47 protein-coding genes are annotated in these 56,211 nt (G+C 72.3%); 24 read left to right on the top strand and 23 right to left on the bottom strand.

The features are described from left to right. Window positions 1–1,250 precede the first annotated feature (1,250 nt). Together AC3ET3_RS18175 and AC3ET3_RS18180 are read left to right on the top strand one after the other, a co-directional pair. The gene (locus tag AC3ET3_RS18175) at window positions 1,251–1,448 is read left to right on the top strand and encodes a helix-turn-helix transcriptional regulator (RefSeq protein ID WP_073946053.1); all 198 of its coding nucleotides are present in this window, start codon (window positions 1,251–1,253) and stop codon (window positions 1,446–1,448) included. Continuing rightward, window positions 1,439–2,833 carry a tyrosine-type recombinase/integrase gene (locus AC3ET3_RS18180; protein WP_435612473.1) on the top strand — a complete coding sequence of 465 codons (1,395 nt, stop codon included), beginning with the start codon at window positions 1,439–1,441 and terminating at the stop codon, window positions 2,831–2,833. The genes AC3ET3_RS18175 and AC3ET3_RS18180 overlap by 10 nt, the downstream gene beginning before the upstream one ends. A gap of 162 nt (window positions 2,834–2,995) precedes the next feature. Here AC3ET3_RS18180 and exaC read toward each other — a convergent pair whose 3' ends face one another. The 4 genes from exaC to xylB form a co-directional block, all read right to left on the bottom strand. Further along, window positions 2,996–4,519: an acetaldehyde dehydrogenase ExaC gene (gene exaC / locus AC3ET3_RS18185; RefSeq protein WP_432136095.1), complete on the bottom strand. Its 1,524-nt coding sequence runs from the start codon at window positions 4,517–4,519 to the stop codon at window positions 2,996–2,998. A gap of 211 nt (window positions 4,520–4,730) precedes the next feature. Next, window positions 4,731–6,014, bottom strand: a complete 1,284-nt coding sequence (locus AC3ET3_RS18190) for a GAF domain-containing protein (RefSeq protein ID WP_432136096.1) — start codon at window positions 6,012–6,014, stop codon at window positions 4,731–4,733. A gap of 259 nt (window positions 6,015–6,273) precedes the next feature. Then, window positions 6,274–7,488: an ROK family protein gene (locus AC3ET3_RS18195; protein ID WP_432136097.1), complete on the bottom strand. Its 1,215-nt coding sequence runs from the start codon at window positions 7,486–7,488 to the stop codon at window positions 6,274–6,276. Between the two features lie 7 nt (window positions 7,489–7,495). Beyond that, a complete protein-coding gene (gene xylB, locus AC3ET3_RS18200) occupies window positions 7,496–8,956 on the bottom strand; it encodes a xylulokinase (RefSeq protein WP_432136098.1) in 1,461 nt (486 codons plus the stop codon). A 115-nt stretch (window positions 8,957–9,071) separates the two neighbouring features. Here xylB and xylA point away from each other — a divergent pair, with 115 nt between their 5' ends. Next, the gene (xylA, locus tag AC3ET3_RS18205) at window positions 9,072–10,238 is read left to right on the top strand and encodes a xylose isomerase (protein ID WP_432136099.1); all 1,167 of its coding nucleotides are present in this window, start codon (window positions 9,072–9,074) and stop codon (window positions 10,236–10,238) included. A gap of 82 nt (window positions 10,239–10,320) precedes the next feature. Beyond that, a complete protein-coding gene (locus tag AC3ET3_RS18210; RefSeq protein WP_432136100.1) occupies window positions 10,321–10,695 on the top strand; it encodes a hypothetical protein in 375 nt (124 codons plus the stop codon). A gap of 303 nt (window positions 10,696–10,998) precedes the next feature. Here the strand turns inward: AC3ET3_RS18210 and AC3ET3_RS18215 are convergent, their stop codons facing one another. The 3 genes from AC3ET3_RS18215 to AC3ET3_RS18225 form a co-directional block, all read right to left on the bottom strand. Then, complete coding sequence (locus AC3ET3_RS18215; protein WP_432136101.1) at window positions 10,999–11,505, bottom strand: GNAT family N-acetyltransferase; 507 nt, start codon at window positions 11,503–11,505, stop codon at window positions 10,999–11,001. A 492-nt stretch (window positions 11,506–11,997) separates the two neighbouring features. Then, entirely contained in the window at window positions 11,998–13,305 is a 1,308-nt protein-coding gene (locus AC3ET3_RS18220; RefSeq protein ID WP_432136102.1) for an SWF or SNF family helicase, read from the bottom strand. Beyond that, window positions 13,302–16,232: a DEAD/DEAH box helicase gene (locus AC3ET3_RS18225; RefSeq protein ID WP_435612474.1), complete on the bottom strand. Its 2,931-nt coding sequence runs from the start codon at window positions 16,230–16,232 to the stop codon at window positions 13,302–13,304. Before AC3ET3_RS18225 ends, AC3ET3_RS18220 begins: the two co-directional genes overlap by 4 nt. 255 nt (window positions 16,233–16,487) lie before the next feature. Between AC3ET3_RS18225 and AC3ET3_RS18230 the strand changes: the two genes are divergently transcribed. Further along, window positions 16,488–16,670 (top strand): hypothetical protein, encoded by a 183-nt coding sequence (locus AC3ET3_RS18230; protein ID WP_365448708.1) that lies wholly within the window; start codon window positions 16,488–16,490, stop codon window positions 16,668–16,670. Between the two features lie 43 nt (window positions 16,671–16,713). Here the strand turns inward: AC3ET3_RS18230 and AC3ET3_RS18235 are convergent, their stop codons facing one another. Continuing rightward, on the bottom strand, window positions 16,714–17,727 hold the full coding sequence (locus AC3ET3_RS18235) for a hypothetical protein (protein WP_432157437.1): 1,014 nt from the start codon (window positions 17,725–17,727) through the stop codon (window positions 16,714–16,716). 199 nt (window positions 17,728–17,926) lie between these two features. Here AC3ET3_RS18235 and AC3ET3_RS18240 point away from each other — a divergent pair, with 199 nt between their 5' ends. Continuing rightward, a complete protein-coding gene (locus AC3ET3_RS18240) occupies window positions 17,927–18,823 on the top strand; it encodes an oxygenase MpaB family protein (protein WP_432157436.1) in 897 nt (298 codons plus the stop codon). Here the strand turns inward: AC3ET3_RS18240 and AC3ET3_RS18245 are convergent. After that, window positions 18,809–19,333 carry a PadR family transcriptional regulator gene (locus tag AC3ET3_RS18245; protein WP_432157435.1) on the bottom strand — a complete coding sequence of 175 codons (525 nt, stop codon included), beginning with the start codon at window positions 19,331–19,333 and terminating at the stop codon, window positions 18,809–18,811. The two genes, AC3ET3_RS18240 and AC3ET3_RS18245, sit on opposite strands and share 15 nt — an antisense overlap. Window positions 19,334–19,494: 161 nt before the next feature. On the opposite strand from AC3ET3_RS18245, the gene AC3ET3_RS18250 reads away from it, so the two are divergent. Then, window positions 19,495–20,250, top strand: coding sequence for an alpha/beta fold hydrolase (locus AC3ET3_RS18250; RefSeq protein WP_435612475.1), 756 nt, complete (start codon window positions 19,495–19,497; stop codon window positions 20,248–20,250). A 4-nt stretch (window positions 20,251–20,254) separates the two neighbouring features. On the opposite strand, the gene AC3ET3_RS18255 is transcribed toward AC3ET3_RS18250, so the two are convergent. After that, window positions 20,255–20,854, bottom strand: a complete 600-nt coding sequence (locus AC3ET3_RS18255; protein ID WP_432136108.1) for a class I SAM-dependent methyltransferase — start codon at window positions 20,852–20,854, stop codon at window positions 20,255–20,257. Window positions 20,855–21,034: 180 nt separating this feature from the next. On the opposite strand from AC3ET3_RS18255, the gene AC3ET3_RS18260 reads away from it, so the two are divergent. The 5 genes from AC3ET3_RS18260 to AC3ET3_RS18280 all read left to right on the top strand — a co-directional run bounded on the left by AC3ET3_RS18260 (window position 21,035) and on the right by AC3ET3_RS18280 (window position 26,060). After that, entirely contained in the window at window positions 21,035–21,829 is a 795-nt protein-coding gene (locus AC3ET3_RS18260) for an MHYT domain-containing protein (protein ID WP_432136109.1), read from the top strand. Window positions 21,830–21,872: 43 nt separating this feature from the next. After that, window positions 21,873–24,473, top strand: a complete 2,601-nt coding sequence (locus AC3ET3_RS18265) for a sensor histidine kinase (protein ID WP_435612476.1) — start codon at window positions 21,873–21,875, stop codon at window positions 24,471–24,473. Then, the gene (locus tag AC3ET3_RS18270; protein WP_432136111.1) at window positions 24,470–24,907 is read left to right on the top strand and encodes a roadblock/LC7 domain-containing protein; all 438 of its coding nucleotides are present in this window, start codon (window positions 24,470–24,472) and stop codon (window positions 24,905–24,907) included. The genes AC3ET3_RS18265 and AC3ET3_RS18270 overlap by 4 nt, the downstream gene beginning before the upstream one ends. A 22-nt stretch (window positions 24,908–24,929) precedes the next feature. Further along, the gene (locus tag AC3ET3_RS18275) at window positions 24,930–25,343 is read left to right on the top strand and encodes a DUF742 domain-containing protein (RefSeq protein ID WP_435612477.1); all 414 of its coding nucleotides are present in this window, start codon (window positions 24,930–24,932) and stop codon (window positions 25,341–25,343) included. Window positions 25,344–25,454: 111 nt separating this feature from the next. Next, entirely contained in the window at window positions 25,455–26,060 is a 606-nt protein-coding gene (locus tag AC3ET3_RS18280) for a GTP-binding protein (protein ID WP_432136113.1), read from the top strand. Window positions 26,061–26,074: 14 nt separating this feature from the next. On the opposite strand, the gene AC3ET3_RS18285 is transcribed toward AC3ET3_RS18280, so the two are convergent. Next, entirely contained in the window at window positions 26,075–26,503 is a 429-nt protein-coding gene (locus tag AC3ET3_RS18285) for a PPOX class F420-dependent oxidoreductase (RefSeq protein WP_435612478.1), read from the bottom strand. Window positions 26,504–26,621: 118 nt separating this feature from the next. Between AC3ET3_RS18285 and AC3ET3_RS18290 the strand changes: the two genes are divergently transcribed. Both AC3ET3_RS18290 and AC3ET3_RS18295 read left to right on the top strand, forming a co-directional pair. After that, complete coding sequence (locus AC3ET3_RS18290; RefSeq protein WP_432136115.1) at window positions 26,622–27,035, top strand: roadblock/LC7 domain-containing protein; 414 nt, start codon at window positions 26,622–26,624, stop codon at window positions 27,033–27,035. Between the two features lie 124 nt (window positions 27,036–27,159). Beyond that, complete coding sequence (locus tag AC3ET3_RS18295) at window positions 27,160–28,062, top strand: DUF6397 family protein (protein ID WP_432136116.1); 903 nt, start codon at window positions 27,160–27,162, stop codon at window positions 28,060–28,062. On the opposite strand, the gene AC3ET3_RS18300 is transcribed toward AC3ET3_RS18295, so the two are convergent. Both AC3ET3_RS18300 and AC3ET3_RS18305 read right to left on the bottom strand, forming a co-directional pair. Continuing rightward, window positions 28,049–28,918: an acyl-CoA thioesterase gene (locus tag AC3ET3_RS18300; RefSeq protein ID WP_432136117.1), complete on the bottom strand. Its 870-nt coding sequence runs from the start codon at window positions 28,916–28,918 to the stop codon at window positions 28,049–28,051. The genes AC3ET3_RS18295 and AC3ET3_RS18300 overlap by 14 nt on opposite strands. Window positions 28,919–28,937: 19 nt before the next feature. Then, window positions 28,938–31,451: a DEAD/DEAH box helicase gene (locus tag AC3ET3_RS18305; RefSeq protein WP_435612479.1), complete on the bottom strand. Its 2,514-nt coding sequence runs from the start codon at window positions 31,449–31,451 to the stop codon at window positions 28,938–28,940. A 145-nt stretch (window positions 31,452–31,596) separates the two neighbouring features. Here AC3ET3_RS18305 and AC3ET3_RS18310 point away from each other — a divergent pair, with 145 nt between their 5' ends. Further along, the gene (locus AC3ET3_RS18310) at window positions 31,597–32,391 is read left to right on the top strand and encodes a metal-dependent hydrolase (protein WP_432136119.1); all 795 of its coding nucleotides are present in this window, start codon (window positions 31,597–31,599) and stop codon (window positions 32,389–32,391) included. A gap of 2 nt (window positions 32,392–32,393) precedes the next feature. Here AC3ET3_RS18310 and AC3ET3_RS18315 read toward each other — a convergent pair whose 3' ends face one another. From AC3ET3_RS18315 to AC3ET3_RS18330, 4 genes are all read right to left on the bottom strand, one after another. Continuing rightward, window positions 32,394–32,648 carry a type B 50S ribosomal protein L31 gene (locus tag AC3ET3_RS18315; protein ID WP_432136120.1) on the bottom strand — a complete coding sequence of 85 codons (255 nt, stop codon included), beginning with the start codon at window positions 32,646–32,648 and terminating at the stop codon, window positions 32,394–32,396. A gap of 78 nt (window positions 32,649–32,726) precedes the next feature. Beyond that, window positions 32,727–33,197: a DUF5709 domain-containing protein gene (locus tag AC3ET3_RS18320; RefSeq protein WP_435612480.1), complete on the bottom strand. Its 471-nt coding sequence runs from the start codon at window positions 33,195–33,197 to the stop codon at window positions 32,727–32,729. A gap of 300 nt (window positions 33,198–33,497) precedes the next feature. Further along, a complete protein-coding gene (locus AC3ET3_RS18325) occupies window positions 33,498–35,279 on the bottom strand; it encodes an ABC transporter ATP-binding protein (protein ID WP_432157429.1) in 1,782 nt (593 codons plus the stop codon). Then, complete coding sequence (locus AC3ET3_RS18330; RefSeq protein ID WP_432136123.1) at window positions 35,276–37,108, bottom strand: ABC transporter transmembrane domain-containing protein; 1,833 nt, start codon at window positions 37,106–37,108, stop codon at window positions 35,276–35,278. The genes AC3ET3_RS18325 and AC3ET3_RS18330 overlap by 4 nt, the downstream gene beginning before the upstream one ends. Before the next feature lie 224 nt (window positions 37,109–37,332). On the opposite strand from AC3ET3_RS18330, the gene AC3ET3_RS18335 reads away from it, so the two are divergent. Continuing rightward, on the top strand, window positions 37,333–38,094 hold the full coding sequence (locus AC3ET3_RS18335) for a hypothetical protein (RefSeq protein WP_432136124.1): 762 nt from the start codon (window positions 37,333–37,335) through the stop codon (window positions 38,092–38,094). Window positions 38,095–38,170: 76 nt separating this feature from the next. Here AC3ET3_RS18335 and AC3ET3_RS18340 read toward each other — a convergent pair whose 3' ends face one another. Next, the gene (locus AC3ET3_RS18340; protein WP_432136125.1) at window positions 38,171–38,620 is read right to left on the bottom strand and encodes a MarR family winged helix-turn-helix transcriptional regulator; all 450 of its coding nucleotides are present in this window, start codon (window positions 38,618–38,620) and stop codon (window positions 38,171–38,173) included. 129 nt (window positions 38,621–38,749) lie between these two features. On the opposite strand from AC3ET3_RS18340, the gene AC3ET3_RS18345 reads away from it, so the two are divergent. Both AC3ET3_RS18345 and mltG read left to right on the top strand, forming a co-directional pair. Next, window positions 38,750–40,669, top strand: a complete 1,920-nt coding sequence (locus AC3ET3_RS18345; protein ID WP_432136126.1) for an ABC transporter ATP-binding protein — start codon at window positions 38,750–38,752, stop codon at window positions 40,667–40,669. 43 nt (window positions 40,670–40,712) lie between these two features. Next, on the top strand, window positions 40,713–41,558 hold the full coding sequence (gene mltG / locus AC3ET3_RS18350; protein WP_432136127.1) for an endolytic transglycosylase MltG: 846 nt from the start codon (window positions 40,713–40,715) through the stop codon (window positions 41,556–41,558). Window positions 41,559–41,576: 18 nt separating this feature from the next. On the opposite strand, the gene AC3ET3_RS18355 is transcribed toward mltG, so the two are convergent. Further along, window positions 41,577–42,683: an NAD(P)-binding domain-containing protein gene (locus AC3ET3_RS18355; RefSeq protein WP_432136128.1), complete on the bottom strand. Its 1,107-nt coding sequence runs from the start codon at window positions 42,681–42,683 to the stop codon at window positions 41,577–41,579. Window positions 42,684–42,790: 107 nt separating this feature from the next. Here AC3ET3_RS18355 and AC3ET3_RS18360 point away from each other — a divergent pair, with 107 nt between their 5' ends. Further along, window positions 42,791–43,213 carry a YjbQ family protein gene (locus AC3ET3_RS18360; RefSeq protein ID WP_432136129.1) on the top strand — a complete coding sequence of 141 codons (423 nt, stop codon included), beginning with the start codon at window positions 42,791–42,793 and terminating at the stop codon, window positions 43,211–43,213. Window positions 43,214–43,803: 590 nt separating this feature from the next. On the opposite strand, the gene AC3ET3_RS18365 is transcribed toward AC3ET3_RS18360, so the two are convergent. After that, entirely contained in the window at window positions 43,804–44,019 is a 216-nt protein-coding gene (locus tag AC3ET3_RS18365; RefSeq protein ID WP_432136130.1) for a DUF4177 domain-containing protein, read from the bottom strand. Between the two features lie 555 nt (window positions 44,020–44,574). Here AC3ET3_RS18365 and AC3ET3_RS18370 point away from each other — a divergent pair. Beyond that, on the top strand, window positions 44,575–45,759 hold the full coding sequence (locus tag AC3ET3_RS18370) for a beta-ketoacyl-[acyl-carrier-protein] synthase family protein (RefSeq protein ID WP_432136131.1): 1,185 nt from the start codon (window positions 44,575–44,577) through the stop codon (window positions 45,757–45,759). 171 nt (window positions 45,760–45,930) lie between these two features. On the opposite strand, the gene AC3ET3_RS18375 is transcribed toward AC3ET3_RS18370, so the two are convergent. Next, complete coding sequence (locus AC3ET3_RS18375; RefSeq protein ID WP_432136132.1) at window positions 45,931–48,093, bottom strand: ATP-binding SpoIIE family protein phosphatase; 2,163 nt, start codon at window positions 48,091–48,093, stop codon at window positions 45,931–45,933. A gap of 721 nt (window positions 48,094–48,814) precedes the next feature. Between AC3ET3_RS18375 and AC3ET3_RS18380 the strand changes: the two genes are divergently transcribed. The 3 genes from AC3ET3_RS18380 (at window position 48,815) to AC3ET3_RS18390 (ending at window position 53,298) form a co-directional block, all read left to right on the top strand. After that, a complete protein-coding gene (locus AC3ET3_RS18380; protein ID WP_435612482.1) occupies window positions 48,815–50,353 on the top strand; it encodes a DUF1254 domain-containing protein in 1,539 nt (512 codons plus the stop codon). A 126-nt stretch (window positions 50,354–50,479) separates the two neighbouring features. Further along, window positions 50,480–51,085, top strand: a complete 606-nt coding sequence (locus AC3ET3_RS18385; protein WP_432136134.1) for a DM13 domain-containing protein — start codon at window positions 50,480–50,482, stop codon at window positions 51,083–51,085. A gap of 377 nt (window positions 51,086–51,462) precedes the next feature. Continuing rightward, the gene (locus tag AC3ET3_RS18390) at window positions 51,463–53,298 is read left to right on the top strand and encodes a SulP family inorganic anion transporter (RefSeq protein WP_432157425.1); all 1,836 of its coding nucleotides are present in this window, start codon (window positions 51,463–51,465) and stop codon (window positions 53,296–53,298) included. A gap of 196 nt (window positions 53,299–53,494) precedes the next feature. On the opposite strand, the gene AC3ET3_RS18395 is transcribed toward AC3ET3_RS18390, so the two are convergent. Together AC3ET3_RS18395 and AC3ET3_RS18400 are read right to left on the bottom strand one after the other, a co-directional pair. Next, entirely contained in the window at window positions 53,495–53,884 is a 390-nt protein-coding gene (locus AC3ET3_RS18395) for a cold-shock protein (protein ID WP_432136136.1), read from the bottom strand. 88 nt (window positions 53,885–53,972) lie between these two features. Further along, window positions 53,973–54,863: a LysR family transcriptional regulator gene (locus AC3ET3_RS18400; protein ID WP_432157424.1), complete on the bottom strand. Its 891-nt coding sequence runs from the start codon at window positions 54,861–54,863 to the stop codon at window positions 53,973–53,975. Window positions 54,864–54,931: 68 nt separating this feature from the next. Between AC3ET3_RS18400 and AC3ET3_RS18405 the strand changes: the two genes are divergently transcribed. After that, window positions 54,932–55,873: an EamA family transporter gene (locus AC3ET3_RS18405; RefSeq protein ID WP_435612483.1), complete on the top strand. Its 942-nt coding sequence runs from the start codon at window positions 54,932–54,934 to the stop codon at window positions 55,871–55,873. The last annotated feature ends 338 nt before the right edge of the window (window positions 55,874–56,211 follow it).

The following is a 56,211-nucleotide window of genomic DNA, read 5'->3' on the forward strand; positions in this document are numbered from 1 at the left end:
CAAGCGGGTCTCGGTCGTGCCGTCGGAGTAGGATCTTGACTCTATGGCCGCGGAGATGACGACGGCCGACGCGGCCACCGAGACCGAGTACGCCCAGTTTCGCGAGACGTACGGCACGGACGTCACCGAGGTGCGAAGGATACGGGTTCCTCGCTCGCGAGTTGCGCATGGCGACCTACGTATGAGGCCACGCGACCGAGTGGCAAGCACAGGCTCAGTACCACCGTGTCGCTGCCTGCATGGCCGTGCAGCGCCGTGACCCTGGAACTGGAGAGGGATCCATGTAACCCTCACGAACACTCCGACACTCAGATGTTGTAGCTCTTCAGTTTCACTTCGCTCCCCAATTGCCTGCGCCGTCCACTGGTATGTCTGCAGCGTAGCCGGCGACTTCCGCCGCCTTGTTTTCGGAGGTTGTCGGCCGCTCGTCCGGACTGGTCCTTGGCATCGTGCACATCGACATCACGGTGCGACCGAGTCAGGTGAAGGAGGAGCACGCCTTGCCCCTTCTTCTCCGACGGAACGCCCCCTGCGTCTTTCGGTTGGTCTTCCCGCGGCTCGGCATTCGCCCACGGCAGACGAGAAATAGCCCCGAAGGGCTGGAACCTCCTTTGGGAATATGTCAACGTACAACGTCCCGAAAAATACCAGGTCAGTGGCGGGATTCAGGATTCCAGGCCGACCTGCACGTCGGCCATGACGGTGTCCGACACCTCGCGCTGCTCGGCCTCATTGCGGAGGCCCTGACCCAAGGAGCACCCCTGTCGAATGCCGATCTCCGATCGGTCCGATTCAACGCCCCCATCTGCTTGACACTTGGCGCCCTGAACGTATGGACCACATCGGAGCGAGAGGATTGCGCCGATCCTCCCCGGCGCTGTGCCTCTGTGTTTGTGCGACCGCGTTGACAACGGACTCGGGGTGTTCGTGACGGACGGCGCGGCCTCGTTCTCCGATCGCGCCGACTGGCCCCCTGTGTTTCGTCCGTTGCAATCGTCCGTGAGTTGCCCTGCGGGGCGCAACATAGACCACGATCGCCGGTTGGCCAAACCGGCGATCGTGACGACCATTGAGGTGTTCTCAGCGGCTGTGCTTGTAGGTGGAGCCGTTCGGACACCATGGCCCTTCATGTCGGCGACCAGTAGTCCCCGTAACTGACAGAGTTTGCCCATCAGTTGCGGCGGAGTGGGTGCAAGTCGAGCACTGCTGCTTGGGCCGCCGAAATATCTGGAACATCCGAGGAAACATCAATGGCTCGTCCACCTGCGCTCAAGCTCGCCGAGGTCCTAGCGGAAATCAGGATGAGTCCGTCGGCTTTCTATCGCCTGCGCGCTCGCGGTCAGGCACCCCGAATGATCAAGCTGCCCAATGGTGAACTGCGCTGCCGCCGCGCCGATCTGGATGCGTGGTGGGATGCGTGCGAAAGGGATACGCCTGGATGGCGATGAGTTATAACGTCCGATTCTGGGAGATACGTGAGCGCCCCGGCCGGCGCAAGCCTTTCCAGATTCGGTGGACGGTTAACGGGCGAGAGAAGTCTGAGTCCTTCATCGCGTTCGCGCTTGCTGACAGCCGGCGTGCGAAGCTGATGACAGCTGCGCGCGAGGGTGAGCCGTTTGACGAGCACACAGGTCTGCCGGCATCCGAGTTGCGGGCCATCAAGCAGCGCACTACGTGGTACGACCTGGTGCACGAATACATCGAGCAAAGATGGGAGCGCACGCCAGGGAACACCCGCCGCACTCTGGCTGATGCCTTCGCTACGGTCACGCCCGCCCTGGTACGCCCCGGCGCAGCGTATCCCGATCCGCGGGTACTGCGGCGTGCCCTGTACTCGTGGGCATTCAACAAGAAAGCCTGGGAGTGCGAGCCCATCGAGGAGTGGCTCCACGCGCTGGACTGGATGAAGCGCAACTCGCTGCCGGTCAGCGCCCTCGCGGAAGCCGACGTTCTGAGGCGGGCCCTCGATGCGATGTGCCGCAAGCTGGACGGCAAGGCGGCTGCGGCTAAAACAGCCCGACGCAAGAGGGCTGCGTTCAACGAAGCTCTCAACACTGCGGTGGAGAAGGGGTACTTCGCTGAGAACCCCCTCAAGGGGCTCCGGTGGCAAGCGCCAGCAGTCAATGAGGAGGTGGATCCGGCCGCCGTTCCCAATCCGGCCCAGGTGCTTCGGCTACTCGAGGCCGTTGCTCGCCAGCGGGGGCGGGGTCCTCATCTTGAAGCATTCTTCGGTTGCATGTACTTCGCGGCTATGCGGCCAGCTGAGGTCATCCACCTTCGGATCGATCAATGCCACTTGCCAAAGACGGGATGGGGGATGCTGAACCTCTCGGGCGGGGTCGTCACGTCTGGTAAGGAGTGGACCGACGACGGGGAGGTGCACGAGGTGCACTCGCTCAAGCGTCGCGCGGCAAGCGCGACGCGGCCTGTTCCCATCCCGCCGCAGTTCGTACGCATGCTGCGTGCCCATGTGAATCGGTTCGACGTGGCACCCGACGGTCGACTTTTCCGGAACCAGGCCGGCAACTACGTGGACGCTGCCGCCTACGGCATCACATGGGCGCGGGCCCGGGAATACGCCCTGACCCGTACTGAGCGCACTTCTCGCCTGGCCAAGCGGCCTTACGATCTCCGTCACGCCGGGATCTCGTTCTGGCTCTACTCCGGAGTGGACCCGGCCGAGTGCGCCCGCCGCGCCGGCCAGAGCATCGAGGTTCTCTTTCGCCACTACGCCAAGTTCCTTGACGGCCTTCGAGAGCAGGCGAACCGTCTCATCGAGCAGTCCATGAACGAGTGGCAGCGTGTCAGCCAAGGTGACGTACCCGAGGGCTGAACCGGGGGTTTGGTCCGTGACTGGTCCGGAAGCACTGGTCAGGAGGGGTGCAGTCGCGGGAGGAATTGGGAGTTAGCGCGCAAGCCGGGCCGGTCGAGAGCGGGTGGCAACGAAGGGCGCCTGACGGGTGAAAACCCAGGTCAGGCGCCTTTTCGCATGTGTCTAGAAGAAGCCCAGCTTCTTCGGCGAATACGACACCAGCAGATTCTTCGTCTGCTGGTAGTGCTCCAGCATCATCTTGTGTGTCTCGCGGCCGATCCCGGACTGCTTGTAGCCGCCGAACGCCGCGTGTGCCGGGTAGGCGTGGTAGCAGTTCGTCCAGACGCGGCCCGCCTGGATGGCGCGGCCCGCCCGGTAGGCCGTGTTGACGTCGCGGGTCCAGACGCCGGCGCCCAGACCGTACGCCGTGTCGTTGGCGATCTTGATGGCGTCGTCGAAGTCGTCGAAGGAGGCGACCGAGACGACGGGGCCGAAGATCTCCTCCTGGAAGACCCGCATCCGGTTGTCGCCCTCGAAGATGGTCGGCCGGACGTAGTAGCCGCCCTTCAGGTCACCGTCGAGTTCGGCGCGTTCGCCGCCCGTGAGTACCTTCGCCCCCTCGTTTCGGCCGATGTCGATGTACGAGAGGATCTTGGCGAGCTGCTCGCCCGACGCCTGGGCGCCGATCATGGTGTCGGTGTCCAGCGGATGCCCGGGCCTGATCAGTTCGGTGCGGGCGACGGCCGCCGCCAGGAAGTCGGGGTAGTTGCCGCTCTGGATCAGCCCGCGCGACGGACAGGTGCACACCTCCCCCTGGTTCAGCGCGAACATCGTGAAGCCCTCCAGGGCCTTGTCCCGCAGTTCGTCGTCCTTCTCCCACACGTCGTCGAAGAAGATGTTCGGTGACTTCCCGCCCAGCTCCAGGGTGACCGGCTTCAGGTTCTCCGCCGCGTACTGCATGATCAGCCGGCCCGTCGACGTCTCACCGGTGAACGCGACCTTCGCCACCCGCGGGCTCGACGCCAGCGGCTTGCCCGCCTCCGGGCCGAACCCGTTGACGATGTTCACCACCCCCGCCGGCAGCAGGTCGGCGATCAGGCTCATCCAGTAGTGGATGGACACCGGCGTCTGCTCGGCCGGCTTGAGCACGACCGCGTTCCCGGCGGCGAGCGCCGGGGCGAGCTTCCAGGCGGCCATCAGGATCGGGAAGTTCCACGGGATGATCTGCGCCACCACGCCCAGCGGCTCGTGGAAGTGGTACGCCACCGTGTCCTGGTCCACCTCGCTGAGCGAGCCCTCCTGCGCGCGCACCGCACCGGCGAAGTAGCGGAAGTGGTCGATGGCCAGCGGGATGTCGGCGGCCAGCGTCTCCCTGACCGGCTTGCCGTTCTCCCAGCTCTCCGCCACCGCCAGCGGCTCCAGGTGCGCCTCCATGCGGTCGGCGATCCTCAGCAGGATGTCGGAGCGTTCCGTGGCCGACCTGCGGCCCCACTCGGGGGCCGCCGCGTGGGCCGCGTCCAGCGCCTTCTCCACGTCCTCGGCCGTCCCCCGCGCCACCTCCGTGAACGGCTGTCCGGTCACCGGGCTCGGGTTCTCGAAGTACTGGCCGCGGGCCGGCGGCACGTACTCGCCGCCGATGAAGTGGTCGTAGCGCGTCTGGTAGGAGACGAGCGCGCCCTCGGTGTTGGGTGCGGCGTAGCGGGTCATGCGGGTGCCTCCTCAGCGGCGCTGCCCGCCGTTGGGCAGCTCTCGACGCGAGGCTAGGCAGAGGGAGGTTGCGGGTACGTTGCACGACGGTCCGTGCCCCGTCGGCCTTGCTGCCCCACCGTCACGACCGGGATCATCGCCACGCCCCCCTGCTGTCCTCCCGGTCCCCGCTGTCGTCCCCGCCCCGCCCTCGTCCCCGCCTGTCCGCCGTTCACGGCTTCGCCGACCACCCCGTCGGGGCGGTCAGCTCGGACTCCAGGGCGCTGAGGCGAGCCCGTACCGCGGCCGTGGGGCGGACGACCGCCAGGGCCCGCCATACGTCGAGGTCCTCCTCCCCCCAGGGCGCATGGGCCCAGTCGGCCAGCAGATCCGGGTCGGCGTGGGAGATCAGAGCCGCGCGCAGGCCGTCCGCGAGACGCTCCCGCAGGCGGACGACGGCGGGGGCCTGCGAGGCCGGCAGCAGCGGTCCGGCGTACGCGGCGGCCGCCGCCGTGACCCCGCCGGCCGCCAGCCGCCGTTCCACCACCGCGACGTCCGACGTGACCGGAACCGTCAGCCGGTACGGCCGCGACGCCAGCAGCCCGGACCCCGCGCCGGGCCCCAGCACCCCGCGCAGCCGGGCGAGCTCGGCGCGCAGCGTCACCGGCGTCACCGACTCGTCCTCGTACAGGGCGCACATCAGCTCGTCCCCGCTCAGCCCCTCCGGGTGCCGGGCCAGCAGCACCACGATCTCGCTGTGCCGCCGGCTCAGCCTGAGCGTGCGGCCGTCCACGACGAGCCGGGCCTCGTCGCGGCCCAGCACGGTCAGCTCCGGGGCGTCGACCAGGGGACGCGCCGGGGCGAGCAGCGCCAGCTGCGACTCGGCGGCCCGGGCCACCGCCCGCACGAAACCCAGGCTGTGCGGGTGTGCCAGCCCGTCGCCGCCGGTGATGTCCACCGCGCCCAGCACCCTGCCGGTGCGCGGATCGTGCACCGGCGCCGCCGCGCACGTCCACGGCTGGACCTGCCGGACGAAGTGCTCGGCCGCGAACACCTGCACCGGGCGGTCCACGGCGACGGCCGTGCCCGGCGCGTTGGTGCCGACCGCGCTCTCCGCCCAGCGCGCCCCCGGCACGAAGTTCATCCGCGCCGCCAGCCGGCGCGTCGCCGGGTGGCCCTCGACCCACAGCAGCCTGCCGCGCGCGTCGCACACCGCCAGGAGGTGCTCCCCGTCGACCGCGAACGTGCCCATCAGCTCCCGGAACAGCGGCATCACCCGCGCGAGCGGATGCTCCGCCCGATAGGCCGCGAGGTCGCCGTCGGCCAGTTCCACGCTCACATCGGCTTCCGGCCCGACACCGGCCCGCGCGGACCGGCGCCAGGAGTCGGCCACCACGGCCCGCACCGGCCGCGGCACCGTACCCGCCTCGGTGAACGTCTCGTGCGCGCGCCGCAGGATCCGTAGGCGCTCGGCAGGGTCGGCCCCCGGCTCCAGGGCCACCCAGGGATCGGTCAAGTCGGCCTCCCGGACAGCGATACGGCTGGGGACATCGTCGTCCCGGGGGCGCGCGCCGACAACCGTTTCGACGGGCGTGACCGGTCGGAGAGAGCCCGAAGTGAGCCGCGGCCAGGACTCGACGGCCCGGCTTATCAGCCTCTGCGGCCCCCGGCCACCGCCGCCGGATCGTCCAGTACTCCCCGCGCGCCACGGAGCGCGCCGCGGTCCCGTCCGCGCCACGGAGCGCGCCGCGGCCGGGACTCGACGGCCCGGGTTCTCAGCCCTTGCGGCCCCCGGCCACCGCCGCCGGATCGTCCAGTACCCCCCGCGCCACGGAGTGCGCCGCTCCCAGCAGCGGCCCCTGCGGGCCGAGCCCGGACACCGACACCGGGCACACGGGCCCCGCCGTCCGCCGGTCCAGCTCCGCCTCCAGCGACGGCAGCAGCCACGGCGCCAGCTCCGCCAGCGCACCGCCGAGCACCACGGCCTCCGGGTCCAGCAGGTTCACCGCCCCGGTCAGCGCCACGCCGAGCGCCGTGCCCGCGTCGCGCAGGGACCTGCGTACGTCCTCGTCGCCGTCGGTGGCGCGTCCCGCGAGCAGCCCGACGCGGTCCTCGCCGAGCTCCAGGCCGGCCGCCCGCAGCACCGCCTCCTCACCGGCGTACTGCTCCAGGCAGCCACGGCCGCCGCAGACGCACTCCGGGCCGTCCGGGTGGACGGGCACATGCCCCAGTTCGCCCGCGAAGCCCCGGGTGCCGCGCAGCAGGCTTCCGTCCACCACGACCGCGCCACCGATACCGATCTCCGCCGACACGTGCAGGAAGTCCCGCGGCGTGTCCTGTCCGAGCCAGAGCTCGGCGAGCGCGCCGAAGTTGGCCTCGTTGTCGACGGTCAAGGGGTGGTCGCCGGGCAGCAGGGCGCCGAGGTCGGTGTCGTGCCAGCCCAGGTTCGGAGCGCGGACGACGGTGCGGGCGTCGCGGCCCACCAGCCCGGGAACGGCGACCGCGAGCCCGGCGGGCCACAGCCCCTCGTCCTCGGCCGTGGCGACGACCTCGTGGATCAGACCGGTCAGTTCCGCGATCACCGGCTCGGGCGCGCGGCCCCGGTTCGTGCCGTGGCGTACGGCGCGCGCCCGTACCTCGCCCCGCAGGTCGACCGCACAGACCGCGAGATGGTCGACGCCCACCTCGGCGCCGATCCCGGCGGGCCCGCGACCGCTCACGGCGAGGGCCGATCCGGGCCGGCCCACCCGGCCGGGGCGCTCAGGGCCCAGCTCTTCCAGCAGGCCGGTGCGTATGAGCTCGTCGACGAGGGTGGACACCGCCGCCCGGGTCAGCCCGATGCGCGAGGCGACCGCCGCCCGGGACAGCTGGCCCTCGGCACTGACGGCGTGCATCACGCGCGCGAGGTTGCGTCGGCGCATGCCCTGCTGCGTGTCGGGCAGTGCCCGCCCGGGGCTGGTCGGCCGGGCCTCGTGCGGCGGTGCGGTCATCCTCGCGTCAGTCCTCGGGTCGCGTCTGAACCCCGGTGCCTCGGTCCAGCAGCGGGGCCGCGTCGGAGAGTACCCCGGAGATCCTGGCCAGGGCTTCCTCGTCCCGTTCCACGGCGTCCAGGACCGGACCGCTCGCGGTGTTCCAGCGCCGGGCGACGGCGGCCGGGTCCTCGCCGGTCAGCAGCCCGGCGGCCTGCGCGGCGGCCCCCAACGCCACCAGCTCCTTCGCCTCCGGCACCTGGACCGGACGGCCGGACAGGCGGCGTACGGTCTGCTGCCACGCCGTGCCCCGGGCGCCGCCCCCGATCAGCAGCAGTGGCGCGGAACGGTCGGCGTCCTCGTCGAGCACGAGGTCGAGCGCGCCGAGCAGCGCGTGTACGGCACCGTCGTAGGCGGCCTGGAGCAGTTGCCCGGCCGTGGTGTCGTGACGCAGGCCGTGCAGCAGGCCCGAGGCGTTCGGCAGGTTGGGGGTGCGCTCGCCGTCCAGGTAGGGAAGGAGGGTCACCCCGCGGGCCGGCTCCACGGCCTCGCGGTCCAGGCCGAGCAGGGCGGCGAGCCGGTCGACGGCGAGGGTGCAGTTCAGGGTGCAGGCCAGCGGCAGCCAGTCGCCGTGGGCGTCGGCGAAACCCGCCACGGTGCCGGTCGGGTCGGCGGGGCGCCGCTTCGACACCGCGTAGACCGTGCCCGAGGTGCCGAGACTCAGGACGGGCGTGCCGGGCCGCAGCCCGAGGCCCAGCGCCGCCGCCGCGTTGTCGCCGGTGCCCGGCGCGACCAGGGTGCCCTTGGAGAACGGCAGGTCATGGCTGTCGCGTACGGTGCCCGCGACCTCACCGGGACGCACCACCCTGGGCAGAAGCGCCGGGTCCAGGCCCACCTGGGCGAGGATCTCCGCGTCGTACGCCTCGGTCCCGGACGCCCACCAGCCGGTGCCGGAGGCGTCGCCGCGGTCGGTCGTGCCCACCCCGGTCAGCCGCTCGGTGAGGTAGTCGTGGGGGAGGCGCACCGCCCTGGTCGCGCGGACCGCCTCCGGCTCGTGCTCGGCCAGCCAGGCCCACTTCGTGACCGTGAAGGAGGCGGCCGGGACCGACCCGGTGCGCTCCGCCCAGAACGCCGCCCCGCCCAGCTCCTCGGTCAGGCGGCGGGCCTGCGGGGCCGAGCGCACGTCGTTCCACAACAGCGCCGGGCGGACCGGCTCGCCGTGCGCGTCGAGGGTGACCAGTCCGTGCTGCTGCCCGCCGATCGACACCGCGGCCGCCTCGCGGGCGGCGTCACCGCACTGGCGCAGCGCCTCGGCCAGGGCCTCCCACCAATGGCGCGGGTCGCTCTCCCGGCCGGCGCCGGAGGACACCGTGTGCGGGGCCTGGCCGCTCGCGACGACCCGGCCGGTCGCCACGTCGACGACCAGCGCCTTGGTGGACTGGGTGGACGAGTCCACCCCGACGACGAGCGGACCCTCGGCTGCTGACATCGCGCTCTCCTAGCTTTTTTCCGCGGCTCTGCGGGATGTGTCTTCCCAGAGGTGCGTTCGCATACTAATTTGTAAACCGCCATGACGAAATAGTCTGCAAGCAAGGAGTCGCGGCGTGAGCTACCAGCCCACCCCCGAGGACAGGTTCACCTTCGGCCTGTGGACCGTCGGCTGGCAGGGAAGGGACCCGTTCGGCGACGCCACCCGGCGCGCCCTCGACCCGGTCGAGACCGTGCAGCGTCTGGCCGAGCTCGGCGCCTACGGGGTCACCTTCCACGACGACGACCTGATCCCCTTCGGGTCGTCCGACACCGAGCGCGAGGCGCACGTCAAGCGCTTCCGCCAGGCCCTGGACAGCACCGGCATGACCGTGCCCATGGCCACCACCAACCTCTTCACCCACCCGGTCTTCAAGGACGGCGCGTTCACCGCCAACGACCGCGACGTGCGCCGCTACGCGCTGCGCAAGACCGTCCGCAACATCGACCTGGCGGTGGAACTGGGCGCCCGTACCTACGTCGCCTGGGGCGGCCGCGAGGGCGCCGAGTCCGGCGCCGCCAAGGACGTGCGCGTGGCCCTCGACCGCATGAAGGAGGCGTTCGACCTGCTCGGCGAGTACGTCACCTCGCAGGGCTACGACCTCCGCTTCGCCATCGAGCCCAAGCCGAACGAGCCGCGCGGCGACATCCTGCTGCCCACCGTCGGCCACGCCCTCGCCTTCATCGAGCGCCTGGAGCGCCCGGAGCTGTACGGCGTCAACCCGGAGGTGGGCCACGAGCAGATGGCCGGCCTGAACTTCCCGCACGGCATCGCGCAGGCCCTGTGGGCGGGCAAGCTCTTCCACATCGACCTCAACGGCCAGTCCGGCATCAAGTACGACCAGGACCTGCGCTTCGGCGCCGGCGACCTGCGCTCCGCCTTCTGGCTGGTCGACCTGCTGGAGAGCGCCGGCTACACCGGGCCGCGCCACTTCGACTTCAAGCCGCCGCGGACCGAGGACCTCGACGGTGTGTGGGCGTCCGCCGCCGGCTGCATGCGCAACTACCTCATCCTCAAGGAGCGCGCGGCGGCCTTCCGCGCCGACCCGGAGGTCCAGCAGGCCCTGCGCGCCTCCCGCCTGGACCAGCTCGCCGAGCCCACCGCGGGCGACGGCCTGCAGGCGCTGCTCGCCGACCGGTCCGCCTTCGAGGAGTTCGACGCGGACGCGGCGGCCGCGCGCGGCATGGCCTTCGAGCGCCTCGACCAGCTGGCCATGGATCACCTGCTGGGCGCGCGCGGCTGACCACCGGCGGCACTCCGTGCGCGGGGTACGGACTTCGCGCGCGGGGTCGCGTCACGGGCGGCGGCTCGCCAGGCTGGACGGTATGGCCACGCCGCCCGTACCGCCCAGTCCACCCGGCCCGCCGCCCTCCGAGGGCGGCGGATTCGGGTCGCCCCCGCCCCGCCGGAAGCCGCCGTTCATGGCGCTCGTCGCGCTGGCCGCCATAGCGGCGGTCGTACTGATCGTCGTGCTGGTCCACGGAGGTCACGACGGGTCTGGCGACGAGCCGCCGGCCGGGGGTGGCGGGAGCACGGGCTCCGCCGCCGCGCCGTCCTTCCGCCAGCCCACGCTGCTGCCCAGCTCGCTGCCGACCGCCTTGCCGTCACGGCTTCCGACGGAGCTGCCGACGGGGCTGCCGACCGAGGTGCCCGGGGAGATCCGGTCGTTGCTTCCGTCACTCTCCGCCCTGTCGCCGTGAAGCGGCTTCCGCCCCGCCGCCGCTTGTCGACTGCGTACGGGTGGGGAAGCCGCCGCCTGGCGACGGCGTACGCCCGGGGGACGGGCGGCGGGTGCGGTCGGTGCGGGCGGGTCGCCGTTCGACGGTGCTCGTGCGGGAACCAAGGCGGGGCCGTGCGTCCCGCGGGCTCACGCGAACTGAAAAGTCCTCGCCGGGAACGCAGATGTCCGTCGCCATGCCGAACGGCATCGGACCCGCGAGTCCGATGCGAACCCGCGACCATGCCGCTTCAGGGCCTCGTGGACGGATGAAACGGGGAGCGGGCTAGTCAAGAGGGCGGCGGTAGCGCAACTTGCTGAGAGAGGCGCCGCCGGTGGAGTCCTCCACGGCTGTGCCGTCCGCGCCCCAGCCGGCAGCTTCGTAGAAGCGCCGGGCACGTGCGTTGTCCTCCAGAACCCACAAGGTGGCCTGCGTGTAGTCGGCCTGTCCGAGGGCCGCCAACGCGGCCAGCATCAGCTGCTTTCCGATCCCCGTGCCCCAGACCTGGGGCATCGCGTAGAGAGTGCCGACTTCCGCGGTGACAGGAATGTCCTGAGACGGGCCGAAGCTCGCGAGTCCGACGATTCCGGCCTCGGTTTCGGCTACCAGTACCCCCGACGATGGCCACCGTGCCTCCGTGATCCGTGTCTCCCACTCGGACGTTTCGCGGCTCGGGTCCATTGCGTCGAGGTAGTGCTGGGGAACAAGACCGGCAAAGGCCGCCTGCCAGGAGCGCACGTAGACACCGGCGACCGCTGACGCATCAACCGGCCTTGCCTGTCGAATCTGCATGGCCCCAATTTTTCGCGTCCTCTCAGCCCGGGCCAACCTCTTTTCCCCAGGGCCATGGTCAGTGCTCGGCGCTCTGTTCCAACAGCGTCCGCGCCGAGTCCGCGTAGCGGATCGCTGCCTTCTGTCCGATGCCGAAGGCCAGTGCGAGGTGGAGTGGGTCGACGCCGCGGGTGAGTGCTCTTCTTCGAACTGGCCGTCAACGCAGGGCCGGTTGAGGACGGCGGTCGGGTTGCGAGCGGCCCGGGTGCTCCAGAACCTGCCGGCCGGGCCGAGTTCGACGGCGGTCTTCTGGGTGATCAGCAGATGGGGGTTGGCTGTGCAGGCGCGGCAGAACCGGCAGGGCAGCTGCCCCGGGGCGAAACAGCCCGAGCGAGAAGCCGCCGGCTTGTTCTCACTGATCTGCCCCACGCTGGTGACCACGTCACATCGGCGGCAGCGAACGGCCGTCGCGATGCTTGGGCACGCCGGCCGGAGCCAACACCGCCGACCTCCCTACGCCGCCCCTTCCTGCCCGCTGAGCCGTGCCGATGACAGGGCTGTCGCCGGATCCCGGGTCGGTTCCCCGGCGGGCACCCAGCGCCCGCGCTCCTTGCGGTAGGGCCACCAGCGGCCGTCCCGGCCCAGCCGCAGCTGGCAGGGTGCGCCGACGGCCGTCCACCGGTTGCCGCGCGCCCGTAGCGCCGGCCGTTCGTCGTCCTCCCAGGCCGAGTCCAGTGCCGCACGCGCGCGTACGAGCGCCTCACCCCGTACGGTCCATTCCTCCTCCAGCACCGACAGCGCGTCCGGGCCGCCGTGCTGCCAGGCACGAACCGCCAGGGCCAGCGCTTCGGGGGTGCGGCCCGAACCGGCGGCGAGGCGGTCGGCGACCGACGGCGGGCCGGCATCGACCGCCGTGGTGTCGGCGAGGAAACCGGCAGCCGGGGAACCGGCGGCGAGCCGTACCGCGTCCTCGCCGAGCGTCAACTCCCGCGGTTCGGGGTCCTGCCAGCCGCGCAGCGCCTCCGCCAGCATGCGGTGCGCCTCGACCGCCGTACGCGCGGCCAGAAACTCCAGCGCGGCCGGGTCGACGCCCGGCGCGGGCCGGGCCTCGGTGTCCAGCGACGGCGGCGTGCCGGGCCCCTCGGGCAACTCCGGCGGCGGAGGCAGGGGCGGCTGAACCGCCGAGAAGGCCTCGGCCGCGTCGACTCCTTCCGCCACGGGCGCGGACGCCGGCGAGGCGGGCGCGACCGCACTGCGGGCCTGGAGACCGTCCAGGACGGCCTGTTCGGGCCGGCCCCGCAACAGCAGCAGCACGAACGGATCCTGGTCCAGCAGCCGCGCCACCAGGTAGCACAGCGCCGCCGTGTGCCCGCAGTGGTCCCAGGCACCACAGTCGCACTCGGCCTCCAGATCGCCGAGGCCGGGCAGCAGCTCCGCACCGGCGGCCGCCGCGTCCTCGACCAGCTGGGACGGCACCTCCCGGTCCAGCAGGGCCGCCACATGACCGGCCCGCTCGACGGTCAGGTCCAGGAAACGGTCCCACTGGGCACCCGAGAACCGCGCCAGCAGCACATCGGCCCGGTGCCCCGTTCCGTCCCGGTCGCGCACGACCGCCGTGATGCGGCCCGGGCCCACCGACACCTCGCCCACGGCGCCCGCGCGCGCGAGCCGGCGGCCGGCACGCACCTGCCCCGCGTCCAGCGCGCCGTCCTCGAGGGCGGCGACCCAGGCCCGGCCCCACCAGGTCCCGGCGAAGCCGCGACCGTGCGCGGGCGGCAGCGCGGCGAACGTCCGCTGCGTGTCCTCGTCGTACCTGTTCATGCCATGCCCCCTCGCAGCTCCACCAGTTCGGCCAGTTCGGTGTCCGTCAGCTCCGTGAACGCCACCTCGCCCGAGCCCAGCACGGCGTCGGCGAGCCGCTGCTTGCGCGCGAGCATGTCCGCGATGCGGTCCTCGACCGTGCCTTCCGCGATCAGCCGGTGGACCTGCACCGGCCGGGTCTGACCGATGCGGTGCGCACGGTCGGTCGCCTGCGCCTCCACGGCCGGGTTCCACCAGCGGTCGTAGTGCACGACATGCTCGGCGCGGGTCAGGTTGAGCCCCGTACCGGCGGCTTTCAACGACAGCAGGAACACCGGGACCTCGCCGTTCTGGAAGCGTTCCACCATCGCCTCGCGCTCGGCGACCGGCGTCCCGCCGTGCAGGAACCGAGAGGCCACCCCGCGCTCGGCCAGATGCCGTTCGACAAGCCGTGCCATTCCGACGTACTGCGTGAAGACCAGCACGCTCGCTCCCTCGGCGAGGATGGTGTCCAGCAGTTCGTCGAGCAACTCCAGCTTGCCCGAGCGCCCGGCGAGTGCCGGACGGTCCTCCTTGAGGTACAGCGCGGGGTGGTCGCAGATCTGCTTGAGGCCGGTGAGCAGCTTGACGATCAGGCCGCGCCGGGCCATGTCGTCGGCCTCGGAGATCGCCGCGAGCGTCTCCCGGGCGACGGCCTCGTACAGGCCGGTCTGTTCCGCGGTCAGCGCCACCGGGTGGTCGGTCTCCGTCTTCGCGGGCAGCTCCGGGGCGATGCCCGGATCCGACTTGCGGCGGCGCAGCAGGAAGGGCGCCACCAGCCGGGACAATCGCTCGGCCGCGACCGGGTCGGTACCGGTCTCGACGGATCGCGCATAGCGCGCCCGGAAGGCGCTCAGCCGGCCCAGCAGCCCCGGCGTCGTCCAGTCGAGGATCGCCCACAGTTCCGACAGGTTGTTCTCCACGGGGGTGCCGGTGAGCGCCACACGTGCGCGCGCGCCGACGGTCCGCAGGGCGCGTGCGGTCGCCGAGTAGGGATTCTTCACGTGCTGTGCCTCGTCGGCCACGAGCAGGCCCCAGGGCACTTCCGCCAGCCGCGGAGCGTCCAGCCGCAGAGTGCCGTACGTGGTCAGGACGAAGTCGCCGGTTGCCGGTGCCGCCAGGTCGCGACGCGGTCCGTGGAAGCGGCGCACGCGCGTGCCGGGCGCGAACCGCTCGATCTCACGCTGCCAGTTGCCCATGAGCGAGGTCGGGCACACCACCAGCGTGGGGCCCGCGGAGGCCGCATCCCCTTGGCGGTGCAGATGCAGGGCGATCAGGGTGATCGTCTTGCCGAGACCCATGTCGTCGGCCAGGCAGCACCCGAGGCCGAGGGACGTGGTGCGGGCCAGCCGGTCGAGGCCGCGCCGCTGGTAGTCACGCAGCGTGGCGGCGAGCGCCGGGGGCTGGGGCACGAGTTCCCGCGCGGGATCGTCCCGCAGCCGATCCCGCAGCTCCGCGGGCCAGCCGGTGGGCCGGACCTCGACCAGGTGGCCGTCGACCTCCTCCGAGCCCGTCAGTGCGGCACCCAGGGCATGTATCGGGGTCACCTCGCGGTCCTGCCGGGCCTGGGCCCGCCGGACCTCCTCCGGGTCGATCAGGACCCACTGGTCGCGCAGCCGCACCACCGGACGGCTCGCCTCCGCCAGCCGGTCCAGCTCCTCGCGCGTGAGGTGCTGCTCGCCCACGGCGAAGGACCAGGTGAGGGTCAGCAGCGCGTCGGCGGACAGCGACGAGGGTGTGTCCGAGTAGGCCCGTCCCGGCCTGTCGTCGGCCGGCCCGATCTGCGCGCGGGTGGTCAGCGTGCGTACCAGGTCGCGCGGCCAGTGCACCTCCACCCCGACGGCGGCCAACGCGCGCGTGCCCTGGCCCAGAAGCTCGGCGACCTCGTCGTCCAGGAGGTCGACGGCGTCCGGTACGGCGGCCGACAACAGCGGCGAGAGGGCGGGCCAGGCCCGGGCCGCCCTGCGGAGGGCGAGCAGCGCGTCCATCCGCGCGCGGGGGCCGAGCGCGCCGTCCGCGTCGTCAGCGTTCGCCCACACGTCGGCGGCGTCCGTGACGAGGGCGGGGTCGCGCACGCTGTGCACCTGAGGTACGGCCCGGAACCGGGGCGCCGTCCCGCCCGCGTTCACCTGACCGGGCGGCTCGTCGTGGGGCGCCAGTTGCTCGGGCCTGTCCCCGGGACCCGACACCTCGATCCGCAGCGAGAGACGGACCCCGGCGTCGTGGCCGGCGGCGACATCGGCCGCCCAGGCCCGTTGTTCCGTCAGGTGCTGAGGCGCCCGTACGGCATAGGCGACGCCGCCCGTCACGAGGGCCGCCGCGGGGGAGCGGGGCAGGGTGTCGGCGACCGCGTCCAGGAAGGCACGCAGCAACCCCTCCGGGGCGGGCAGGCGTGGGGCGGGCCCGTCGTCGAGCGGTACCGCGTGCGCCTCGGGAGGCATCGCCGCGGCGAGCCGGCTGACCTCTTCGAGGTCCCGAGGGCCCAGCGGGCCCACCCGCCAGGCGTCGTGATCACCACTGGAGAGTCCGGGCAGAAGCATGCCCCGTGCCACGAACCGCAGGGCCAGCAGTGCGGCCGCGCCCCAGAAGACTACGGACCGGTGTGCGTCCGGCACCGTACGCGCGCGCGTGAGCAGTGGCAACGCCGCGTACAGCGGGACCACGCGAGCGGGTGTCCGCACGGAACCGACCGCGTCTCCGCCGGAGCGGACGACGGTGATGTCCTCCAGGACGCCGATGACCTCGCCGACGTCTGTGACGCCGCTCGGTCCAGCGCCGGACGGAGCGCCGCCGTCCGGCTGCCAGAACGCGACGTGGCCGGTGCGTGCGGGATCGCCCGGTACGAAGACGGCACCCTGGCGGGCGAGTTCGGCGATCCGGGGAGGTGATTCCACAGGAACCCTGTGCACGATGACGAGCCAGCTCCTCAAATTTGACTAGTTCGATGGGTGGTCGAGGGTACATCACTTGCCCGGGCGCGCTTGATCTTTTTGCGAGGAGCGGTCGAGCGGCCGAGCGGGTGCCTGGGGGCGTCCGCGGGCGTCTCAGGGGCGACTGGGGGACGTGTCTCAGGGATGTTTCAGGGGTGCGATCCGGAACCGCCCGGTGCGGGACACCGTTCTCAGAACAGAGACGCGGCAGTGGCCGCGAAGGAGGCGACACACATGTCGAAGAACGCGAAGATCGCCGTAGGAGGCGTGGCGGTCGGGCTTCTGTTGCTGATCTGGCTGCCCTGGTGGGCGGCGCTGCTGATCGTGCTCGGGGTTCCGGCGGCCGCCTATCTCACCCTCGATCCCTCTCAGCGGCGCAGGCTGCGCCGCGTCACCCGGAAGGAGCTCGGCCGCTGACGGCCCGGTGCCCCGCCGAGTCCGCTCGGCGGGGGACGCGGGCTCAGCTCGGCCGTACCGCCATCTTGTCGAGCGCCGCCAGCAGCTTCGGCAGTTGCGGCCCCCGACCGACCGGCAGTACCTCGCCGGGTTCCTCGTCGAGGAGCACGAACGCGATGTCGTCTGTCCTCGCCACCAGTGACCAGCCGGGACCGTCGGCGCGCAGCGTACGCGCGTCGCCCGGCGCGAAGGTCGACCGCACGCGGCCCAGCGGCGGCGGGGAGTCCACATAGGCATGGGCCTCGGCGAGGGCCCGCCGGATACCGCTGTGGCTGTGCGACGGGCGCTGACCGGCCCCACCGCTCTGGCGGCTCGGCGTCCCGTGAGTCGCGCTGTTCTCGGCTGCCAGGGTCGACTCGGCGCGCTCGGCGAGCACGGCCGGCTCCCCGCTCTCGGGTGGACGCTCCGCCCCGCCGGTCCCGCTGTCTCCCTGGCCGTCGCCGCTCTCCTCGGCGGTCTCACCCTCGACTCCTGCGGCCCCCTCGCCGTCAGTCCGCGGCCCGCCCGGCCCTGCGAGCGCCGAGTCGTCGAGCTGTGCGCGCCACATCGCCCACTGCAGGGCGACCTCGTCGGCCCCCAGCCGTCGCTGCGCGGGCCCCCAGGTGGACATGTCCGGCGGGGACAGCGCGGGGCCGCCCGCCGCCTCGGGGTCGGGATCGTGCGGCGCGGGCACCCCGGGAGCCGCCACGGCCAGCGCCAATGGCCAGCCGGGCAGCGCGGCCACCACCGTCCGCTCGTCCGGGGAGAGGTCGTACTCCATGCCGCAGTCCCAGGAGGCGATGGCCACGGCCACCAGCGACACGTCGTCGACGGCGACCGTCCACCGGGCCCCGTCGCCGTCCTGGCCGAGCACCAGACCGTACCCGTCGGCCCGCGGCGCGAGGCCGAGGGCCGCACAGGCCGCCGGGTAGTCGTCGCCCAGGACGCTCGGGAACTGCGCCGGCGTCAGCAGCACCGCCGTGAGCACGTAGAGCGCGTCGTCCTGGGCGGCGACGGCGTTCTCTTCCGTCTCGGCCATCGCGGCCTCCCCATCGGTTCGTCCATCGGCGCGCACCCTAGACCGACGGCGAGGCCCTTGTCACCACTGCTCAACCCACTCGGAGCTGCAGTTTTCCCCCTGGTCCGGGCGAATCGGCCGCGTATGCCGCCACGGCGCCCCGGAAGTGCGGTCACCCACCGTAGAGTGGGCGTTCCGGCGAGTGCGGGGGGAGACCACGGTGAAGCGCTTCGAGCGGCTCGACCAGATTCGGCGGATGGATCCGTACGCGGAGGCCTCGGAGATCTACCGGCTCACCGTGGCGTACGAGTTCCCGTGGGACACGACGCGAGCCCTTGAGCTGGCCCTTTACCGCACGTACGCCGTCCCCGGCATCGGCCGGCTTCTCGCGCGTACGGCCGAGCTCACCGACCGCACGCAGAGGCGCTACGACGACACCTCGCTGCTCCTGGACGCCGTGGTCGAGCACGGCTTCGCCGGCCAGGAGGGCCGCACGGCGATCCGGCGCATCAACCAGATGCACCGCAGCTACGACATCAGCAACGACGACATGCGCTACGTGCTGTGCACGTTCGTCGTCGTGCCCAAGCGCTGGATCGACGCCTACGGCTGGCGCAGGATGTCGCGGCACGAGATCGTCGCCTCCACGGTCCACTACCGGACGCTGGGCCGGCACATGGGCATCCAGGACATCCCGGAGAGCTACGAGGAGTTCGAGGACTGCCTCGACGCCTACGAGGCGGCCCACTTCGCCTGGGACGAGGAGGCGCGACGCGTCAGTGACGCCACGCTCGACCTGATGGCCTCCTGGTACCCGCGCCCCCTCGCGCCGCTCCTGCGCACCGGCACCCTGGCGCTGCTCGACGACCCGCTCCTGCAGGCCTTCCGCTACACCCCGCCCGGGCCCGTGACGCGTGCCCTGGTGCGCCGCGCGGTACGCGCGCGTGGGCGCGTGGTCCGGCTGCTGCCGCCCCGGCGCGCGCCCCACTTCGCGCGGCAGAACCGGGAGATCAAGAGCTACCCCGACGGCTATCGGCTGAACGAGCTGGGCACCCGGCCGGTGCCGGGTGTCGGAGGCTGCCCCGTGCGGCGACCGGGCGCGTCAGCCGCCGAGTGACTCCAGGGTCTCCCGCAGCCAGCGCAGTTCTGCCCGCGACGTGGCCCGCGCGACGGTGAGGATGCCGCGCCGGAAGGGGTCGTCCAACTCCTCGGCGCGCACCGGCCGGTCGCCGTCGTAGAAGAAGCTCGCCGGCTCCTCAAGGAAGGCTTGGCGGCGCCGCAGTACTGCTGACTGGGCGGCTGGGTCGTCCAGGTGCCGGAGGAACGCCAGCAGGGTGAACCAGCGGTTCTCGTCGGTGATGTCTCCCTGTTCCGGCTCGGCGAGCCGGCGGCGCAGCTCCCGTCTGCCCTCGTCGGTGAGCGTCAGTACGTGCCGCGGCGCCGCCGTGGTTCCCGGTTCCGTGGCGCGCGCGAGGAGGCCGGCCTTCTCCAGCCGCTTGATCGCGGGGTACAGGGTGCTCTCGGCGACGGGGCGGACGTGGCCCGTGAGCGCGGTGATGCGTTTGCGGAGCTCATAGCCGTGCAGCGGGGCGTCGTACAGGAAACCGAGAAGAGCGAGTTCCAGCATGCCCGCATTCTCTCGCACCGCCGCGGTATCTCGCTGCGGCGCTATAACGACATCGTTATACATCGTTGACGGAATACTTCGGTGTCGATGTATTGTCGTCGTGTCGCGGGCACGCCAGGACGCGTGCCCGTGGGTTGACGTCATGCCGCTGGGAGGAACCGATGAGAGACGCCGCGTTCGATGCAGAGGGAAGCCGGATCCGCTGGACGGAAGCGCCGGGCGCGGAGCCCGCACGCGTGTATGTGCACGGTCTGGGCGCGTCCTCGGCCGTTTACCACGCCCACATCGCCGCCCGCCCCGAACTCGCCGGGCGCCGCAGCCTCTTCGCCGACCTCCCCGGCCACGGGGTCAGCGACCGTCCCGCCGGCTTCGGTTACACGCTGCGGGAGCACGCCGACGCTCTGGCCGCCGCGCTCGACGCGGCCCGGGTGAGCGCGGCCGACATCGTCGCGCACAGCATGGGCGGCTCCGTCGCGATCGTCCTGGCGCACCGTCGTCCGGACCTGGTCTCGCGTCTCGTCCTCACCGAGGCCAACCTGGACGCCTTCCCGCCGCCCGAGGCCGGGAGCAGCGGCATCACCGCCTACGAGGAGGGTGCCTTCGTCGACGGCGGCCACGCGCGCGTGCTGGAGGGCGTCGGGCCGCTCTGGGCGGCGACGATGCGGTTGGCGGACCCGCGCGCCCTGTACCGCAGCGCCGTCGGACTGCAGCGCGGATCCGATCCCGTCATGCGGGAGATCCTCACGGCACTGCCCGTCGAGCGCGTCTACCTCCAGGGCGCGCTCAGCGGCGAACTCGACGGCGCCGAGGCCCTGGAGGAGGCGGGCGTGCGGGTGGTCACCGTGCCGGGCGCCGGGCACAACGTCATGTTCGGCCGGCCCGATGTCTTCGCCGCGGTGGTCGCGGGCCGCGAGTGACCCCTCAGCCCTCCCGGACGGCGAGCGCCAGGAAGCGGGCGTCCTCGTCCACGTAGGACGTCAGGCTCCACCCGGAAGCGGCGAGGAGCGGCCGGAGGTTGGGCTCGGCCCGCAGGTCGTCCGGAGTGATCCGCCGCCCGTGCCGGGCCGCGAGCGCCGCACGGCCGATCGGGTGGAACAGCGCCAGGGCACCGCCGGGACGCACCGTCCGCGCCAACTCCCGCAGGTTGCGTGCCGGGTCTGGCAGATGGGCGATGAGACCGGCGGCGAAGACCGCGTCCAGCGACCCCGACCGCAACGGCAGAGCTGCCACGTCCGCGAGCAGCAGCCGCCCGTCCCGGTCCCGGCCGGCCCGCACGGCCGCCTCCAGCATGGCCGGCGTCAGGTCGACCCCGAGGACCAGCCCCGAAGTCCCCACGGCCGCCCGCAGCGACGGCAGGGCCCGACCGGTCCCGCAGCCCGCGTCGAGTACCCGGTCGCCCTCGCGCAACCCGAGGTCGTCGACCGCGGCCGCGTAGGCGGGGCCGTCGTCGGGGAAGCGGGTGTCCCAGTCGGCGGCGCGGGCCGTGAAGAACTCCTGCACGCGTGTGTGGTCGTCGCTCATGCGAGCATGATGGCGCACGCGGGCCCGCGTTTCGCCCCGCGCGGTCACCGACACGGATGACGCCCCTGTGCGCACGTTCGAGCGCGCCGCGGTCGTTCCGGCGACCTTCCGCGTCATATTGCGGCACCTTTCGAAACGCGCCCCCTGCGTGCATCAGTGCCCCCCTAGCGTCCCCTGGTCATGGGACACCTGGACCACGCCACCTTCGGCTGGCTGACCCCCGTGCTGTCGTACGCGATGGCCTGCGTCGGCGCCGCCCTCGGGCTGCGCTGCACCGTCCGGGCGCTCGGCGCCCACGGGCGCTCCCGGCGCAACTGGCTCCTCACCGCCGCCTCGGCGATCGGCACCGGTATCTGGACCATGCACTTCGTCGCCATGCTCGGCTTCGGCGTCAGCGGAACCGACATCCGCTACGACGTACCGCTGACCGTCCTCAGCCTGCTCGTCGCCATGCTCGTGGTCTGCGCCGGCGTGTTCGCCGTCGGATACGGCCGCGACCGCACGCGCGCGTTGCTGCTCGGCGGACTCACCACCGGCCTGGGCGTGGCGAGCATGCACTACCTCGGCATGGCCGCCGTGCGACTGCACGGCGACATCGGCTACGACCCCGTGCTGGTCGCGCTCTCCGTCGGCATCGCCGTCATGGCGGCGACGGCCGCCCTGTGGGCCGCGCTCAACATCAGGTCACCCGTCGCGGTCACCCTCGCCTCCCTGGTCATGGGCGCCGCGGTCAGCAGCATGCACTACACCGGCATGGCCGCCGTACGCGTGCGTGTCACGCCGTCCGCAGAGGTGCTGCCCGGGGCCACGGCGATGCAGTTCATCTTCCCCCTCGCCGTCGGCCTCGGGTCCTACCTCTTCCTCACCTCGGCCTTCGTGGCGCTGTCGCCCACCACGGGGGAGCGCGAGGCCTCCGCCTCGGCCCGACGACCGGCCGAGGGCTCCACCGGTCGCCAGCGGGCACACCCCGCGTGAACCCACCGGAAGGTACCCACCCACCCGACCCAGCGAGGAGGCCATGCGTACACCCCGAAGGACCGCCCCGGTCGGCGCCGGCCAGGCGACCGCGCCCCGGGGCCGCCGCGCCCACGCCGGACCGCCCGCCGACGAGAGCCCGCCCGACCCGACGGGCAGACCCCGGCACCCGGCGCCCACCCGAGCCGGCCGCCGGCTGGGCCGCCCGCGCACCGTCCGCGCGAAGATCGTCTGTCTCCTGATGGTGCCGGTCGTCTCCCTGCTGGCACTGTGGGCGTACGCCACCGTCACCACCGCCCAGGACGTCTCCCGACTGCGGCAACTGCAGCGGGTCGACAGCGAGGTCCGTGCCCCCGTCGCCGCCGCCGTCGCCGCCCTCCAGGCCGAACGCGAGGCGGCTGTCCGCCAGGCCACCGACCCCGGCGCCGGGCGGGACGGCGACCTGACGAGGCTGGCGCAGGACACCGACCGGGCGGTGGCCCGGCTGCGGCTCGGCGACGATGCCACCGTCGCCGACGCCCAGGAACTGCCCTCCGGGGTCGCCCGGCGCCTCCAGGCATTCGTCACCGAGGCCGAGGACCTGCGCACCCTGCGCACCGGCGTCCTCGACGGCGACGCCGACTGGCGGCAGGCCCACGACCGCTACTCCCGGACGATCTCCGCGGCCTTCATGGTGAGCGGAGCGCTGAGCGGCATCCAGGACGCCGACCTCGGTTCCGACACGCGGGTCCTGCTGGAGTTCTCCCGCGCGGGAGAGGCCCTCGCCCAGGAGGACGCCGTACTGGCCGGAGCCCGGCTCGCCGGCCGGCTGGACGGAGAGCGCCTGCGCCTGTTCACCCAGGCCGTCGCCACCCGGCGCGCCCTCACCGACTCCGCGGTCGCCGACCTGCGCGGCCCCGAACGCGCGGCCTGGCGCGCCCTCGCCGGCGGTGCCGCCTACGCGACGCTCGGCACGGCCGAGGACGAGGTGCTCGCGCAGCGCCCCGGCGCCCGGGGCCCCGGGGCCGCACTCGCGGGCAATTGGGACCTCGCGCACGCGCGCGTGCAGAGCGGGATGCGCGCCATCGAGGCGGACGCCGCAAGGGGTGTCGCGGACCGGACCGACCCGTTCACCCGCGGACTGCTCACCCCGGCAGGCGCCGCGGTCCTGTTCGGCCTCGGCGCCGTAGCCGCCTCCCTCGTCATCTCCGTAGGCATCGGCCGCGGCCTCGTCGTCGAACTGGTCGGGCTGCGCAACAGTGCCCTGGACATCGCCCGCCGGAAGCTCCCCGAGGCCATGCGGCGCCTGCGCGCGGGGGACGAGATCGACATCCGCGCCGAGGCACCGCCCGGAGCCGGCGCGGAAGACGAGGCGGGGCAGGTCGCCGAGGCCCTGGGCACCGTCCACCGGGCCGCGCTGCGTGCCGCCGTCGAGCGTGCCGAACTCGCCGGCGGTATCTCCGGCGTGTTCGTCAACCTCGCCCGCCGTACCCAGGTCCTCGTGCACCGCCAGCTCAGCCTCCTGGACAGCATGGAACGCCGCTCCGAGGACCCCAACGAACTCGGCGACCTCTTCCGCCTCGACCACCTCACCACCCGGATGCGACGCCACGCCGAGAGCCTGATCATCCTCTCCGGGGCCGCGCCCGGCCGCGCATGGCGCACGCCGGTCTCCCTGACCGACGTCGTCCGAGCGGCTGTGTCCGAGATTGAGGACTACGCGCGCGTGGAGGTGCGCCGCCTCCCGGAGACCGCCGTCATCGGCACCGCCGTCGCCGACCTCACCCACCTGCTCGCCGAACTAGTCGAGAACGCCGCCCAGTTCTCGCCACCGCACACGCGCGTGCGCGTCACCGGCGAACCCGTCGGCAACGGCTACGCCGTCGAGGTCGAGGACCGTGGCCTCGGCATGGGCAAGGAAGCCCTCGCCGAGGCCAACCGGCGCATCGTCCAGTCCGAGGCGCTCGACTTGTTCGACAGCGACCGGCTCGGCCTGTTCGTGGTCAGCAGACTCGCCGCCCGCCACGGCATCAAGGTTCATCTGCGGACCTCTCCCTACGGCGGTACCACAGCCGTCGTCCTGCTGCCCACCGCCCTGCTGCACGGCGGCGCGGCGGAACGTTCCGCCCGTGCGCAACGCCCGGCGGAGCGGCCCCCGGAACCCGCCCCCGCACGCGTGCCCGCCCCGGACCGGCACCTGGCCACGGCCGCCCTCGACCCGTCCCGGAGCGCCGGCCAGGACCAGCGCGGCGGCGGATCCGAGGACCGACAGCGCGAGGAATCGGCGAAGCCACGATCCGCGGACCGGCCGACCCCGGTGGCCCCGCTCCGCGCGGCGCCGGACACCACGGCCGCCCACGAACCCCCGCCCCCCGGCGTCACCGCCCTTCGCCCGCACCGCCCCCCGCAGGTCACCGAAGGGCCGGACGTCCTCCCTCACCGGGTACGGCAGGCCAGCCTTGCCCCCCAACTGCGCCGACCGCGTCCACCGGAACCGGCTCCCCCTCACCCGCGCGACGACGACGGACGCACCCCCGAACTCGTGCGGGACCGCATGGCCGCCTACCGGGAGGGCTGGGCGCGCGGCGGCGGCAGACAACCCGGCCGTGCGGCCACCCCCGAACCCGCCCCGGGCGGCGACAGCACCGAAGGAGACCTCGCATGATCCAGGACCCGAGCACACGGCCGTCCCAGCGGTCCGGTGAACTCGACTGGCTGCTGGACGACATGGTGACGCGTGTGAGCGAGGTACGGCACGCCGTGGTGCTGTCCAACGACGGCCTCGCCGTCGGCGTGTCCACCGGCCTCGGCCGCGAGGACGCCGAACACCTCGCGGCCGTCGCCTCCGGCTTCCACAGCCTCGCCAAGGGCACCGGCCGGCACTTCGGCGCAGGCGGCGTCCGACAGACCATGGTGGAGATGGACGACGCCTTCCTGTTCGTCGCCGCCGCGGGTGACGGATCCTGTCTCGCCGTCCTGACCGCGGTCACCGCCGACATCGGCCTCGTCGCCTACGAGATGGCACGCCTGGTCAAGCGCGTCGGCGAACACCTCTACACACCACCACGGGTGGCCGCGAGGCCGCCCTCCGCGGGCTGAGGCACGAAGGCGAACCCCACCGATGACCGAGGACCTGACCGGCCGACCGGGCGAGCCGGGCGGCCAGTGGTACGACAACGAGGCCGGCCCCCTGGTGCGCCCCTACGCCCTGACCGGCGGACGCACCCGTCCCGGCCCCAGCGGCGTTCGCTTCGACCTGATCGCCCTCGTCACCCTGGAGCCCGGTGCCGCCGGCCTCATGGGTGACCCCGCGCTCGGCCCGGAGCACCTGGCCCTGACCGACCTGTGCGGCACGGAGCCCCAGTCGGTCGCCGAACTCGCCGCGGGCACGGACCTGCCCGTGGGGGTCGTCCGCGTTCTCCTCGGCGACCTGCTGGAACTCGGCTGCCTCACCGTCAGGCGACCCGTACCCCCCGCACAACTGCCCGACGAACGGATCCTGCGCGAGGTCATCGAAGGACTGCGGGCGCTCTAGAACCCGATGAACACCGACATCAGAAGACGCGGCTTCCGGCGGCGCCGACCGGGCGGACGCTGGCGTCCGCTTGCCGCGTCGAGCCGTCGCCACCAGCGAGGAAAGTGATCCATGGTCTCCGAACACGAGGACGCCACCGGGGCCGAAGCCGCCCCCTTGGCGTTGAAAATACTGGTCGCCGGTGGGTTCGGGGTGGGCAAGACCACTCTCGTCGGGGCGGTCAGCGAGATCAAACCCCTGCGCACCGAAGAACTCCTCAGTGAGGCTGGTCAGTCGGTGGACGACACCGACGGCGTCGACCAGAAGGTCACCACGACCGTCGCCATGGACTTCGGCCGCATCACCATCCGCTCCGGCCTCTCCCTCTATCTGTTCGGTACGCCGGGCCAGGACCGCTTCTGGTTCCTGTGGGACGAACTCTCCCAGGGGGCCCTCGGCGCCGTCGTCCTCGCCGACACCCGGCGCCTGGAGGACTGCTTCCCCGCCGTCGACTACTTCGAGCACCGCCACATCCCCTTCGTGGTGGCCGTCAACTGCTTCACGGGCGCGAGAACCCACCAGGCCCGGGACGTCTCCCGCGCCCTCGATCTCGACCAGGGAACCCCGGTCGTGCTGTGCGACGCCCGCGACCGCCACTCGGGCAAGGAAGTGCTGATCAGTCTTGTCGAGTACGCCGGGCGCATACACACCGCCCGGCTCCTCGACTCCGTGCGCTGACGGTGGAGCCGCCGTCAGTCCGCGATCGCCTTCTTGGCCACCACCTTCTCGATCGTCATCCGGACGAGCAGTTCACCCGCCACACCGTTGCGCGCACCGAACTCCTCGGCACGCTCCTCACCCATGTACCGGGCGCCGATACGGGCCGCCCAGTGCCGGACCTCGGCGAGGTCCTCCGAGATCCGCGCCCGTCCCTGCAGCACCACGTGGTCGAAGGGCGGCCGGTCGTCGTCCACACACAGCGCGACCCGGCCGTCCCGCGCCAGGTTCCGCCCCTTCACCGTGCTGCTGCCGGTGTTGAACACCACCTCGTCCCCGTCGAGCAGAAACCAGATCGGCGCCACATGCGGCCCGCCGTCGGCCCGCACCGTCGCCAGCTTCCCCGTCCGGGTGCCGTACGAGACGAACTCCCGCCATTGCGTGTCGGTCATCTTCTGTGCCATGCCCCCATCCTCCTTGCCCCCCGCCCGGTCGTGGGGAAGGCTGGCGGCCACGCCCTCCCGACCGACGAGGGCGCACGGGGGGACGGCACACGGGTACGTGCACACGGGGAGAGGGAACATGGCGCAGAAGCGGGGGCTGGACTGGCTCCTGGACGATCTGACCGAACGCGTCGACCACATACGGCACGCGCTGGTGCTGTCCACCGACGGCCTGGTCGCCGGGGCCAGCACCGGACTGCGCCGCGAGGACGCCGAACACCTCGCTGCGATCTCGTCCGGGCTGCACAGCCTGGCCAAGGGCTCCGGACAGCACTTCGGTGCCGGCCGGGTACGCCAGACCATGGTCGAGTTCGACGACGCCCTTCTGTTCGTCACCGCGGCGGGCACCGGAAGCTGCCTGTGCGTGCTCAGCGGCACCGAAGCGGACGTCGGACAGATCGCCTACGAGATGACCCTGCTCGTCAACCGCGTCGGCGAACACCTCGCGGTGGACCCCCGCCACCCTGAAGGACCGCCGAACCCGCGCTTTTGACCTGCGGGTTTCTCCACTCCGGTGGAGTTATCCACAGGCTCGCCACGAGATCCGCGAAGGTGGCTACGGTTTCTTCAGAGGCCGGCGCGGTCGGCGCGGGCCCTCTCACTCCACGGGGGAGACCATGTCCGAGAACACCCTCGCAACACCGCCCACCGCTCCCCGTACGCCCGGTCGCGCAGCCCGGGAACTGGGACTGAAACGCAGTGAACTCGACCTCGCCGTCCACCTGGGCCGGATCAGGACCGTGCCCGATGAAGACGGCGGTCGGCGGCGGGTGCCCGGCGCCGAGATCGCCCGGATCCGTGCGGCCGAGGGCCACCCCGAGGCGCTGCGCGCCGCCGTCCGAACGGTGGGGACCGCCGAGGGCGCCCGCCTCCTGAGCGTCCCGGTGGGCCGGTTCACGCGCCTGGCGCGGCTCGGCCTGGTGGTGCCCGTGACGTTCTACCTCAACCGCTACCGGGCCGTGGTCTGGCTGTATCTCGCCGACGAACTGCGCCAGTTCGCCCACGGCGAGGGCAACGCCCGGCTGCTGAAGGGGCGTACGCCCGACGGCCTGCGGCGCCTGCTGGCGGAGGGCGTCGACCTGCGGCCACGGAACTGGCGTGGCCGCCACCTCGGCTTCCTGCTGAGGCAGGCCGACGGCCCCTGGCAGCGGGCGGGAGCCCTGGCCGCATTCCTGGACCCCGCCCGGATCGCCGAGATCGTGCCCGACCCGTACGAACGAGCCCACCTGAACCGGTTCCGTCCTGGGCCGCCCACCCACGGAAGCCCGGGATCACCGGCCGCCCGCCTCGCCGAGAAGATCATGACCGCGGACGGCCCGGACGAGATCGCATGGCTCCGGTCGGACCTGGAACACGTCCTCGACGAGGCACGGACATGGCGGTCGGCACCCCGCCCCGCCGCTCGTGTCCCCTCGCGCACCGAGCCGGCGCCGCCGCCCGCCGCCGAGTCCGCGCCGACCCCCCGGAGCGGTCTGCTGGGCTGGTTGCGGCGCAGGACCCCACGGCCTAAAGCGCCCTGAACAGCCCCTCCTGGACCACGGACACCAGCATGCGTCCCTCCCGGTCGTAGATCCGCCCCCGGGCGAGGCCCCGGCCCCCCGTCGCGATCGGCGACTCCTGGTCGTACAGGAACCACTCGTCCGCACGGAAGGGCCGGTGGAACCACATGGCGTGGTCCAGGGACGCCATGTCGAAGCCGCGCCGGCCCCACAGGGGTTCGACCGGGATACGGACGGCGTCCAGCAGCGTCATATCGCTCGCGTAGGTCAGGGCGCAGGTGTGGACCAGGGGGGCGTCGCCGAGCGGCCCGACCGCGCGCATCCACACCGCGCTGCGCGGTTCCGCGCCTTTGACCTCCTCATCGGTCCAGCGCAGCCGGTCGACATAGCGGATGTCGAAGGGCTGGCGCCGGGCCATGCGCTCCAGCTGCTCGGGCAGCGCGCCCAGATGCTGCCGGATCTCCTCGGTGACGGTGGGCAGCGACTCCGGGTCCGGGACCACGCGGGCCGGCGGCAGCTGGTGCTCGAAGGAACCCTCTTCCGGCTTGTGAAAGGAGGCGGTGAGATTGAAGATCGTGCGGCCCTGCTGCACGGCGGTGACCCGCCGGGTCGTGAACGACCTGCCGTCCCGCACCCGTTCGACCTGGTACACGATCGGCACCCCCGGTCGGCCGGGGCGCAGGAAATACGCGTGCAGCGAGTGCACGGGCCGGTCGCCGTCCGTGGTCCGGCCCGCGGCGACCAGCGCCTGGCCGGCCACCTGGCCGCCGAAGACCCGCTGCAGCGACTCGTGCGGACTGCGGCCGCGGAAGATGTTGACCTCGATCTGTTCGAGGTCGAGCAGATCGACCAGTCTCTCGGCCGGGTTCGTCGTCATCAGTGGGAAGCTCCTGTGCTCACAGCTGGCCTACGTCGGTGACTCGGACCACCGCACGGCCCTCCGCGTCGGACGCCGTGAGGTCGACCTCCGCGCTGATGCCCCAGTCGTGGTCCCCGTTCGGGTCGTCGAAGATCTGCCGGACACGCCACAACCGGTTCTCCGGTTCCTCCTGGATCACCAGCAGCTTCGGACCGCGAGCATTCGGACCGGTGCCGAGGTCCTCGTACTCGTCCCAGTACCTGTCCATGGCCTCGCCCCAGGCGTCGGCGTCCCAGCCGGACTCCGCGTCCATCTCGCCGAGTTCGTCGACCTGGTCGAGGGCGGCCAGCTCCACCCGGCGGAACAGGGCGTTGCGCACCAGGACGCGGAAAGCACGTGCGTTGGTGGTGACCGGCTTGACCTCGTCGGCCTTCTCCTGGGCCTCCTCGGCGGTCATCTCCTCCGGGTTGGCCAGCTGCTCCCACTCGTCCAGCAGGCTGGAGTCGACCTGGCGCACCGTCTCGCCGAGCCACTCGATCAGATCCTGCAGGTCCTCGGACTTCAGGTCGTCCGGGATGGTGTGGTCCAGGGCCTTGTAGGCGCCGGCCAGGTAGCGCAGCACGATGCCCTCGGTGCGGGCGAGCTCGTAGAAGGACACCAACTCCGTGAAGGACAGGGCCCGCTCGTACATGTCGCGGACCACCGACTTCGGCGACAGCGGATGGTCGCCGACCCACGGGTGGCTCTTGCGGTACGTGTTGTAGGCGTGGGAGAGCAGCTCGTCCAAGGGCTTGGGGTAGGTGATGTCCTGGAGGCGCTCCATGCGCTCCTCGTACTCGACGCCGTCCGCCTTCATGGCGGCCACCGCCTCGCCGCGTGCCTTGTTCTGCTGGGCGGCGAGGATCTGCCGCGGGTCGTCCAGCGTGGACTCCACCACGGAGACCATGTCCAGCGCGTACGACGGCGACTCCGGGTCCAGCAGTTCGAAGGCGGCCAGCGCGAAGGTGGACAGCGGCTGGTTCAGCGCGAAGTCCTGCTGCAGATCGACGGTGAGGCGCACGATCCGGCCCTCGGCGTCCGGCCGGTCGAGCTTCTCGACGATGCCGCCGTCCAGCAGGGAGCGGTAGATGGCGATCGCACGCCGGATGTGCCGCAACTGCTGCTTGCGCGGCTCGTGGTTGTCCTCCAGCAGCCGGCGCATCGCCTCGAAGGCGTTGCCGGGGCGGGCGATCACCGACAGCAGCATGGTGTGCGTCACCCGGAACCGGGACGTCAGCGGCTCCGGCTCGGACTCGATCAGCTTCTGGAAGGTGTTCTCCGTCCAGGCCACAAAGCCTTCCGGCGCCTTCTTCCGGACCACCTTGCGGCGCTTCTTCGGGTCGTCACCTGCTTTGGCGAGCGCCTTCTCGTTCTCGATGACGTGTTCCGGCGCCTGGGCGACCACGAACCCGGCGGTGTCGAAGCCCGCCCGCCCGGCGCGGCCGGCGATCTGGTGGAACTCCCGCGCGCGGAGCGTGCGCACCCGGTTGCCGTCGTACTTGGTGAGCGCCGTGAACAGCACGGTGCGAATGGGCACGTTGACACCGACGCCGAGCGTGTCCGTGCCGCAGATCACCTTCAGCAGGCCGGCCTGCGCCAGCTTCTCCACCAGGCGGCGGTACTTGGGCAGCATTCCGGCGTGGTGGACGCCGATGCCGTGGCGGACGTAACGCGAGAGGTTGCGGCCGAACTTGGTGGTGAAGCGGAAGTTGCCGATCAGTTCGGCGATCTGTTCCTTCTCCTCGCGCGAGCACATGTTGATGCTCATCAGCGCCTGCGCGCGCTCCACGGCCTGGGCCTGCGTGAAGTGCACGATGTAGACCGGTGCCTGCTTGGCCGCCAGCAGGTCGGTGAGGGTCTCGGTCAGCGGCGTGTACCGGTATTCGTAGGACAGCGGCACGGGCCGGGTCGCCGAGCGGACCACCGACGTGGGGCGGCCCGTGCGGCGGGTGAGGTCCTTCTCGAAGAACGACACGTCACCGAGCGTGGCCGACATCAGGACGAACTGTGCCTGCGGCAGCTCCAGAATGGGGATCTGCCAGGCCCAGCCGCGGTCCCCTTCGGCGTAGAAGTGGAACTCGTCCATGACGACCTGGCCCACATCCGCGTCCTTGCCGTCCCGCAGCGCGATCGAGGCGAGGACCTCCGCGGTGCAGCAGATGACCGGGGCGTCGGCGTTGACGGAGGCGTCGCCGGTCAGCATGCCGACGTTCTCGGTGCCGAACAGCTTGCACAGCTCGAAGAACTTCTCCGAGACCAGCGCCTTGATGGGCGCCGTGTAGAAGGTGACCTCGTCGCGGGCCAGCGCGGCGAAGTGCGCGCCTGCCGCGATCATGCTCTTGCCGGAGCCGGTGGGCGTCGACACGATCACGTTCGCGCCGGACACCACCTCGATCAGCGCCTCCTCCTGGTGAGGGTAGAGCGTGAGACCCCGCTCCTGGGACCAGGACTCGAAGGCTTCGTAGAGGGCGTCGGGGTCGGCTGTCGGCGGGAGCTGATCGATGAGGGTCACGCCCCCATCTTGCCTGCCCCGAGGCCCGATGGGGGAATCGGTGGTCGAGCCGATGATCACGACCGCTACGCTGTGTCGCCGACGGAGCGTCGACGGGCCGGGTCAACCGGACAGCGGCACACGAGGAATGGGGCGGGCAGCGGCGATGATGGGACCAGCACACTCACTGTCGGGCGCGGCCGCCTGGCTCGGGGTCGGCGCGGCCGCCGCGGCCGCCGGGCACGCGATGCCCTGGCCGGTACTCCTCTGCGGCGCGCTGATCTGCGCCGGTGCCGCGCTCGCTCCCGACCTCGACCACAAGGCCGCCACCATCTCGCGGGCCTTCGGACCCGTCTCGCGCTGGCTCTGCGAGATCGTCGACAAACTCTCCTACGCCGTCTACAAGTCCACCCGGATGAAGGGCGACCCGCGCCGCTCGGGCGGGCACCGCACCCTGACCCACACCTGGCTGTGGGCGGTGATGATCGGCGCGGGCAGCTCGGCCCTGGCGATCGCCGGAGGGCGGTGGGCGGTCCTTGCGATCCTCTTCGTGCACATGGTGCTGGCCATCGAGGGACTGCTGTGGCGGGCGGCACGCGGGTCCAGCAGCGACGTGCTGGTGTGGCTGCTCGCGGCGACCAGCGCGTGGATCCTGGCCGGTGTGCTGGACAAACCCGGCAACGGCGCCGCCTGGCTCTTCACGGACCCCGGGCAGGAGTACCTGTGGCTGGGCCTGCCGATCGTGCTCGGCGCGCTGGTGCACGACATCGGCGACGCCCTGACCGTCTCCGGCTGCCCGATCCTGTGGCCGATCCCGGTCGGGCGCAAGCGTTGGTACCCGGTGGGGCCGCCCAAGGCGATGCGGTTCCGGGCCGGCAGCTGGGTGGAGCTGAAGGTGCTGATGCCGGTGTTCATGGTGCTCGGCGGGGTGGGTGGCGCTGCCGCGCTCAACTTCCTCTGAGCTCAGCGGGCCGTTCCCTCGCCGTAGCGGCGCTCGAAGCGGGCGATCCGGCCTTCCGTGTCCACGGTGCGGGCCTTGCCCGTGTAGAAGGGGTGGCTCTCCGAGGAGATCTCCACGTCCACGACCGGGTACGTCTCGCCGTCGTCCCACTCGATGGTCTGGTCACTGTTCGCCGTGGACCGGGTCAGGAAGGCGTACCCCGCCGCGCGGTCGCGGAAGACGACAGGGTGGTAGTCGGGGTGCCGGGTCTTCGTCATACGTGCTCCTCGGATGGTGACGGCAGGGCCGGCGGCACAGACGCGATCGTGGCGGCGCCCGGAGAACCGGCCGGTGGGTCAGCCCGACAGGGCGTCCTCGTCGACGATGTGCATCGCGGCCTCCTCGGCGGAGGCGGCGGCCCCGTCGATGCCCGCGTCGTCGGCGACCAGCGCACTCTCCCGATCCTCGTGGGCACCCTCGTCCGGGGCGACGAGCCGCCCGGAGCGCACGGCGCCGACCTCGTTGTCGAGGAGTTCCCCATCGGTACCCTGGGCGTCGCCGAGGCCGTCGCCGTCCGGGACGGTGAGCTCGGGAACCTCCTCCGCGAGCCGCTGGTCCAGGGTCTCGCCGTGCTGCCGCTCGGCGGCGGTCACACCGGTGTGCTCCACCGCCCACGGCCGCTCCGGAGGGGACCAGCCGCGGTCGTGGGGGTCGTCGACACCGTCGCGTTCGAGGGTGTCCTCGGCATCGAGGATCCCCGAGTCCTCCGGGATCTCGGACGGGTCCGGCTGGTAGACGTCGTCTCCCCATCCGTCGGCGCTGTTCACGGGTACCTCCAGAGGGTGGGGACGGGCCCGTTCTCACCACGGTCGGCAGCGGGCCGCCGCACAGGGCACCGGCCGCGCACGGCAGACGCCGATCACGGCTCGGGCGCCGCCCGCGCGGGTGCCCGCTCCCAGCGTTCCACCCCCCTTCGGCACCGCGCAACGGCAGACGCCCCGCGGGACTCTGCCACCGCGCGGAGCACCAGGTCACCGGGCCCGCCCCCGAGCGGCGACCGCCGTCCTGATCGAAGTCTTCCCGCCCCGGCCGCCAGGGGCCCGCGTCCCGGACGGCGGCCCTTGGGGTCAGCTGTGCCAGGACCTCCACAGCGCCGCGTAGGCGCCGTCCGCCGCGACCAGCTCCGCGTGACTGCCCAGCTCGCTGATGCGGCCGTTCTCGACGACGGCGATGACGTCGGCGTCATGGGCGGTGTGCAGCCGGTGGGCGATGGCGACCACGGTGCGGCCGTCGAGGACGCGGGCCAGGGAGCGCTCCAGATGACGCGCGGCGCGCGGGTCGAGGAGCGAGGTGGCCTCGTCGAGCACCAGTGTGTGCGGGTCGGCGAGGACCAGCCGCGCGAGGGCGATCTGCTGGGCCTGCGCGGGGGTGAGCGCCACGCCTCCCGAACCGACCTCGGTGTCCAGTCCGTCCTCCAGCGCCCGTGCCCACTCCTCCGCGTCGACCGCCCCCAGCGCAGCCCACAGTTCGGCGTCCTCGGCGTCGGTGCGGGCGAGCCGCAGGTTGTCGCGCAGCGAGCCGACGAAGACGTGGTGCTCCTGGTTGACGAGAGCCACATGGGAACGGATCCGTTCGGCGGCCATCAGGGACAGTTCGGCACCACCCAGGGTGATCCGGCCGGCCCGGGGCCCGTAGACACCCGCGAGCAGCCGGCCCAGTGTGGACTTGCCCGCGCCGGACGGGCCGACCAGGGCCATCCGGGTGCCGGGCGCGACCGCCAGCGACACCTCGCGCAGCACGTCGACGCCCTCGCGATAGCCGAAGCGCACCTCGTCGGCGAGCACCTCGCGCCCGTCGGGCGCCAGCCGGGCATCGCCCGTGTCCGGCTCGATCTCCCTCACTCCCACCAGCCGGGCCAGCGAGACCTGCGCCACCTGCAGTTCGTCGTACCAGCGCAGGATCAGGTTCACCGGGTCGACGAGCATCTGGGCGAGCAGCGCGCCCGTCGTCAGCTGACCGACCCCGATCCAGCCCTGCAGCACGAACACGCCGCCGAGCATCAGTACCGAACCCAGCACCGTCACGTGCACGAGGTTGATCACCGGGAAGAGCACCGACCGCAGCCACAGCGTGTAGCGCTCCCACGCCGTCCACTGCCGGATCCGCAGCTCCGACAGCGCCACCCGGCGTCCGCCCAGGCGGTGCGCCTCGACGGTGTGCCCGGCGTCCACCGTCTCCGCGAGCGCGGCGGCCACCGAGGCGTAGCCGGCGGCCTCCGACCGGTAGCCGGCCGGCGCCCGCCTGAAGTACCAGCGGCAGCCGATCACCAGCAGCGGTACGGCGACCAGCACGGCGGGCGCGAGGGGCGGCGCCGCGACGACGAGCCCGCCCAGCAGCAGGCCCGCCCACATCACACCGATGGTCAGCTGCGGCACGGCCTCGCGCATCGCGTTGGCCAGCCGGTCGATGTCGGTGGTGATCCGCGACAGCAGGTCGCCGGTCCCGGCCCGCTCCAGGACGCCCGGCGGCAGCCGCACGGACCGTACGAGGAAGTCCTCCCGGAGGTCGGCCAGCATCCGTTCGCCCAGCATCGCCCCGCGCAGCCGCACCTGGCGCACGAAGGCCGCCTGGACGAGCAGCGCCACGACGAACAGTGTGACGGTGAGCCCCAGGCGCGGTTCCCGCGCCTCGTCGGAGACCCGCTCGACGAGGTCGCCCAGCAGCCAGGGGCCGACCATCGAGGTGACGGTGGCCACCGTGTTGACCAGGATGAGCAGCGAGAAGGCGCGGCGGTGCCGGCGCAGCAGCTCGCCCGCGTAGGCGCGGACGGTCGTGGGGGCGCCGACGGGCAGGGTGTTCGCCGTCGTCGGCGCCGCCGGGTCGTACGCCGGGGGCGCGACGCCGATCATGCGGTCTCCTCGATCTCTCGCAGTGTCCTTGCCGCCAGCTTCCGCTCGGCCGGTTCTCGTCCGTCCCACGCCTGCGAGCGGTTGCCGGGCGCCGCATCCTCGTCCGTATCACGGGTCACGACGGACCGGTACCCGGGTTCCTCGTGCAGCAGGTCGCGGTGCACGCCGACCGCCGCCACCGCGCCGTCGTGGACGAGTACGACACGGTCGGCCCGGTCCAGGAGCAGCGGCGACGAGGTGAACACCACGGTCGTCCGCCCGGTCCGCAGGTCCCTCAGCCCTTCGGCGATCCGGGCCTCGGTGTGCGAGTCGACGGCGGACGTCGGCTCGTCCAGGACCAGCACCTCCGGGTCGGTGAGCAGCGACCGGGCCAGCGCGAGCCGCTGGCGCTGGCCGCCCGACAGGGAACGGCCACGCTCGGTGATCCGGGCATCCATCGGGTCTTCGACGTCCAACGAGCCCTGCACCAGCGCCTCCAGGACGTCAGCGCACTGCGCGGCCGCCAGGGCCTCCTTGGCGCTGACCCCGCCCGAGGCGGGCACGTCGAGGAGGTCGCGCAGCGAACCCGACAGCAGCACCGGGTCCTTGTCCTGCACCAGGACGGCCGTGCGCGCGCAGTCCAGCGGCAGCTCGTCCAGCGGTACGCCGCCCAGCAGGACCGAGGGCCCTTCCTCGGCGGCATGGCCACCGAGCCGCTGCGCGAGGCGGCCCGCCGCGTCCGGGTCGCCGCAGACCACGGCGGTGAGCCGGCCCGACGGGACGAGCAGCCCGGTGCCCGGGTCGTGCAGGTCGCCCGTAGGCGGCTCGGCCGGCCGCGATCCGCCGACGGCGGTGCCCCGCCGCAGTGACAGCACGCGCGCCGCGCGCTTCGCGGACGGCCGCGAGAAGGAGTAGGCCATCGCGATCTCCTCGAAATGGCGCAGCGGGTACGTCAGGACCATCACCGAGCTGTAGACGGTGACGAGTTCGCCGACCGAGATACGGCCCTCGCGGGCCAGATGGACGCCGTACCAGACGACCGCCACCAGCAGCAGTCCGGGCAGCAGCACCTGGACGGCACTGATCAGCGACCACATGCGGGCGCTGCGCACGGCGGCGTGGCGGACCTCCTGGGAGGCGCGGCGGTACCGGTCGAGAAACAGGTCCTCGCCGCCGATGCCGCGCAGGACGCGCAGTCCGGCGACGGTGTCGGAGGCGAGTTCCGTGGCGCGGCCGGCCTTCTCGCGCTGCACGTCGGCGCGCCGGGTCGCGGGCGGCAGCAGCGGCAGCACCGCCAGCGCCAGTGCGGGCAGGCCGAGGGCGACGACGATGCCGAGCGCGGGTTCGTAGACCAGCAGGCCGGCGCAGACGAGCAGGACGGTGAGGGCCGCGGCCGTGAACCGGGACACCGCCTCCACGAACCAGCCGATCTTCTCGACGTCCCCGGTGGACACCGCGACCACCTCGCCGGCCGCGACGCGCCGGGTCAGCAGGGAACCGAGGTGCGCGGCCCTGCGGGCGAGGAGTTGCTGGACGCGGGCGGCGGCGGTGATCCAGTTGGTGACGGCGGCCCGGTGCAGGAAGGTGTCGCCGATCGCGGTGGCCGCCCCGGCCAGCGCCATCAGACCCCCCGCGAGGGCGAGCCGGGAGCCCGACCGGTCGACGACGGCCTGGACGGCGAACCCGACGCAGAAGGGCTGCGCCGAGACGGCCACGAAGTGCAGCAGGCCCCAGGCCAGGGCCTTGAGTTGGCCGCCCAGCTGATTGCGGAAGAGCCACCACAGAAAGCGAGGCCCCGAGCGCGCGTCCGGCACGCCCGGATCGGGATACGGAAGGTCTTGGATCTGCATGACGTCCCAGTGGCTCGTGTCAGGGGAGTGGTGGAGGGAGAAGCGAGGAGGAGCGGATGGAAGGAATGCACCGCGCGTCCACGGCTGCAAACCGTGACAGGTTCGCGTCGCAGGGTGCGCTGAATCAACCCGTTTTCCGAAGGGGGCGACAGATCCGGCTGGCGGTCGGCGAAGGCCCGGGAAGAGGGCGGCGCGGCAATCGACACCGTGTCACCATGGGCGGCATGCGAGTCAGTCATACGTCCGGGCGGAGCGGTGCGACGAGAAGACGGTGGGCGTCCGCGGCGGGCAGCGCACTGCTGCTCACCGTACTGTGCGCCTGCGGCGGTGGTTCGGAGCGTGCGGGCGGTCCCGGCGACGCCGGGCCCACGGCCGCGAGCGGACCGCCCGCGAGTACCCCCGCACCGACCGGTATTCCGGAGGTGGGCCCTCGCACGCAGCGCCGCATTCCGGCCGACGCCCGGCAGGTGGTGGCGGTGTACGGGGCGGGGAAGGACTCCGCCGACGCCACGGTCGTGCTCTACACCAAGCGGGGAAGCACCTGGCAGGGCACGCGCGCGTGGCCTGCGCACAACGGCAGGAAGGGCTGGACCGCCGACCACCACGAGGACGACCGGCGCAGTCCCGTCGGGGTGTTCACGCTCAGCGACGCCGGCGGTGTGCTCCCGGACCCCGGCACCAAGCTGCCCTACACCCGCTCCGACTCCTTCGCCGCCCCCCGCTCCTGGGGCCGGTCGTACTGGCACGACTTCGACTACGTCATCGCCGTCGACTACAACCGCGTCAAAGGCACCCCGCCCAACGACCCCACCCGTCCCCAGGGGCAGCACAAGGGCGGCGGGATCTGGCTGCACATGGATCACGGCAGCGGTACGTCGGCGTGCGTCAGCCTGTCCAAGGCGGGCATGGAGTACCTGCTGCGCACCCTCGATCCGGCTCTGCACCCGGTCGTGGTGATGGGGGACAGAGCGAGTCTGGCCGCCTGACCGGGCGAGGCTCACCGGCCGGCCGCTGTCGTCGGCACTCAAGTGGCAGTACGGAGCGGCCGGGCCGCGGGGCGGCTCAGTGACCGCCCACCGGCGTCCCGTCGATCAGCGTGTCCAACAACTCGCCCAGGGCCTCGCGTTGTTCGCCCGTCAGCGGGGCGAGGATCTCCCGGGCGGCAGCCCGGCGCGCACCGCGCAGGTCACGCAAGGTGGTGCGGCCGGCGTCCGTCAGTTCTATGCGGATCACCCGCCGATTCGTCGGATCGGGCACCCGGCGCACCTTGCCGCTCGCCTCCAGCCCGTCGACCAGCGTGGTCACGGCCCGCGGCACCACTTCCAGGCGCTGTGCGAGGTCCGCCATCCGCGGCGGTCCACCGAAGTGGGCGAGGGTGCGCAGCAGCCGCGACTGGGCGGGGGTGATGCCCAGGTCGGAGCGCTCCAGATGGCGCTTCTGGATGCGGTGCACCCGGCGGGTGAACCGCAGCAGCTGCTCGGCGAGCACGCCGTCGGGATCGGGGGTGGTCATGCGGGAACAATATCAGGACCTCGTGCATTGTGAGTATAGGTAACAATGAGCTACGATCCGTCAGTCGCCGTCGGCGGCCCCGGACCCCGCGTCCCGCGCCGCCGGCACCGTCCACCTCCGTAGGAGCCCATGCATCCCGACCGCGAACCGTCCTGGACCCCACCCGCCGACGCGCCGCGACAGCCCCGGCAGGTGCGCCGCATCCTGCGGCTCTTCCGCCCCTACCGCGGGCGCCTCGCCGTCGTCGGCCTCCTGGTCGGCGCTTCTTCCCTCGTCTCGGTCGCCACTCCCTTCCTGCTGAAGGAGACGCTGGACGTCGCCATCCCCGAAGGGCGCACGGGCCTGCTGAGCCTGCTGGCCCTCGGCATGATCCTCAGTGCGGTCCTCAACAGCGTCTTCGGCGTCCTGCAGACCTTGATCTCCACCACGGTCGGCCAGCGCGTGATGCACGACCTGCGCACGGCCGTGTACGGCCGGCTGCAGCGCATGTCGCTCGCGTTCTTCACGCGCACGCGTACCGGCGAGGTGCAGTCCCGCATCGCCAACGACATCGGCGGTATGCAGGCCACCGTCACCTCCACGGCCACCTCGCTGGTCTCCAACTTCACCAGCGTGGTCGCCACCATCGTCGCGATGGTCGTCCTCGACTGGCGGCTGACCGTGGTCTCCCTGCTCCTGCTGCCGGTCTTCGTGTGGATCAGCCGCCGGGTCGGCAGGGAGCGCAAGAAGATCACCACTCAGCGCCAGCAGCAGATGGCCACCATGGCCGCCACGGTCACCGAGTCCCTGTCGGTCAGCGGCATCCTGCTCGGCCGCACGATGGGCCGCGCCGACTCCCTCACCGCGTCCTTCGCCGAGGAGTCCGAGCGCCTGGTCGGCCTGGAGGTGCGGTCCAGCATGGCGGGCCGCTGGCGCATGGCCGTGATCACCATCGTGATGGCCGCGATGCCGGCCGTCATCTACTGGACCGCCGGTCTGGCCCTGCAACTGGGCGGCCCGGAGGCCTCGCTCGGCACCATCGTGGCCTTCGTCTCGCTCCAGCAGGGCCTGTTCCGCCCGACCGTCAGCCTGCTGTCGACCGGCGTGCAGATACAGACCTCGCTCGCCCTCTTCCAGCGCATCTTCGAGTACCTCGACCTCCCCATCGACATCACCGAGCGGGAGGACCCCGTCCACCTCGAGCGTGTCAAGGGCGAAGTCCGCTTCGAGGACGTCACCTTCGCCTACGACGGCAAGGGCGCCCCCGTCCTCGACGGGATCGACATCACCGTGCCCGCGGGCGGCAGCCTGGCCGTCGTCGGACCGACCGGCGCCGGCAAGTCCACCCTCGGCTATCTGGTGCCGCGGCTGTACGACGTCACGGGCGGCCGGGTGACCCTCGACGGCGTCGACGTGCGCGACCTCGACTTCGACACCCTCGCGCGCGCGGTCGGAGTGGTCTCCCAGGAGACGTACCTCTTCCACGCCTCGGTCGCCGACAACCTGCGCTTCGCCAAACCCGACGCGACCGACGAGGAACTTCACGCAGCCGCGCGGGCGGCACAGATCCACGACCACATCGCCGCCCTGCCCGACGGCTACGACACGGTGGTCGGCGAGCGCGGGCACCGCTTCTCCGGCGGTGAGAAGCAGCGCCTCGCGATCGCCCGCACCATTCTGCGGGACCCGCCGGTGCTCATCCTGGACGAGGCGACCAGTGCCCTGGACACCCGTACCGAGCACGCCGTGCAGGACGCCATCGACGCCCTGTCGGCCGACCGCACCACGCTCACCATCGCTCACCGGCTCTCCACCGTCCGGGGAGCCGATCAGATCGTGGTCCTCGACGCCGGCCGCCTGGCCGAACGGGGGTCGCACCGGGAACTGCTCGCACGCGACGGACGTTACGCGGCACTGGTGCGCAAGGACGCGCGCCTCGACAACGGGAGGGACGGCCGCCTCGGCCCCAGGGCGGCAGCCCACCCGGAATCCGCTGCGGACACCGGGTCGGCCCCGGCGGCGGACACCCGACTGGAGGAGGCCCGCTCCCCCTTGGAGCCGACAAGATGAAGATATGTCGGGTTTGTGGCTGTATGCGGGTTAACGTGCCCGCATGCAGATGAACACTCCGCCACGGAGCACGATCCGACTCACGCGCCGGGGCCGTGTCGTCCTGATCGCGACCGGGGCCGTCGTGGCCGGCACCGCCGTGGCGGTGCCGCTGCTGAGCCTGGACGGCGAACCCCGGAAGGCCGAGCCGGCCACCCTGGTCATCCTCGAGGGCTGGCGGGCCACGCAGATCTACGCGGCCGTCGACAAGGCCCTTGACCTGCCCGCCGGAACCACCCGCAAGGCGCTGCCGAAGGCCGGGGTGAAGCTGCCGAGCGACGCCGACGGCAACCCCGAGGGGTACCTCTTCCCCGCCACCTATCCGCTCGGTGAGAAGGCGACGCCCGAGGCGCTGCTGAACCAGATGGTCGACACGGCCAACAAGAAGTTCAACAAGACGCCCATCGCCGCCGGCGCGCAGCGCAACGCCATGAACGTCTACCAGGCGGTCACGATCGCCAGCATCGTCCAGGCCGAGGCCGCCACCAAGGCCGACATGGGCAAGGTCGCACGGGTCGTCTTCAACCGCCTGGAGCGCGGAATGCCGTTGCAGATGGACTCCACCATCAACTACGCGCTCAACCGCTCCAGCCTGACGACCACCGAGAAGGACACCCGGATCGACAGCCCCTACAACTCGTACCAGCGCATGGGTCTGCCGCCGACCCCGATCACCAACCCCGGCGAGGACGCGATGCGGGCCGCGATCAGCCCGACCCCGGGCGACTGGCTGTACTTCGTCACCGTCAAGCCGGGCGACACCCGCTTCACCGCCGACTACGCGGAACACCAGCGCAACGTGGCCGAGTTCAACCGCAACCAGCGGCAGAGCGCCAAGGCGGCGAAGTGAGCCGTCGCCGACGGCCGGTCAGGCGGCGGCCCTCGCCGCCGCCCGCTCCGCGGCGGTGGCCTCGGCCGTCGCCGCCAGGCGCCTGATGTCCCGCACCGCCGCGCGGCCGGCCCGGTTGGCGCCGACGGTGCTCGCGGACGGTCCGTAGCCCACCAGGTGCACCCGGGGATCGGCGACCGCGCGGGTACCCTCGATCCGGATCCCGCCGCCCGGCTCGCGCAGTCGCAGCGGTGCGAGATGGTCGATGGCCGGCCGGAAGCCGGTCGCCCAGAGGATGGCATCGGCCGTCACCTGCCGTCCGTCGTCCCAGGCGACCCCGTCAGGGGTGATCCGGTCGAACATCGGCAGCCGGTCGAGCACCCCGTCCGCGAGCCCTCGGCGGATCGCGTCGTTCAAGGGCAGCCCGGTGACGGAGACCACGCTCCTGGGAGGCAGCCCCCGACGAACCCGCTCCTCCACCAGCGCGACCGCTGCCCGGCCGGCGCCGTGGTCGAACGGCTCCTCGCGGAAGACGGGCGGCCGGCGCGTCACCCAGGTCGTGGCGGCCGCGTAGGGGGCGATCTCCAGTAGGTGCTGTGTCCCGGACGCCCCGCCGCCGACCACGACGACCCGCTGCCCGGCGAACGCCTCCGGCCCCGGGTACCGCGCGGTGTGCACCTGGTGACCGCGGAAGATCTCCTGCCCCGGGTAGTGCGGCCAGAACGGCCGGTCCCAGGTGCCGGTCGCGTTGATCAGGGCCCGGGCGGACCACGTGCCCTCCGAGGTCTCCACGCTCAGCCGTCCGCCGACGCCCTCGCGCACCGCCCGGACGTCGACGGGTCGCCGCACGCGCAGGTCGAAGGCGCGTTCGTACCGGTCGAAGTACTCGGCGACGACCTCGGAGGAGGGCCGCGCGGGGTCGGCGCCGGTCAGCTCCATGCCCGGCAGCGCGTGCACCCCGTGCACCTTGCCGTACGTCAGCGACGGCCACCGGAACTGCCAGGCGCCGCCCGGCCCGGGGGAGTGGTCCAGCACCACGAAGTCCCGCTCCGGGACGTGGCCGGTGCGGCGCAGGTGATACGCGCTGGACAGGCCGGCCTGCCCGGCGCCTATGACGACGACCTCGACCTCGTGCACGTTGTTCACGCTTCTACCAACCGTGCCGGCTGCGTGGATCTTCCCGCCGCGACGTGATGATCCGCCGGGCGCCGGACTGACGGCGCGGAAACCCGCCGATGGGTCAGGATGGGAGCATGCCCGATGCCTTCATCACCCGCGTCCTGCACATCAACTCCGGCTCCCAGGAGCGGGTCGTCGACCTCACCCGCGACTGTGAGACCTTCCTGCGTGAGGAGGCGGCCGACCGCGACGGCCTGCTGAACGTCTTCGTCCCGCACGCCACCGCGGGCGTCGCCGTCATCGAGACCGGCGCCGGCAGCGACGACGACCTCCTCGCCGCCCTGCACACCCTGCTGCCCGCCGACGACCGCTGGCAGCACCGCCACGGCAGCCCCGGCCACGGCCGCGACCATGTCCTGCCGGCCCTCGTCCCGCCCCACGCGACACTGCCGGTCGTGGGCGGCCGACTGCAGCTGGGCACGTGGCAGTCGGTGTGCCTGGTCGATACCAACAAGGACAACGCCGGCCGTCAGGTGCGGCTGAGCTTCCTCGGCTGATGCGTGTGCCGGAACTGCAGCGTCGAATCCCAGCCGCGCCCGATGCCCCTTGGGCCTTGCGGGACCAGCCCGTGACCGTCATGTTCCCTGATGCGGTCGGGCGGCGGGCAGCAGCGGACCCGGCCACCACGATCTGGGGCATGGAGTGGTCGAGCGAACGCGCGGGACCGGTAACGAAGATGCCATTGACGACCTGGTGTTCGACGGCCCCTCGGTGATCTCGTGTTGAGGCTGTGCGAGGGCGATCGAGCTGCACTTCAGGTTCTTCCACCGACGGCGACGTCAGCCCCACACGGGGCGTGGGTACTTCGGCGGCCCGCACGTCCGCCGGCTCCTCAACGAGTGGACCCGATGGGTTTCTGATCAACCGGTGGTTTGCCGTTCACGCCATCATGCCGGGCGTGCACACCGGGCCGCGGCACAGCTGTCCGCGGCCCGGATGCGACGGTGGACCCCAACGACGTAGCGCGAGTCCGTCCGCGCGCGGCAGCTGGCAACCCCTGGAGTCCCGGTGTCCAGGCCCCGCGCGCACGAGACTGCCGCGTCAGGCTGAGCCTGCCGTTCACCGTGCTGTGCAGGACCCGCGGCCGTCAGCGGCGCGGACGCTCCAGAGTGAGGAGCAGACCCTCGACCGCACCGGGTCCTATACGGCCCTTCACGTCGGCGGACGTGATCGCCTTGACGGCCCAGCCGTCCTCGGCGTGCTTGTTCAGAACCTTCTCCAGCTTGTCGCTGTCCAGTGCGTCTCCGATCAGTGATTCGCGGAAGGTGACGACCTTGTACTCGAATGCGTAGGGGTTGCCCATGGCTGGGACCTTTCTGTGGATGGACCGGCTGACGGAACCGGGGACAGCCAACCACCGTTCGACGTTGCCGCACACGGCGGGGTGGTGGTCATGCCCTCCTGGCCATCTTCGGCGGTGCCGGTCCAGCGCGAACGCGGGAGTGACCCCACTTCGAGCCGGCGCTGCGCCGGAGCGGGTCGTCGTGGACGCCCCGCCGCCGACCACGACGACCCGTGGGGTGCGGGGTTCACTTCGTGCGGGACCCCTTCGCCGTCGCCCGTTGTCGGACAGCTTGCCGACAGGCGGCGGGCGGTCCTGGCTGACGGCAAGTCGGGTCGGGCCTGCGCAACCGCTCTGAGGGCCCTGCTGCAGCAGTGTGTGCCGTGTCACGCATTCCAAGTGCTGTCCAAGTTGCGTACATCACAGCGGAAATGTCCCTTTAGCGTCCATGCTCGGAACGGACAGCGACTCCCGAAGTGGAGCCCATCGGCCACCTCTTGGGCGCGAAGCTCCGAAGTGGCCCATGACACATCACTCGTGACACTCCTCCTCGTTCCCCTGGAAAGGTGCCCCATCATGGCCGCTTACCTGTGTCCTCCTGCCGTGATACACGGCGAACACGCCGTGCAGACCAGCCAGATCGTGGCGGAGGTGCGCGACCGTCATCCGCACGCGGCGTGGGCGACGCGGATCGACGGCATCGCGGCCAGCACGGGCATCGAGACACGCGGGTGGATGCTGCCGCTGGAGGCCGCCGTCGCGCCCGGTAGCAGCGGCGGCCTGGGGGCTGTCGGCATCGGGCCGGCCCAAGAGGCGTTGGCACGCGACGGGTTCACCCCGCAGGACGTGGACCGCGTGATCGCCGCGCTTGAGGGGATACCCGCGCCGCAGACCGTCCAGGAGCGCACCGCGCCCGCCTGGGAGGCCGTGCAGTCCTACGGGGAGCGTGCGGCGCGCGGGGCCCTGCAGATCGCCGGGCTGGACGCCGCGGACATCGACTGCCTGATCACCAGCAACTCCACCACCCCGGCGCTGCCGGGTCTGGACATCGCCCTGGCCAACAGGCTGCAGCTCCGCAACGACGTGACGCTGCTGCCGGCGACGCAGTGGGCCTGTATCGCGGGGACCCGCTCCCTGGCGCTGGCGGCGGACCTGGTGGCTGCGGATCCCGACCGGGTGGTCCTGGTCGTGATCGCGGAGGCGCTGAGCACGACCTACCAGCCCGCGGACGACACTCTCGAGTCCCTGATCGTCCGGTTGCTGTTTGCGGACACCGCGGTCGCCGCGGTGGTCACGGGCCGCCCGCGGCGCGAGTCGATGCTGAGGCTGGACGCCGCCTGGCACCACACCCTGCCCGGCACCCAGGACCTGCACCGTCTGGACACGCGGGCGGACGGCACCCACTTCGTGATGGACCGGCGCGGCCCGCGCGCCGTGCAGGAGACAGTCACCGCGATGTGGGATTGGCTGCGCGTCCGTTACCAGGACCACCCCGACTCCTGGCACCCCGACGTGCTGCTGGCGCACCCCGGCGGGACCCGGGTACTCGAGTACATGGAGCAGACGATGCCCGACGCGTGGCCGTCGGGGCTGCTGGACTACAGTCGAGACAGCTACACCAGCGGCAACCGCGGAGGCGCCGCCGTGTTCGACATCATGCGGCGGGCGCACGACGCCGGGCAGAAGTCGGGCAGCCGCGCCGTCCTGTACGCGGCGGCACCAGGCCTGACCGCCACCGCCCTGGAGGGGGAGTGGCTGTAGGGCGACCCCGCGCCACCCGTACCGGCAGACGGGCCGCCCGTATCACCGGTCACGACGCCGGTACCGCCGTGGGCGCCGTTCGTACGGGTCGGTGCCGCCCGATGACGCGTACGCCGCCCGTACCCTCGCCGCGCTCCCGTACGTCGGCCGCGGCCCCGCCCCGCAGCCGCGTCACCCCGCGACCTTCGCCCAGACCACCTTGCCGGTGTCCGTCCACCGCACCCCCCACCGGGTGGTGAGTCTGTGCACGATGCGCAGGCCACGACCGCCGTCGTCGAGGAGGCCGCCCCGGCCCAGACGCGGCCTGCCGGTGCCGGTGTCGCCCACCTCGCACAGCAGGCCGTGACCGGCCCTGATCAGCCGTACCGTGACAGGACCGCCGGCGAAGCGCACCGCGTTGGTGACCAGCTCGCTGACCAGCAACGACACGTTGTCCAAGGTGTCGTCCTTGGAGCGCCATTGCCGCAGCAGCGTGGAGACCTGCGCGCGGGCACGGGCGGGCGCGTCGTCGCGGGCGGGCAGCCGCCAGGTCGCGGTGTCCCCCTTGCGGTAGCCGATCATCCGGGCGAGCAGCAGGGTCACGTCGTCGCGCTGGCGTGCGGGCGTCAGGGCGGAGGCGACCCGCCGTGCGGCCTGCTGCAGGGCGTCCCAGGGGTGCACCGTGGACACGGCGTCCGCAAGCCTGTCGATGGCCTCGTCGATGGACAGCGCCGGATCCTCCACCAGGCCGTCGGTGTAGAGAACGAGCAGGGAGCCCGGGGGCGCGCCGAAAGTGTGCACTTCGAACGGCTCCCGCAGCGCGAACTCGGCGCCCAGGCCGGGATGAGGGCGCACCGCGAGCGGGTTCGCGTGCCCGTCCGGGGACACCAGGACCGGGGGGAGGTGGCCGGCGCTGGACAGCGTTACGTGGTGGCTGACCGGATCGTAGAGGGCGATGCAGCAGGTCGACCCGAGGGCGCTGTAGCCGGCCGCCAGCCCGGACTCCGCGTCGTCCAGTACCGTCACGGTCTCGTCCAGGTGTTCCAGCACCTCGTCGGGCCCCAGACCCGCGGACAGCAGCGCGCGGGCCTCCATGCTCAGCTGGCCCATGGTCGCCGCGGCTCCCAGGCCGTGCCCGACGACATCACCGACCACCAGCGCGGTACGGCCGTCCGGCAGCGGAAAGCTGTTCACCCAGTCGCCGCCGACGCCCGCGCTGTCGGGGGTGGCGGGCTGGTAGACGCTGGCTATCTCGACGGTGTCGCCGCCGGTCCGAGGCAGCAGCCGGCGCTGCAGCGCCAGCACCTGCGTGTGCTCGCGCTGGTGCTGGCGGGCCAGGTCCACGTGATGGACGGTCCTGGCCACCAGTTCCTGCAGGTCGAACAGCTCGCTGTCGCGGAAGGGGGACTCCGCCCGCCGCCAGATCTCCGCCACGCCCAGTACGACAGGCGGCGCGCCGTCCAAGACCAGCGGTATGCATGCCACACCCGCCGACGGGTCACCCGGCACCAGGGCACGTATCACTCGCGGACTGCCGAGTATCCGCTCGACCGCCTCCCGGTCGGGTATGACGATGGCCTGCGGGGCGTCGTCCCGTCGTACCGCCTGCGCCAGCAGGCGACTGGCGTCGCTGGGAAGATCGTCGCCCGGAGTCACGTAGCCCTCGGGCCAGGCCCGGTCCGGCACCAGGGCCGCCCGCCGTAGCCGGATGCGTTCATGCGCCTGCCCGGTCACTCCCTCGCCTGTCCACACGGCGAAGTCGAGGTCGACGGCGGCCACGTCTCCCCAAGCCAGCAGGGACTCAGCCAGCGACTGCGCGGTCTCGCCGATGTCCAGCGAGGTGCCGATAGCGGTCTCGGCGGCGTACAGGTGCAGCCTCCTGGCCATGGCGATCACGGAGACGGTCAGGCCTTCCTGAGGCGCCGCGGCGGGCAGGATGCTCAGCGACACCACCAGCTCCGATCCGTCGCCGCGCCGCAGGCGCTGGATCCGGGCGACGTGTGCCTCACCGGTTTCCAGGACCTGCCGCAACCGCCGCGTGACCGTTGGTACGTCCCCAGGGGGCAGGAGATCGGCGAAACGACTCCCGGCCGCGGCGTCCAGACCCGCGAATACCGGGGCGTCCAGATTGCAGCGGGTGATCCTCAGATCCCGGTCCAGGTTGATGGCGCCGAGAATCTGTTCCTGACGGCCGGCTGCCGCGTTGTCGGGTACGCGTTGGCTGGTGGAGCGGTCCCCCTGCGCGTCTGCGGAACCGGCGGACGCTTCCGCTCCGCCGCTCGGGATGTAGCGCCCCAGGGCGCTGCTGACCATGTCGAACGGCGAAGAAGACGGAGGGGTGGGTGTGGAGTCCATGCGGCTCTCTCAGCAGTTCCCGGCGCAGCGCCGGGGCTGTACTCGGACCCGTGCGACCGGGCCCCGAGATCCCTGACCGCACACCTCATTGAATAACACCGGGCGTCGCTTCGCCCACATCAGCGGATCACGCGGTGAGCGCGGACAGTGCGGACAGTGCGGACAGTGAGGAGTGCCGCGGCCGGTGGGGCCGGGCTCACCTTGCCGGGGGCCGTCGCCCGGCGGTTTGCGACGACCGCCGCGGGACCACTGGGCGCCGCGGCGCCGGGGCTGTCATCGACGGGCCCACTGGCTGACTCCCTGTCCGGCTGACTGGCTGAGCGGCTGTCCGGACCGGCGACGCGCTGTGTTTGATCTTCCTCGTCGTCGATCGGGCCGGGAGTGCCGGGTGCGGCGGCCGCACGCGCCGCGGAGCGGAGCGAGGACTGTGCGCGGTTGCCGCCCGGATCGCCTCCCCGTCAAGTGGCCCACGCCGTGAACGCGTTGAGTGACGGGCAGGGGGACTCATGGGACGGAAAGACCCCATTTGCCGGGGTTCGAGTGCGGGGATTTACTTGAAGAGGAGGTGCGTGTCGGAGCGCCGGCCCGGAATCCCCGCGAAGCAACGGCGCAGAGCGCAGCCGCGTGGCGCTCCGGAGTCGGGACCGCGGCCGACGGCTGCCGGTTCCCCATGCGCGTGGTGGCTGCAAGCTGTGCCGTCCGGCCTCAGGAGAGGAACGCGATGATGGCCCCCACAGCCAACAGCAACCACCCCCGGCGAAGCCTGCGCCACGATCTCGCCGCGACGGCAGCCGGCATCGGTCACGCGGCGGCCGCCACCGGAAAGGCCACCGCGACGGCCGTACGACACCCCGGGGACACCATCGACCGCGCCAGGAAAGCGACGCGGGCCCTGCCCGTGGCATGGCAGTCGATGAAGCCGGCGCTGACCGGCCGGGTGGACGACTGGCGCCGCGAGTACGCGTACACGCTGGGGGAGCAGGCCTTCATCTACGGCTTCCCCTACCTCTACAACGCCGGCCTCCGCCACCGTTGGGTGGCCCAGGAACCCGAGACCGAATCGACGCCCCACATGGCCGTCAACCACTTCTGGCATGCGAGCAGGCTCTGGGACGTCACGGACCGGGAGGGAGTGTCACCCAACATCGACACGCTGTACTCCTGGGCGTGGGTGGACCTGCGCGAGGAACCCCTCATCCTCTCGCACCCGGACATGGGCGACCGCTACTTCACCTTCGAACTGGTGGCGTTCACCTCCGACAACTACGACTACGTCGGCATGCGGGCGACCGGATCCAAAGCCGGCAACTTCGCCCTCATCGGGCCGGAATGGAGCGGTGACCTCCCCAAGGGCGTGCGCCGCACGGCGAACGCCCCCACCCCCTGGGTGCTGATCGTCGGACGGACCCTCATCGACGGCGAGGAAGACCTCCCGGCCGTCCACGCGCTGCAGCAGCAGTACCGGCTGACGCCGCTCCATCTGTTCGGCAAGAAGGGCGCCACGCTCCCGGAACGCCGCGATGTACCGGTGCCGGCCGACCCCGCCGAGGATCCGCTCGCTCCGTGGAAGACACTCAACGCGGCGCTGGCCGAGAACCCGCTGCCCAAGCACCACGAGGTCCTGCTCCGGCAGTTCGCGGAGATCGGCATCGGCCCGGGGCTGGACGTCGAGGCACAGCCGGAGCCGGTGAAGGAGGGCCTGATCCGGGCCGCCGCCACCGCCGTGCCGCTGCTCGAACAGCAGCTGCTCAGCGGCCAGTGGGCCGAACTGATCAACGGCTGGCGCTACGCTCCAGGCAAGGTCGGGCACTACGGGGACGACTTCCTCAGGCGGGCCGCGGAGCAGTCCCTGGTGGGCATCGCCGTCAACGACCCCGAGGAGGCGGTCTACCTGACGGCCTTCACCGACGACGCCGGCGAGACGCTGGCCACCGGCCGCTACGAGCTGCGCTTCGAGGCGGGCACGTTGCCCCCGGTCGACGCGTTCTGGTCGATGACCGCCTACGACGAAAGCCGGAACCTGATCCCGAACCCGATCAACCGGTACTCCGTCGGGGACCGCACCCAGGGATTGGTCACAGACGACGACGGGGGTCTGACCCTCTACCTGCAGCCGGAGTCGCCGGGGCCGGAGCGGGAGTCCAACTGGCTGCCCACCCCGCAACAGGGAATCTGGTACGTCGCGCTGCGGATGTACCTCCCGCGCCCCGAGGTCATCGACGCGCGATGGCACTGCCCGCCCATCAAACGCGTCGGTTGAGGAAGGCAGGTCACGCGACCCGACAGGTCGCCTGCCCGGTGCCGTAAGAGTTCCGTCATCTGTTCGGCGGCCGAAACCGGCCGCCGAACCACTTGAATGGAGGCCTCGGATCGAGAGGAGAGCGACATGGGGCGGGTTCGCCGGAAGCTGACGGGGCCGGTGGCCGTGGGAGTGCTGGGGGTGGCCGCGGTGGTGCTCGCCGCGGGCCTGTACTGGTTCCAGCCATGGAAGCTGTGGCAGGACGAAACGGTGCACGAAGCGCTGCCGGGTGTCGGCGTGGCACCGTCGGAACCGGCCGCGTCGAATCCTCCGGGGGCACAGCCTGGGCCCACCGCACCGGACGAGCCCACCGCACCGGCCACGCCCGCGCCGGCCGAGCCGCGCACGGTGGCGAGCGGTGACCTGATCAGCCACGAGCACGACACGTCCGGCACGGTACGACTGCTGCGCCTGGCCGACGGCTCGCACGTGCTGCGGCTGGAGGGCCTGGACACCAGCAACGGCCCGGACCTGCGTGTCTGGCTCACGGACGCCCCGGTCAAGGCGGGCCGCGCGGGGTGGCACGTCTTCGATGACGGCGAGTACGTCAGCCTCGGCAAGCTCAAGGGGAACAAGGGCGACCAGAACTACCGTCTGCCCGCCGACGTCGATCCGGCCGCGTACACGAGCATGACCATCTGGTGCGACCGCTTCGACGTCTCCTTCGGCGCCGCGGAGCTGACCCCCGTGTGAGCGGCGCGTGAGCGGCCGCGGCGGATCTTCCCGTCGCGCGGCGGCACGGCTGCGGCGATCATGCGCGACCGCCGCACAACGGATTCACGAATTGCTAATTTCTGCAATTCGTTACATGCTGGGACGGCCGCGCCCGCGTCACCGGTAGCCACGGGCGCGGCTGTCCGCGAGTGACGCCGGGGAATCCGAGGGGCCGTGTCCGTACCGCTGTACCAGTCCGAGGCCGAGTTCTTCCGGTTGCTCCTCGCCGCGCTGCGCGCCGCGCAGGCCGCGGCGTGAGCGTCCCGCCCCCGTCGGGGCCCCGCGCGTCGGCCCGTGCCCCGGCGCCCGATCCGGGCGCCGGGGCGACCGCCGCCGCCGCAACGACCACTGCCCGCATGCCCGCCACCTCGGCCCGACCGGACTCCCGGCCGGTTCCCAGCCTCGCGGCCGGCCGATCCGACGCAGGCGCTCCCGACGCCGGTCGTCCCCGTCCCGGCCGCCGGGTCCGGGGCCGTGTCGCCGCCTTGCTGCCGCGCCGCAGCGATCTGGCCGAGGTCCGCCGGGACCCGCGCCGCGACCTGCTGGCCGGTCTCACCGTGGCGATCGTGGCGCTGCCGCTCGCGCTCGGCTTCGGCGTCTCCTCGGGCCTCGGGGCCGAGGCGGGACTTGCCACCGCGGTGGTCGCAGGCGCCCTCGCCGCGATCTTCGGTGGCTCGAACCTGCAGGTCTCCGGGCCGACCGGCGCGATGACCGTCGTTCTGGTGCCGATCGTCGCCGAGCACGGTCCCTCCGGTGTGCTGACCGTCGGTCTGATCGCCGGCGTCCTGCTCGTCGCGCTCGCCGCCCTGCGGGCCGGCGCGTACATGCGCTACGTGCCCGCGCCCGTCGTGGAGGGCTTCACCCTCGGCATCGCCTGCGTGATCGGGCTGCAGCAGATCCCGAACGCCCTGGGCGTGGCGAAGCCCGACGGGGACCGTGTCCTGGTGGTGGCGTGGCGGGCGTTCGAGGAGTTCGCCGCCGCCTCCAACTGGACGGCCGTCGCTCTCGCGGCCGCCGTCGCGGCGGTGATGCTGACCGGCGCCCGCCTGCGCCCGACCGTCCCCTTCTCGGTCATCGCGGTCGCCGTGGCCACCGTCGTCGCTCAACTGGCCCACCTGGACGCGGCACCGCCGATCGGTGACCTGCCGTCCGGCCTGTCCGCGCCCTCTCCGGCCTTCCTCGACCTCGGCTCGCTGGGCTCCCTGCTGGCCCCCGCCGTAGCGGTCGCCGCGCTCGCCGCGCTGGAGTCCCTGCTGTCGGCGTCGGTCGCCGACGGCATGACGGTCGGCCAGCGCCACGATCCCGACCGGGAGCTGTTCGGCCAGGGCCTGGCCAACATCGCCGCTCCGCTGTTCGGCGGGGTCCCCGCGACCGGCGCCATTGCGCGTACCGCGGTCAATGTCCGCAGCGGCGCCGGCTCCCGGCTCGCCTCGCTCACCCACGCGGCGGTCCTCGCCGTGATCGTCTTCACGGCGGCGCCGCTCGTGTCGAGGATCCCGCTGGCCGCCCTCGCCGGGGTCCTGATCGCCACCGCGATTCGGATGGTCGAGGTCGGCTCGCTGAGGGCGATGGCCAGGGCCACCCGTTCCGACGCCGCCGTTCTCGTACTGACCGCCGCCGCGACTCTGGTCCTCGACCTCGTCCGGGCGGTGATCGTCGGCCTGGCCGTGGCCGGTGTCCTCGCGCTGCGGGCGGTCGCCGGACAGGCCCGGCTCGATCAGCTCCCGCTCGACCGGGACGATCACACCGCCGAGGAACACGCCCTGCTCGCCGAGCACATCGTCGCCTACCGCATCGACGGGCCGCTCTTCTTCGCCGCCGCCCACCGCTTCCTGCTCGAGCTGACGGAGGTGGCGGACGTACGGGTGGTGATCCTGCGCATGTCGCGGGTGTCCACCGTGGACGCCACCGGAGCCCTCGTGCTGAAGGACGTCGTGGACAAGCTCGGTCGGCGCGGCATCGTCGTCATGGCCTCCGGCATTCGCCGCGGGCAGCGCCAGGCCCTCGACTCGGTGGGCGCGCTGGCTCCGCTGCGTCACGAGGGCCGGGAGTACGCCACCACCCCCGAGGCGATCCGGGGTGCCCGGCAGTACCTGGAGCGCTCCGGAGTGCTGCCGCCTCCCGCTCCCGACGTCCCGCACCCTCTGGGCACCGGCTCGTGCCCGCCCCGGGCCGACGGCGTGGAGGGCTGATGCTCGCCGGCCCGTCCGCACTGGGCGGCGGGGACTCGTTCGGCAGCGTGAGCACATGGCGGTACGGCAGCGCGGCCGGCGAGGTGCCGTCGGCGCGGCGGGACGGACGGGGAGCCACCGGCGAGGGGGACAGCCCGACGATGCCGCCCGGGCGGCAGGCGCTCAGGCACGCCTCCCGCCGGGCGGCGGCCGTGGATCAGCCCTCGACCCAGCCGTGGTGCTTGGCGAACTGCGCCAGTCCCGAGCGCACTTGGAGGATCTGCTCCGCGGTCAGCGAGGGCGCCGCCGTCAGCAGGGCCTCGGTGACGTCCCGGGTGAACTCCTCCGTGCTCAGCACGTCGCACAGCACGTCGTCGTCGAGGGCGAGCGGCTTGCCGTCCGCACCCCGCGCGAGCCGAACCCCCGACGCCTTCGGCCCGCGTTCGCCGTCCTCGATCTCGAACTCGACCGCGATGCCGCGCCGCACCTGCGACTCCGGCATCAGCATGTCGTTCACGTGCAGGAAGACATCCTCCCCGCCGTCGTCGGGCGCGATGAACCCGTAACCCCGCGCGCTGTCGAAACGCACCACACGACCAGCAACCATCCCTGCCCCCAACAGCCTCGAAACACCCTCTGTGGTGAACCTGGCCAGATCGTAGCCATGACGGGGGCCTCGGGGCGACTCCCGGGCCTCAACGGCCCCGGTAGAGGGCGGTCAGCACCTCCACCACGGCCTGGGTGGCGGGGTGCGGGTCGTCCCGCCACCAGGCCAGCCGAACGGCGACCGGCTCGGCGTCGCGCACCGGCCGGTAGGCGATACCGGGCCGCCGGTACTGGTGGGCCGTCGACTCGGCGGTCATGCCGACGCCGTGTCCGGTGGCGATCACGGTGAGCCAGTCGTCGACGTCGTGGATCTCCTCGGTGGCGGGCCGGGCGTCGGCCGGCCACAGGTCGGGTGTGGTGGTGCCGGTACGACGGTCGATCAGCAGGACGCGGCCACTGAGGTCGGCCAGCCGCACCGAGCGGCGCCGGGCCAACGGGTCATCGGCCGCCAGGGCGCACAGCCGGCGCTCCAGGCCCACGATCACCGAGTCGAACCGCCGGTCGTCCAGTGGCCGCCGGACCACCGCGATGTCGCAGAGTCCCTCGGCCAGGCCCGCGCTGCCCGCGTTCACCCGGACCAGCCGCAACTCGGTCTCCGGGTGACGGGCGGCCCACTGGTGTTGCAGGGCCACGGTGTGGCGGCCGAGCGCCGCCCAGGCGTACCCGACCCGCAGCCGGGTGTGGCCCGAGGTCGCCTCCCGCACGAGGGCGTCCACCTCGGCGAGCACGCGCCGGGCGTGCGCAGCCACCCGCAGTCCGGTCGCCGTCGGCGTCACCACCCGAGAGGTCCGCCGCAACAGGCTCGCCCCGAGCGCCCGTTCGAGTGAGGCGAGGGTGCGGGACACGGCGGCCTGGGACACTCCGAGCAGGGCCGCCGCGTCGGTGAAACCGCCCTCGTCGAGGATCGCCACCAGGCATCTGAGCTGCCGCAGCTCCACGCGGGCCGTCCCGGTCACCGGGGTCACGCCGGCATCATTCATGCGTTCATCGTATAGATCGATCCAGGGATGCATTTTGCGCAAAGGTCGGCGCGCGCGACGATCGCCGCATGCCTGCCGCCTCACCTTCTCCCGGTGCGTCGCCGCACCCCGCCGCCTCCGTCGCTCCCTCCGCCGCCGCTTCCGTGCGCACGTCCCCGGGGGCCGCCCCGGACGCGGGTGCGGCCCGGCTCGCCGGTGTGGCCACCATGGTCGGCAGCGGCCTGTCCAACCAGACCGGCGCCGCCGTCGGCTCCCTGGCGTTCCCCGTGCTCGGACCCGCCGGGGTCGTCGCGGTACGCCAGTACGTGGCCGCCGTCGTCCTGCTGGCCGTCGCCCGGCCCCGGCTGCGGTCCTTCACCGGGCGGCAGTGGGGGCCCGTGCTGCTGCTCGCCGTCGTGTTCGGGACCATGAACCTGTCCCTCTACACCGCGATCGACCGGGTCGGCCTCGGGCTCGCCGTGACCCTCGAGTTCCTCGGCCCGCTCGCCCTCGCCCTGGCCGCAGCCCGCCGCCGGGTGGACGCCTGCTGTGCCGTGGTGGCGGCGGCGGGGGTCGTCACGCTGATGCGTCCCCAGCCCTCCAGCGACTACCTGGGTCTGGGGCTCGGGCTGCTCGCCGCCGCCTGCTGGGCGTCGTACATCCTGCTCAACCGGACCGTCGGGCGACGCGTACCCGGGGCGCAGGGTGCGGCGGCCGCCGCCGCGGTGTCGGCGGTGGTGTTCCTGCCGATCGGGGTCGTCCTGGCACTGCGCACGCCGCCAACGGCGCCGGCGCTCGGCTGTGCCGTCGTGGCCGGCGTGCTCTCGTCGGCCGTGCCCTACCTCGCCGACCTGTTCACCCTGCGCCGGGTGCCACCCGCCGCCTTCGGGCTGTTCATGAGCGTCAACCCGGTCCTCGCCGCGCTGGTCGGGTGGATCGGCCTCGGGCAGTCCCTGCCGCTTGCCGACTGGACGGCCGTCACCGCCGTCGTAGCGGCCAACGCCGTCAGCATCGCGGCGCCGCGCGCGTGACGGGTGCGGGGGTTCCGGCGCCCCGTTGTGTCGGCAGGAGGACCTGCTCCGCGTGGGACGGGCGGGGACGGGCGTTCCGTGACGGCCCGGGGCCTGGGGTCGGGCGGTGACGACGAGGCGGGACCTCCCCCCCCACTCGGCCTGGTGCGGGCTGGGGATGGGGCGTCCTGCGACGGCCGGGGACCTGGGGTCCTGTGGTGACGGGGCGGGACCCGGCGTCGCCCGCGGGGCCGCGGCGTGGCGACCGTGGTGAGGGCCTACGACAGGCCTGTGCCGCCCCCTCGGGCGCCGTTACCCAGCTGCGATGGCCCAGTCACCCTTGCCGGAGCGCCGTATGG

The organism is Streptomyces sp. bgisy159, from assembly GCF_057707805.1.

Bases quoted from the DNA above. Each gene is read 5' to 3' on its own strand.
- AC3ET3_RS18175 (WP_073946053.1), top strand. From the start codon at position 1,251: ATGGCTCGTCCACCTGCGCTCAAGCTCGCCGAGGTCCTAGCGGAAATC.
- AC3ET3_RS18180 (WP_435612473.1), top strand. From the start codon at position 1,439: ATGGCGATGAGTTATAACGTCCGATTCTGGGAGATACGTGAGCGCCCC.
- exaC (WP_432136095.1), bottom strand. From the start codon at position 4,519: ATGACCCGCTACGCCGCACCCAACACCGAGGGCGCGCTCGTCTCCTAC.
- AC3ET3_RS18195 (WP_432136097.1), bottom strand. From the start codon at position 7,488: ATGACCGCACCGCCGCACGAGGCCCGGCCGACCAGCCCCGGGCGGGCA.
- xylB (WP_432136098.1), bottom strand. From the start codon at position 8,956: ATGTCAGCAGCCGAGGGTCCGCTCGTCGTCGGGGTGGACTCGTCCACC.
- AC3ET3_RS18210 (WP_432136100.1), top strand. From the start codon at position 10,321: ATGGCCACGCCGCCCGTACCGCCCAGTCCACCCGGCCCGCCGCCCTCC.
- AC3ET3_RS18215 (WP_432136101.1), bottom strand. From the start codon at position 11,505: ATGCAGATTCGACAGGCAAGGCCGGTTGATGCGTCAGCGGTCGCCGGT.
- AC3ET3_RS18220 (WP_432136102.1), bottom strand. From the start codon at position 13,305: ATGAACAGGTACGACGAGGACACGCAGCGGACGTTCGCCGCGCTGCCG.
- AC3ET3_RS18230 (WP_365448708.1), top strand. From the start codon at position 16,488: ATGTCGAAGAACGCGAAGATCGCCGTAGGAGGCGTGGCGGTCGGGCTT.
- AC3ET3_RS18235 (WP_432157437.1), bottom strand. From the start codon at position 17,727: ATGGCCGAGACGGAAGAGAACGCCGTCGCCGCCCAGGACGACGCGCTC.
- AC3ET3_RS18245 (WP_432157435.1), bottom strand. From the start codon at position 19,333: ATGCTGGAACTCGCTCTTCTCGGTTTCCTGTACGACGCCCCGCTGCAC.
- AC3ET3_RS18250 (WP_435612475.1), top strand. From the start codon at position 19,495: ATGAGAGACGCCGCGTTCGATGCAGAGGGAAGCCGGATCCGCTGGACG.
- AC3ET3_RS18255 (WP_432136108.1), bottom strand. From the start codon at position 20,854: ATGAGCGACGACCACACACGCGTGCAGGAGTTCTTCACGGCCCGCGCC.
- AC3ET3_RS18260 (WP_432136109.1), top strand. From the start codon at position 21,035: ATGGGACACCTGGACCACGCCACCTTCGGCTGGCTGACCCCCGTGCTG.
- AC3ET3_RS18265 (WP_435612476.1), top strand. From the start codon at position 21,873: ATGCGTACACCCCGAAGGACCGCCCCGGTCGGCGCCGGCCAGGCGACC.
- AC3ET3_RS18270 (WP_432136111.1), top strand. From the start codon at position 24,470: ATGATCCAGGACCCGAGCACACGGCCGTCCCAGCGGTCCGGTGAACTC.
- AC3ET3_RS18275 (WP_435612477.1), top strand. From the start codon at position 24,930: ATGACCGAGGACCTGACCGGCCGACCGGGCGAGCCGGGCGGCCAGTGG.
- AC3ET3_RS18280 (WP_432136113.1), top strand. From the start codon at position 25,455: ATGGTCTCCGAACACGAGGACGCCACCGGGGCCGAAGCCGCCCCCTTG.
- AC3ET3_RS18285 (WP_435612478.1), bottom strand. From the start codon at position 26,503: ATGGCACAGAAGATGACCGACACGCAATGGCGGGAGTTCGTCTCGTAC.
- AC3ET3_RS18290 (WP_432136115.1), top strand. From the start codon at position 26,622: ATGGCGCAGAAGCGGGGGCTGGACTGGCTCCTGGACGATCTGACCGAA.
- AC3ET3_RS18295 (WP_432136116.1), top strand. From the start codon at position 27,160: ATGTCCGAGAACACCCTCGCAACACCGCCCACCGCTCCCCGTACGCCC.
- AC3ET3_RS18300 (WP_432136117.1), bottom strand. From the start codon at position 28,918: ATGACGACGAACCCGGCCGAGAGACTGGTCGATCTGCTCGACCTCGAA.
- AC3ET3_RS18310 (WP_432136119.1), top strand. From the start codon at position 31,597: ATGATGGGACCAGCACACTCACTGTCGGGCGCGGCCGCCTGGCTCGGG.
- AC3ET3_RS18315 (WP_432136120.1), bottom strand. From the start codon at position 32,648: ATGACGAAGACCCGGCACCCCGACTACCACCCTGTCGTCTTCCGCGAC.
- AC3ET3_RS18325 (WP_432157429.1), bottom strand. From the start codon at position 35,279: ATGATCGGCGTCGCGCCCCCGGCGTACGACCCGGCGGCGCCGACGACG.
- AC3ET3_RS18330 (WP_432136123.1), bottom strand. From the start codon at position 37,108: ATGCAGATCCAAGACCTTCCGTATCCCGATCCGGGCGTGCCGGACGCG.
- AC3ET3_RS18335 (WP_432136124.1), top strand. From the start codon at position 37,333: ATGCGAGTCAGTCATACGTCCGGGCGGAGCGGTGCGACGAGAAGACGG.
- AC3ET3_RS18340 (WP_432136125.1), bottom strand. From the start codon at position 38,620: ATGACCACCCCCGATCCCGACGGCGTGCTCGCCGAGCAGCTGCTGCGG.
- AC3ET3_RS18345 (WP_432136126.1), top strand. From the start codon at position 38,750: ATGCATCCCGACCGCGAACCGTCCTGGACCCCACCCGCCGACGCGCCG.
- mltG (WP_432136127.1), top strand. From the start codon at position 40,713: ATGCAGATGAACACTCCGCCACGGAGCACGATCCGACTCACGCGCCGG.
- AC3ET3_RS18360 (WP_432136129.1), top strand. From the start codon at position 42,791: ATGCCCGATGCCTTCATCACCCGCGTCCTGCACATCAACTCCGGCTCC.
- AC3ET3_RS18365 (WP_432136130.1), bottom strand. From the start codon at position 44,019: ATGGGCAACCCCTACGCATTCGAGTACAAGGTCGTCACCTTCCGCGAA.
- AC3ET3_RS18370 (WP_432136131.1), top strand. From the start codon at position 44,575: ATGGCCGCTTACCTGTGTCCTCCTGCCGTGATACACGGCGAACACGCC.
- AC3ET3_RS18375 (WP_432136132.1), bottom strand. From the start codon at position 48,093: ATGGACTCCACACCCACCCCTCCGTCTTCTTCGCCGTTCGACATGGTC.
- AC3ET3_RS18380 (WP_435612482.1), top strand. From the start codon at position 48,815: ATGATGGCCCCCACAGCCAACAGCAACCACCCCCGGCGAAGCCTGCGC.
- AC3ET3_RS18385 (WP_432136134.1), top strand. From the start codon at position 50,480: ATGGGGCGGGTTCGCCGGAAGCTGACGGGGCCGGTGGCCGTGGGAGTG.
- AC3ET3_RS18390 (WP_432157425.1), top strand. From the start codon at position 51,463: ATGCCCGCCACCTCGGCCCGACCGGACTCCCGGCCGGTTCCCAGCCTC.
- AC3ET3_RS18395 (WP_432136136.1), bottom strand. From the start codon at position 53,884: ATGGTTGCTGGTCGTGTGGTGCGTTTCGACAGCGCGCGGGGTTACGGG.
- AC3ET3_RS18400 (WP_432157424.1), bottom strand. From the start codon at position 54,863: ATGAATGATGCCGGCGTGACCCCGGTGACCGGGACGGCCCGCGTGGAG.
- AC3ET3_RS18405 (WP_435612483.1), top strand. From the start codon at position 54,932: ATGCCTGCCGCCTCACCTTCTCCCGGTGCGTCGCCGCACCCCGCCGCC.